The 54,408-nt window shown below is 62.4% G+C and carries 58 protein-coding genes, 1 tRNA gene, 1 other RNA gene and 2 pseudogenes (2 of these 62 cut by a window edge); 25 read left to right on the top strand and 37 right to left on the bottom strand.

The features are described 5' to 3' along the window. Positions 1–779, bottom strand: the 5' portion of a protein-coding gene (gene ruvB, locus GBCGDNIH1_RS18015; RefSeq protein ID WP_011631808.1) for a Holliday junction branch migration DNA helicase RuvB. The gene continues 301 nt to the left of window position 1, outside the view; the window shows 779 of its 1,080 coding nt (coding positions 1–779); its start codon is at positions 777–779; the stop codon falls past the left edge of the window. Positions 780–973: 194 nt separating this feature from the next. Between ruvB and bluB the strand changes: the two genes are divergently transcribed. After that, positions 974–1,624 (top strand): 5,6-dimethylbenzimidazole synthase, encoded by a 651-nt coding sequence (gene bluB / locus GBCGDNIH1_RS18010; protein ID WP_011631807.1) that lies wholly within the window; start codon positions 974–976, stop codon positions 1,622–1,624. A 6-nt stretch (positions 1,625–1,630) separates the two neighbouring features. Here the strand turns inward: bluB and ruvA are convergent, their stop codons facing one another. From ruvA to GBCGDNIH1_RS17990, 4 genes are all read right to left on the bottom strand, one after another. Beyond that, positions 1,631–2,245, bottom strand: coding sequence for a Holliday junction branch migration protein RuvA (gene ruvA / locus GBCGDNIH1_RS18005; RefSeq protein ID WP_011631806.1), 615 nt, complete (start codon positions 2,243–2,245; stop codon positions 1,631–1,633). Between the two features lie 22 nt (positions 2,246–2,267). Next, complete coding sequence (ruvC, locus tag GBCGDNIH1_RS18000) at positions 2,268–2,804, bottom strand: crossover junction endodeoxyribonuclease RuvC (RefSeq protein ID WP_011631805.1); 537 nt, start codon at positions 2,802–2,804, stop codon at positions 2,268–2,270. Beyond that, positions 2,804–3,553: a YebC/PmpR family DNA-binding transcriptional regulator gene (locus GBCGDNIH1_RS17995; RefSeq protein ID WP_011631804.1), complete on the bottom strand. Its 750-nt coding sequence runs from the start codon at positions 3,551–3,553 to the stop codon at positions 2,804–2,806. Before GBCGDNIH1_RS17995 ends, ruvC begins: the two co-directional genes overlap by 1 nt. A 108-nt stretch (positions 3,554–3,661) precedes the next feature. Next, the gene (locus GBCGDNIH1_RS17990) at positions 3,662–4,498 is read right to left on the bottom strand and encodes a TIGR00282 family metallophosphoesterase (protein WP_011631803.1); all 837 of its coding nucleotides are present in this window, start codon (positions 4,496–4,498) and stop codon (positions 3,662–3,664) included. 81 nt (positions 4,499–4,579) lie between these two features. Here GBCGDNIH1_RS17990 and GBCGDNIH1_RS17985 point away from each other — a divergent pair, with 81 nt between their 5' ends. Beyond that, positions 4,580–5,491 carry a bestrophin family protein gene (locus GBCGDNIH1_RS17985; RefSeq protein ID WP_011631802.1) on the top strand — a complete coding sequence of 304 codons (912 nt, stop codon included), beginning with the start codon at positions 4,580–4,582 and terminating at the stop codon, positions 5,489–5,491. Here GBCGDNIH1_RS17985 and GBCGDNIH1_RS17980 read toward each other — a convergent pair. The 4 genes from GBCGDNIH1_RS17980 to GBCGDNIH1_RS17965 form a co-directional block, all read right to left on the bottom strand. After that, positions 5,488–6,072 carry a 5-formyltetrahydrofolate cyclo-ligase gene (locus GBCGDNIH1_RS17980; RefSeq protein WP_043453860.1) on the bottom strand — a complete coding sequence of 195 codons (585 nt, stop codon included), beginning with the start codon at positions 6,070–6,072 and terminating at the stop codon, positions 5,488–5,490. The two genes, GBCGDNIH1_RS17985 and GBCGDNIH1_RS17980, sit on opposite strands and share 4 nt — an antisense overlap. 31 nt (positions 6,073–6,103) lie before the next feature. Beyond that, positions 6,104–6,260: non-coding RNA, 6S RNA (ssrS, locus tag GBCGDNIH1_RS17975), on the bottom strand. An 8-nt stretch (positions 6,261–6,268) separates the two neighbouring features. Beyond that, a complete protein-coding gene (locus GBCGDNIH1_RS17970) occupies positions 6,269–6,634 on the bottom strand; it encodes a cell division protein ZapA (RefSeq protein ID WP_011631800.1) in 366 nt (121 codons plus the stop codon). A gap of 91 nt (positions 6,635–6,725) precedes the next feature. Continuing rightward, positions 6,726–7,142 carry a hypothetical protein gene (locus GBCGDNIH1_RS17965; protein WP_011631799.1) on the bottom strand — a complete coding sequence of 139 codons (417 nt, stop codon included), beginning with the start codon at positions 7,140–7,142 and terminating at the stop codon, positions 6,726–6,728. Positions 7,143–7,207: 65 nt separating this feature from the next. On the opposite strand from GBCGDNIH1_RS17965, the gene GBCGDNIH1_RS17960 reads away from it, so the two are divergent. From GBCGDNIH1_RS17960 to thiE, 3 genes are read left to right on the top strand one after another with little or no spacing between them, the layout of a single operon-like run. Next, entirely contained in the window at positions 7,208–7,675 is a 468-nt protein-coding gene (locus GBCGDNIH1_RS17960; protein WP_011631798.1) for a hypothetical protein, read from the top strand. A 56-nt stretch (positions 7,676–7,731) separates the two neighbouring features. Beyond that, complete coding sequence (locus GBCGDNIH1_RS17955) at positions 7,732–8,652, top strand: class I fructose-bisphosphate aldolase (RefSeq protein WP_025320722.1); 921 nt, start codon at positions 7,732–7,734, stop codon at positions 8,650–8,652. Positions 8,653–8,658: 6 nt separating this feature from the next. Next, positions 8,659–9,300 (top strand): thiamine phosphate synthase, encoded by a 642-nt coding sequence (thiE, locus tag GBCGDNIH1_RS17950; RefSeq protein WP_043452785.1) that lies wholly within the window; start codon positions 8,659–8,661, stop codon positions 9,298–9,300. A 9-nt stretch (positions 9,301–9,309) separates the two neighbouring features. On the opposite strand, the gene epmA is transcribed toward thiE, so the two are convergent. Next, the gene (gene epmA / locus GBCGDNIH1_RS17945) at positions 9,310–10,308 is read right to left on the bottom strand and encodes an EF-P lysine aminoacylase EpmA (RefSeq protein WP_025319033.1); all 999 of its coding nucleotides are present in this window, start codon (positions 10,306–10,308) and stop codon (positions 9,310–9,312) included. A 52-nt stretch (positions 10,309–10,360) separates the two neighbouring features. Between epmA and GBCGDNIH1_RS17940 the strand changes: the two genes are divergently transcribed. The 8 genes from GBCGDNIH1_RS17940 to GBCGDNIH1_RS17905 all read left to right on the top strand — a co-directional run bounded on the left by GBCGDNIH1_RS17940 (position 10,361) and on the right by GBCGDNIH1_RS17905 (position 17,533). After that, complete coding sequence (locus tag GBCGDNIH1_RS17940) at positions 10,361–11,449, top strand: lysine-2,3-aminomutase-like protein (RefSeq protein WP_011631794.1); 1,089 nt, start codon at positions 10,361–10,363, stop codon at positions 11,447–11,449. Then, entirely contained in the window at positions 11,446–11,904 is a 459-nt protein-coding gene (locus GBCGDNIH1_RS17935; RefSeq protein WP_011631793.1) for a hypothetical protein, read from the top strand. Before GBCGDNIH1_RS17940 ends, GBCGDNIH1_RS17935 begins: the two co-directional genes overlap by 4 nt. Positions 11,905–12,065: 161 nt before the next feature. Further along, positions 12,066–12,629 (top strand): elongation factor P, encoded by a 564-nt coding sequence (gene efp / locus GBCGDNIH1_RS17930; protein WP_011631792.1) that lies wholly within the window; start codon positions 12,066–12,068, stop codon positions 12,627–12,629. A 117-nt stretch (positions 12,630–12,746) separates the two neighbouring features. Then, positions 12,747–13,580 (top strand): inositol monophosphatase family protein, encoded by an 834-nt coding sequence (locus GBCGDNIH1_RS17925; protein ID WP_072563901.1) that lies wholly within the window; start codon positions 12,747–12,749, stop codon positions 13,578–13,580. Positions 13,581–13,624: 44 nt separating this feature from the next. Further along, a complete protein-coding gene (locus GBCGDNIH1_RS17920) occupies positions 13,625–14,452 on the top strand; it encodes an OmpA family protein (RefSeq protein WP_011631790.1) in 828 nt (275 codons plus the stop codon). Continuing rightward, a complete protein-coding gene (locus GBCGDNIH1_RS17915) occupies positions 14,452–15,651 on the top strand; it encodes a hypothetical protein (protein WP_011631789.1) in 1,200 nt (399 codons plus the stop codon). The genes GBCGDNIH1_RS17920 and GBCGDNIH1_RS17915 overlap by 1 nt, the downstream gene beginning before the upstream one ends. A gap of 1 nt (position 15,652) precedes the next feature. After that, a complete protein-coding gene (locus GBCGDNIH1_RS17910; RefSeq protein ID WP_011631788.1) occupies positions 15,653–16,705 on the top strand; it encodes a peptidoglycan -binding protein in 1,053 nt (350 codons plus the stop codon). A 144-nt stretch (positions 16,706–16,849) separates the two neighbouring features. Beyond that, positions 16,850–17,533 (top strand): YoaK family protein, encoded by a 684-nt coding sequence (locus GBCGDNIH1_RS17905; protein WP_011631787.1) that lies wholly within the window; start codon positions 16,850–16,852, stop codon positions 17,531–17,533. A gap of 15 nt (positions 17,534–17,548) precedes the next feature. Here GBCGDNIH1_RS17905 and GBCGDNIH1_RS17900 read toward each other — a convergent pair whose 3' ends face one another. From GBCGDNIH1_RS17900 to GBCGDNIH1_RS17850, 11 genes are all read right to left on the bottom strand, one after another. Further along, positions 17,549–18,337, bottom strand: a complete 789-nt coding sequence (locus GBCGDNIH1_RS17900; protein WP_043453851.1) for an MBL fold metallo-hydrolase — start codon at positions 18,335–18,337, stop codon at positions 17,549–17,551. Next, entirely contained in the window at positions 18,337–19,104 is a 768-nt protein-coding gene (locus GBCGDNIH1_RS17895; RefSeq protein ID WP_011631785.1) for a TatD family hydrolase, read from the bottom strand. The genes GBCGDNIH1_RS17900 and GBCGDNIH1_RS17895 overlap by 1 nt, the downstream gene beginning before the upstream one ends. A 6-nt stretch (positions 19,105–19,110) precedes the next feature. Continuing rightward, complete coding sequence (gene metG, locus GBCGDNIH1_RS17890; RefSeq protein WP_011631784.1) at positions 19,111–20,655, bottom strand: methionine--tRNA ligase; 1,545 nt, start codon at positions 20,653–20,655, stop codon at positions 19,111–19,113. After that, positions 20,652–21,680 (bottom strand): DNA polymerase III subunit delta', encoded by a 1,029-nt coding sequence (locus GBCGDNIH1_RS17885; RefSeq protein ID WP_011631783.1) that lies wholly within the window; start codon positions 21,678–21,680, stop codon positions 20,652–20,654. Before GBCGDNIH1_RS17885 ends, metG begins: the two co-directional genes overlap by 4 nt. Continuing rightward, positions 21,677–22,366, bottom strand: a complete 690-nt coding sequence (tmk, locus tag GBCGDNIH1_RS17880) for a dTMP kinase (RefSeq protein WP_025286531.1) — start codon at positions 22,364–22,366, stop codon at positions 21,677–21,679. Before tmk ends, GBCGDNIH1_RS17885 begins: the two co-directional genes overlap by 4 nt. A 117-nt stretch (positions 22,367–22,483) precedes the next feature. Next, positions 22,484–23,002, bottom strand: a complete 519-nt coding sequence (locus tag GBCGDNIH1_RS17875; protein WP_080504490.1) for a DUF2852 domain-containing protein — start codon at positions 23,000–23,002, stop codon at positions 22,484–22,486. Positions 23,003–23,071: 69 nt separating this feature from the next. Further along, the gene (locus tag GBCGDNIH1_RS17870) at positions 23,072–23,695 is read right to left on the bottom strand and encodes a TetR/AcrR family transcriptional regulator (RefSeq protein ID WP_011631780.1); all 624 of its coding nucleotides are present in this window, start codon (positions 23,693–23,695) and stop codon (positions 23,072–23,074) included. A gap of 42 nt (positions 23,696–23,737) precedes the next feature. Further along, positions 23,738–24,997 (bottom strand): D-alanyl-D-alanine carboxypeptidase family protein, encoded by a 1,260-nt coding sequence (locus GBCGDNIH1_RS17865; RefSeq protein ID WP_011631779.1) that lies wholly within the window; start codon positions 24,995–24,997, stop codon positions 23,738–23,740. A gap of 4 nt (positions 24,998–25,001) precedes the next feature. Continuing rightward, entirely contained in the window at positions 25,002–25,949 is a 948-nt protein-coding gene (locus tag GBCGDNIH1_RS17860; RefSeq protein WP_011631778.1) for an RlpA-like double-psi beta-barrel domain-containing protein, read from the bottom strand. Then, on the bottom strand, positions 25,946–26,941 hold the full coding sequence (locus GBCGDNIH1_RS17855; RefSeq protein WP_011631777.1) for a lytic murein transglycosylase: 996 nt from the start codon (positions 26,939–26,941) through the stop codon (positions 25,946–25,948). The genes GBCGDNIH1_RS17860 and GBCGDNIH1_RS17855 overlap by 4 nt, the downstream gene beginning before the upstream one ends. Positions 26,942–27,027: 86 nt before the next feature. Next, the gene (locus tag GBCGDNIH1_RS17850; RefSeq protein WP_011631776.1) at positions 27,028–28,038 is read right to left on the bottom strand and encodes a lipid A deacylase LpxR family protein; all 1,011 of its coding nucleotides are present in this window, start codon (positions 28,036–28,038) and stop codon (positions 27,028–27,030) included. Positions 28,039–28,271: 233 nt separating this feature from the next. On the opposite strand from GBCGDNIH1_RS17850, the gene GBCGDNIH1_RS17845 reads away from it, so the two are divergent. After that, positions 28,272–28,361 (top strand) — tRNA-Ser (locus GBCGDNIH1_RS17845). Between the two features lie 576 nt (positions 28,362–28,937). On the opposite strand, the pseudogene GBCGDNIH1_RS25010 reads toward GBCGDNIH1_RS17845, so the two are convergent. The 9 genes and pseudogenes from GBCGDNIH1_RS25010 to trbK-alt all read right to left on the bottom strand — a co-directional run. Further along, positions 28,938–29,981: pseudogene (locus GBCGDNIH1_RS25010) on the bottom strand (recombinase family protein); the annotation flags it as partial. Beyond that, positions 29,978–30,373: a helix-turn-helix domain-containing protein gene (locus GBCGDNIH1_RS17835; RefSeq protein WP_080504540.1), complete on the bottom strand. Its 396-nt coding sequence runs from the start codon at positions 30,371–30,373 to the stop codon at positions 29,978–29,980. The gene GBCGDNIH1_RS17835 and the pseudogene GBCGDNIH1_RS25010, both read right to left, overlap by 4 nt. 131 nt (positions 30,374–30,504) lie before the next feature. Then, positions 30,505–30,756: a hypothetical protein gene (locus tag GBCGDNIH1_RS17830; RefSeq protein ID WP_025319047.1), complete on the bottom strand. Its 252-nt coding sequence runs from the start codon at positions 30,754–30,756 to the stop codon at positions 30,505–30,507. A 107-nt stretch (positions 30,757–30,863) separates the two neighbouring features. Continuing rightward, positions 30,864–31,106, bottom strand: a complete 243-nt coding sequence (locus GBCGDNIH1_RS17825) for a DUF2274 domain-containing protein (RefSeq protein WP_011631772.1) — start codon at positions 31,104–31,106, stop codon at positions 30,864–30,866. Further along, positions 31,103–32,362 carry a TrbI/VirB10 family protein gene (locus tag GBCGDNIH1_RS17820; RefSeq protein ID WP_011631771.1) on the bottom strand — a complete coding sequence of 420 codons (1,260 nt, stop codon included), beginning with the start codon at positions 32,360–32,362 and terminating at the stop codon, positions 31,103–31,105. The genes GBCGDNIH1_RS17825 and GBCGDNIH1_RS17820 overlap by 4 nt, the downstream gene beginning before the upstream one ends. Then, on the bottom strand, positions 32,359–33,336 hold the full coding sequence (gene trbG, locus GBCGDNIH1_RS17815) for a P-type conjugative transfer protein TrbG (protein ID WP_232449709.1): 978 nt from the start codon (positions 33,334–33,336) through the stop codon (positions 32,359–32,361). Before trbG ends, GBCGDNIH1_RS17820 begins: the two co-directional genes overlap by 4 nt. Before the next feature lie 50 nt (positions 33,337–33,386). Continuing rightward, complete coding sequence (trbF, locus tag GBCGDNIH1_RS17810; protein WP_011631769.1) at positions 33,387–34,076, bottom strand: conjugal transfer protein TrbF; 690 nt, start codon at positions 34,074–34,076, stop codon at positions 33,387–33,389. Next, positions 34,073–35,341 (bottom strand): P-type conjugative transfer protein TrbL, encoded by a 1,269-nt coding sequence (gene trbL, locus GBCGDNIH1_RS17805; protein WP_011631768.1) that lies wholly within the window; start codon positions 35,339–35,341, stop codon positions 34,073–34,075. Before trbL ends, trbF begins: the two co-directional genes overlap by 4 nt. Positions 35,342–35,344: 3 nt before the next feature. Beyond that, the gene (gene trbK-alt / locus GBCGDNIH1_RS17800; protein WP_080504489.1) at positions 35,345–35,617 is read right to left on the bottom strand and encodes a putative entry exclusion protein TrbK-alt; all 273 of its coding nucleotides are present in this window, start codon (positions 35,615–35,617) and stop codon (positions 35,345–35,347) included. Between trbK-alt and GBCGDNIH1_RS17795 the strand changes: the two are divergent. The 3 genes and pseudogenes from GBCGDNIH1_RS17795 to GBCGDNIH1_RS17785 all read left to right on the top strand — a co-directional run bounded on the left by GBCGDNIH1_RS17795 (position 35,606) and on the right by GBCGDNIH1_RS17785 (position 38,793). Further along, positions 35,606–36,732 (top strand): annotated as a pseudogene (locus GBCGDNIH1_RS17795) (IS3 family transposase). The gene trbK-alt and the pseudogene GBCGDNIH1_RS17795 overlap by 12 nt on opposite strands. Positions 36,733–37,030: 298 nt before the next feature. Further along, positions 37,031–37,735 carry a TetR/AcrR family transcriptional regulator gene (locus GBCGDNIH1_RS17790; protein WP_050748417.1) on the top strand — a complete coding sequence of 235 codons (705 nt, stop codon included), beginning with the start codon at positions 37,031–37,033 and terminating at the stop codon, positions 37,733–37,735. A gap of 116 nt (positions 37,736–37,851) precedes the next feature. Further along, on the top strand, positions 37,852–38,793 hold the full coding sequence (locus tag GBCGDNIH1_RS17785) for a quinone oxidoreductase family protein (protein WP_011631764.1): 942 nt from the start codon (positions 37,852–37,854) through the stop codon (positions 38,791–38,793). A gap of 121 nt (positions 38,794–38,914) precedes the next feature. Here the strand turns inward: GBCGDNIH1_RS17785 and GBCGDNIH1_RS17780 are convergent, their stop codons facing one another. Next, complete coding sequence (locus GBCGDNIH1_RS17780) at positions 38,915–39,811, bottom strand: LysR family transcriptional regulator (protein WP_011631763.1); 897 nt, start codon at positions 39,809–39,811, stop codon at positions 38,915–38,917. 76 nt (positions 39,812–39,887) lie between these two features. Between GBCGDNIH1_RS17780 and GBCGDNIH1_RS17775 the strand changes: the two genes are divergently transcribed. The 3 genes from GBCGDNIH1_RS17775 (at position 39,888) to GBCGDNIH1_RS17765 (ending at position 42,877) form a co-directional block, all read left to right on the top strand. Beyond that, positions 39,888–40,679 carry a DODA-type extradiol aromatic ring-opening family dioxygenase gene (locus GBCGDNIH1_RS17775; RefSeq protein ID WP_011631762.1) on the top strand — a complete coding sequence of 264 codons (792 nt, stop codon included), beginning with the start codon at positions 39,888–39,890 and terminating at the stop codon, positions 40,677–40,679. Between the two features lie 23 nt (positions 40,680–40,702). After that, entirely contained in the window at positions 40,703–41,317 is a 615-nt protein-coding gene (locus GBCGDNIH1_RS17770; protein ID WP_011631761.1) for an FMN-dependent NADH-azoreductase, read from the top strand. A gap of 423 nt (positions 41,318–41,740) precedes the next feature. After that, entirely contained in the window at positions 41,741–42,877 is a 1,137-nt protein-coding gene (locus tag GBCGDNIH1_RS17765) for an FAD-dependent oxidoreductase (protein ID WP_011631759.1), read from the top strand. Here GBCGDNIH1_RS17765 and GBCGDNIH1_RS17760 read toward each other — a convergent pair. Further along, the gene (locus GBCGDNIH1_RS17760) at positions 42,874–43,488 is read right to left on the bottom strand and encodes a GNAT family N-acetyltransferase (protein ID WP_011631758.1); all 615 of its coding nucleotides are present in this window, start codon (positions 43,486–43,488) and stop codon (positions 42,874–42,876) included. The two genes, GBCGDNIH1_RS17765 and GBCGDNIH1_RS17760, sit on opposite strands and share 4 nt — an antisense overlap. Before the next feature lie 82 nt (positions 43,489–43,570). Here GBCGDNIH1_RS17760 and GBCGDNIH1_RS17755 point away from each other — a divergent pair, with 82 nt between their 5' ends. Both GBCGDNIH1_RS17755 and GBCGDNIH1_RS17750 read left to right on the top strand, forming a co-directional pair. Further along, entirely contained in the window at positions 43,571–44,851 is a 1,281-nt protein-coding gene (locus tag GBCGDNIH1_RS17755) for a TCR/Tet family MFS transporter (protein WP_011631757.1), read from the top strand. A gap of 48 nt (positions 44,852–44,899) precedes the next feature. Continuing rightward, entirely contained in the window at positions 44,900–45,661 is a 762-nt protein-coding gene (locus tag GBCGDNIH1_RS17750; protein WP_025319055.1) for an SDR family NAD(P)-dependent oxidoreductase, read from the top strand. A gap of 80 nt (positions 45,662–45,741) precedes the next feature. Here the strand turns inward: GBCGDNIH1_RS17750 and GBCGDNIH1_RS17745 are convergent, their stop codons facing one another. Further along, positions 45,742–46,422, bottom strand: a complete 681-nt coding sequence (locus GBCGDNIH1_RS17745) for a LysR substrate-binding domain-containing protein (protein WP_011631755.1) — start codon at positions 46,420–46,422, stop codon at positions 45,742–45,744. 315 nt (positions 46,423–46,737) lie between these two features. Here GBCGDNIH1_RS17745 and GBCGDNIH1_RS17740 point away from each other — a divergent pair, with 315 nt between their 5' ends. Together GBCGDNIH1_RS17740 and GBCGDNIH1_RS17735 are read left to right on the top strand one after the other, a co-directional pair. Beyond that, positions 46,738–47,754, top strand: a complete 1,017-nt coding sequence (locus tag GBCGDNIH1_RS17740; protein WP_025319056.1) for a zinc-binding alcohol dehydrogenase family protein — start codon at positions 46,738–46,740, stop codon at positions 47,752–47,754. 179 nt (positions 47,755–47,933) lie between these two features. Continuing rightward, complete coding sequence (locus tag GBCGDNIH1_RS17735) at positions 47,934–48,956, top strand: IS110 family transposase (RefSeq protein ID WP_011631753.1); 1,023 nt, start codon at positions 47,934–47,936, stop codon at positions 48,954–48,956. Between the two features lie 561 nt (positions 48,957–49,517). Here GBCGDNIH1_RS17735 and GBCGDNIH1_RS17730 read toward each other — a convergent pair. From GBCGDNIH1_RS17730 to GBCGDNIH1_RS17715, 4 genes are all read right to left on the bottom strand, one after another. Beyond that, positions 49,518–50,287 (bottom strand): IS5 family transposase gene (locus GBCGDNIH1_RS17730; RefSeq protein ID WP_095206535.1). Its coding sequence is split into 2 segments (ribosomal slippage): positions 49,518–49,972 and positions 49,972–50,287, totalling 771 coding nucleotides; the frame shifts between segments, so codons are not numbered across the junction. A 332-nt stretch (positions 50,288–50,619) separates the two neighbouring features. Beyond that, positions 50,620–52,116, bottom strand: coding sequence for a malate dehydrogenase (quinone) (mqo, locus tag GBCGDNIH1_RS17725; protein ID WP_011631751.1), 1,497 nt, complete (start codon positions 52,114–52,116; stop codon positions 50,620–50,622). Continuing rightward, on the bottom strand, positions 52,113–52,499 hold the full coding sequence (locus GBCGDNIH1_RS17720; protein WP_043452782.1) for a hypothetical protein: 387 nt from the start codon (positions 52,497–52,499) through the stop codon (positions 52,113–52,115). Before GBCGDNIH1_RS17720 ends, mqo begins: the two co-directional genes overlap by 4 nt. A gap of 99 nt (positions 52,500–52,598) precedes the next feature. Then, on the bottom strand, positions 52,599–53,891 hold the full coding sequence (locus tag GBCGDNIH1_RS17715) for a threonine/serine ThrE exporter family protein (protein ID WP_162288470.1): 1,293 nt from the start codon (positions 53,889–53,891) through the stop codon (positions 52,599–52,601). Positions 53,892–54,098: 207 nt separating this feature from the next. Here GBCGDNIH1_RS17715 and fumC point away from each other — a divergent pair, with 207 nt between their 5' ends. Further along, positions 54,099–54,408, top strand: partial view of a class II fumarate hydratase gene (fumC, locus tag GBCGDNIH1_RS17710; RefSeq protein ID WP_025319060.1) — the 5' portion only. 1,166 nt of this gene lie beyond the right edge of the window; only the first 310 of its 1,476 coding nucleotides appear in the window; the start codon lies at positions 54,099–54,101; its stop codon lies off the right edge, out of view.

Raw genomic sequence — 54,408 nt, 5'->3', positions numbered from 1 at the left:
ACCTCCAGCCGCTGAAGGGCCGCATCGGCGGTGGAGCGGTCGACAGGGGAGACACCCTGAACCATCGCGAAATCCCGCACCCGGCGCAGCAATCGTCCCGCAATACGTGGTGTCCCGCGGGAGCGCCGGGCAATTTCCGCAGCCCCTTCCCGGCTCAGATCAAAACCAAGCTTTTCTGCACCTCGCGACACGATCAGTTCCAGCTCGGAGGCCGTATAGAAAATCAGGCGCAGCGGGATGCCGAACCGATCCCGCAACGGTGTCGCCAGCAGCCCGGCCCGCGTCGTCGCCGCCACCAGCGTAAAAGGCGCCAGATCAATCCGCACCGAGCGCGCCGCCGGTCCCTCACCGATGATCAGATCGAGCTGAAAATCCTCCATGGCCGGATAGAGCACTTCCTCGATCGCGGGTTGAAGGCGATGAATTTCATCAATGAACAGAACGTCTCTCGGCTGAAGATTGGTCAGAATCGCCGCGAGATCCCCTGCCCGCTGGATCACAGGTCCGGAGGTAGCGCGAAACCCGACCCCCAACTCCCGCGAGACAATCTGCGCCAGCGTGGTCTTGCCCAGTCCCGGCGGGCCATGCAGCAGGACATGGTCCATCGCTTCTCCACGCGCTTTTGCGGCCTGAATGAAAATGGAGAGATTTTCCCGGCTGGCCCGCTGGCCGATAAATTCAGCCAGGGACTGCGGCCGCAGGGAGGCTTCCGCCGCATCATCCTCCAACCGGACACTGCTGACGGTCCGGTTCTCCTGATGAGGATCGTGTTCAGGCATAAGGCAGATCGTTTCCCGGATGATCAGCGAAGCGGTTAAAACAACAAATGATCAGTGTTATGCGGTTTTATGGATGAGGCATGGCCGCTACACTGTGCTGGACGAATCCTTCCTCCGCAATCTGGACAGGGATACGGCGCAAAAACAAGAACGAACAGGGGGTAAATCCTCTTTTCAGGGAGGTTGGCATATAGATGACGGATCCGGTCTCTTTCGATTCCGCCTTCAGGCAGGAATTGCATCGTCTTTTGCGCTGGCGTCGCGATGTGCGCCATTTCCGGCGCGAGCCCTTGCCAGTGGATACCCTGCCTCGCTTGCTGGCCGAAGCATGTCTTGCCCCTTCCGTCGGGTTGAGCGAGCCATGGCGCTTTGTACTGGTCGATGATGCAGTCCGCCGGGCCGCAATCCGTGCCAATTTCGAAACCAGCAATGCCGATGCCCTGTCAGCCCTGCAAAGCGATGGTAAAGAATCGCGTGCCCGGCTTTACGCACGGCTCAAACTGGCTGGACTGGACGATGCGCCGGTTCATCTCGCGGTGTTCTGCGAGCCTGATCCCGAACAAGGGCATGGCTTGGGGCGAAAGACCATGCCGGAAACCCTCGCCTACTCCACCGTGATGGCCATTCACACCTTCTGGCTGGCGGCAAGGGCGGAAGGGGTGGGCGTCGGCTGGGTGTCAATTCTCGACCCCGAGCCGATCAACGCCCTGCTGGATGTCCCTGCCCATTGGCAGCTGATTGGTTATCTGTGCGTCGGCTATCCGGTGAAGGAGAGTGAAACACCGGAACTGGAAGAGGTCGGCTGGGATCATGCAAGGCGCGATGCAGGGCTGCTGCATCGCTGATTCCCTTCAACCGGGTGCAAGCTCCCGCAGGCACTGGCGCAGGATGGCATCAAGCCCTGCCTCTTCGCCCAACGCCTCCCGCACCCGGCGGATCGCCGCCAGCGCTTCCGGCCTGCGGTAGCCGAGATTGAGCAGCGCCGATAATGTATCCTGCTCCACACCGCCTGCGGGAGCACTGAGCACCCCCACGCCGCCGATCGTCATCGGGCCGGAGGGCATGGCACCCACCTTGTCTTTCAATTCCGAGACAATCCGTGCCGCCAGTCTTGGCCCCACACCGCTGGCGCGGGTCAGGGCACGCTGATCACCGGCCATCAGCGCCGAAATCAGATCACCCGCCGACAAGGCTGACAGGATATTCAACCCCACTTTGGCCCCGACCCCCTGCACGGTGGTCAGCAGGCGGAACCAGTCCCGCTCTGCCGTGTCGATAAAGCCGAACAGGGTGATCGCATCTTCCCGCACCTGCGTTTCGATCAGCACTCGCGCCACCTCCGGCGCACGGGGCAGCGCCGCCAGGGTGCGGGAGGATGCATAGACCACATATCCCACGCCATTAACGTCGATCAGGCAGCGGTCCTCCTCCAGCCCATCCACCAGTCCGGTGAGGCGACCGATCATAAGTCCTGCTTCCTTCCCGTCATCATGCCATCACAGCACCGCGCGCCCATGCGGAACGGCTGGCCCGGTGATGAGCATGGCAGATTGCCACCGCCAGAGCATCCGCCGCATCGGCCCGTTTCAGCGTGGCGCCGGGCAGCAGACGCTGCACCATCATCTGCACCTGATCCTTGGTGGCCCCCCCTGTCCCGACCACGGCAAGCTTCACAGCCTTGGCGCCATATTCCGCAACGGGCACATTTCTCAGGGCCGGAGCCAGCAGTGCCACACCACGCGCATAGCCCAGCTTCAGCGTCGCCGTGCCGTTGCGGTTGACATAAGTTTCCTCGACCGCCGCCTCATCCGGATGGTACGTGACCAGAAGGCTGGTCAAAGTGTCATGCAGAACACGCAGCCGGGCGGGAACACTCTCGGTGCTGTCCGTCGCAATCACGCCATCGGCGATATGGCGCAAGCGGTTTCCGGTCGCCTCGATCACCCCCCAGCCGGTAAAGCGCAGGCCCGGATCAATGCCGAGCATCCGGACCGTTGCCTGAGCGGGAGGAGAAGCTGACAGCATCAGGCCGACAGAGCCTGCATCACATCATCCGGAATGTCGAAATTGGCATAGACTGCCTGAACATCATCATTGTCTTCCAGCACATCCAGCAACTTCAGCACGCTGGAGGCCTTGTCCTGATCCAGCGTCACCGTGGTACCGGGACGCCAGTCCAGCTTTGCGGCTTCCGGCGCGCCGAAACGGCTTTCCAGCACATCGCGAACGGCAAAGAAATCCTCCACAGAGGTGGTGATCTCATGCGTTTCCGCCGTACTCTCCACATTATCGGCCCCGGCCTCGATCGCGGCCTCCAGCATGTCATCAGCGCTGCCTGCCGAGGCAGGGAAACGGATGACGCCAACACGGCTGAACATAAAGGAGACAGAGTTGGTTTCCCCCAGCGCGCCACCATATTTGCTGAATGCCGAACGAACATCGGCAGCCGTGCGGTTGCGGTTATCGGTCAGGGCCTCGACAATCACTGCCACGCCGGCAGGGCCGTAGCCTTCATAGCGCACTTCCGCGTAATCATCGCCCTGCCCGGCCCCGGTCGCCTTCTTGATGGCGCGGTCAACCGTATCCTTGGGCATGTTAACCTCCCGCGCCCAGCTGATCGCGGCACGAAGGCGCGGATTGGAGGCCGGATCAGGCAGGCCCGAACGGGCTGAAACCGTGATTTCCCGGATGACTTTGGCAAACTCCCGCGCCCGGCGCGCATCCTGCGCGCCCTTGCGGTGCATGATATTTTTGAACTGACTATGGCCGGCCATCGCCGCAATCCCGCATTTCTGTCACTGTGTCATAAAAGCCGTGGGCCGGGTCTACAGCAGATTATCCTGCCCGGTAAACCGCCAGCCGTTCCTGCTGCTGTATCGGGCCTATGCGGAAAGGCTCGGTATCATCTGTGAAAGACGCCCCCCGATCCGGATGGGTTCTACCCTGACCGCATGACCGGTCGAATCATCACTCTCCACGAAAACACCGCACACTGTCGCCTCTCCTTCGGACGGCGCCAGACGCTCACCGGGTGTCTTGCGCCAGAATCGGCTAGCCGCAGCTTCCTTTCCCATACCGATCACACTGTCATAATCACCGCACATGCCGGCATCGGTCTGGTAGGCCGTGCCGCCCGGGAGAATCTGGTGGTCAGCCGTGGGAACGTGGGTATGCGTGCCGACGATTAACGTCGCCTGCCCGTCGAAACTATGGCCGAACGCCATTTTCTCGCTGGTCGCTTCTCCATGCACGTCGATCACGACCGCCTGAATACTGCCGCCCCCCGCAACACCACCCAGCTTGTAGCGTGACAACTCCTGTGCCGTCAGCCGAAACGGGCAATCCAGCGGGTCCATGAACAGGCGGCCCATCACATTCATGATGAGCGCCCGCCGTCCCCCTGACAGCTCCACCACCACGGCGCCCTGCCCAGGCGTGCCGGGAGGAAAGTTCAGCGGGCGCACCACCCGTTTTTCCTGACTGAGGAAGGGAATCAGCTCCTTCCGGTCCCATGCATGATTGCCGAGCGTGATCGCATCCGCGCCGGCATTGAGAAAATCACGAGCCATATCCGGCGCCAGACCAAAACCGTGGGAAGCATTTTCGCCATTCACCACGATCAGATCGGTCTGCAACCGGCTGCGGAGATCAGGCAGGACACGCAGCACCGCTTCCCGCCCTGAACGGCCAACCACGTCACCTAAAAATACAATGCGCATGGGCTTCGCGTGCCACGCCGCCCCCTGATTGTCCAGCGCTGCTTGTCTATCGGAACGAAGAGCCGGTAAAGCGTACATCCCATGATCGTCAAACAGCCTAATCGCGCCCTGATGCTGTTCACCCTGCGGGGATCGGTGCTGCCGGTCATCCTGCCCAAAGTTTCGTTGATCATGGCGATCTCCACGGTCCTGGCCATTATTCTGCATGCCCATCCGGGTGCCTATCCCGAATTCAGCAATGTGCCGTTCACCCTGTTTGGACTGGCTCTGTCGATCTTCCTCGGGTTCCGCAACAACGCCTGTTATGATCGTTGGTGGGAAGGACGGAAACTGTGGGGTGCGGTCGTGATCGAGATGCGGACCCTGGCACGGGATGTCATCGCTTTTCTTCCCACCGCGCATCGCGGCCGGACGCATGTCCTGAATCGGTGCATCGCTTATGCATACCTGCTGAAAGCAAGGCTACGGGATGAAGAGGGCCTTGATGAAACCAGGCGTTATCTCTCGGCTCAGGAGCATACCACCCTGCTTCCCATGCGTAACCGACCGGAAGCAATTTTGCGCAGCATCATGGAAGACGTCGCAGAATGGGGGCGTCAGGGTCTGATATCAGACATCACCATGATGACACTGGAGACACGCCTCCATGCCATTGGTGCTGCACAGGGCGGCTGCGAACGGATCGTCTCGGCAAGCACGCCTTTCGCCTACACGCTGCTGCTGCATCGGACCGCGTGGATTTTCTGCCTGCTGCTGCCATTTGGCTTCGTGTCCACCCTCGGTTTTGCAACTCCATTGTTGACCGGCGTGCTTGCCTACACGTTTTTCGGACTGGATGCGCTCAGCGACGAACTGGAACAGCCTTTCGGCCTGCATCAGAACGATCTGCCGCTGAATGCGATCGTGCGTGGCATCGAGATTGATTTGCTCGAAGCCCTGGGGGTTCAAGAGCTTCCAGAGCCTCTTACCCCGATCAATGGAGTGCTGACCTAATCCGGCTGTCGATCAGGGCAGAGGATCGTCTCCCGCTCCGTCACGATGGCGCGGAGTGGAAAATCCGTTGCCTCCACCGGCACGTCTTGCAGTTCGAACGCCGCGAAAGCGCAGCCGATGGCCTGCACCGAAGGCAGTGCGGCAAGGGTGCGATCGTAATAACCACCCCCATAACCAAGTCGGTTCCCGGTGCGGTCGAAGGCCAGAAGTGGCACCAGCACCGTTTCAGGAACAATCTCAGGCCCATCAGGGTGCAAGGTGCGGAAACGCCCTTCGATCATTGCCACGCCCGGAGTCCACTCGCGGAAAATCAGCTTTTCCCCTTTCTTCGTCGTCACCGGCAGGGCTATCCGATGTCCACGCGCATACAACGCCGCCATCAGAGGCCGCAGATCAAGTTCACCGGGAAGAGGCCAGAAAGCTGACACGATATGGCCTGGTAGGGGAGGAAGGTCGCGGAGCAGATTTTCACCCAGCGCTATCCCGGCCAAGGGATCGAGCGATTCGCGCAAGGCGTAGGCACGCTGGCGCAGGGCCTGCTTACGCCCCGCAAGGGACATGTCCTGATCAGCCAACACCATCACAACCGCGCCATAGTGCGAAAAAAGAAAAAGGGGAGCCACCCTGGCCGTTGGCGTATCATCCTCCTCAGACCTGCTAGAGCAGGTGGGCACCGGTTATCATGACCACGGCCATGACAGCGCCAGTTCCCGAGGGAATGCTTATCGGCCCGGGGGATTAATGTGCCTGACGCACCGGGCAGCTCCACAGCCCTTTTTAACGGTGGTTGAGCGAAGCCGCAATCTCTTCCGCACGCTCGGCCAGACGTCGCAGCCTTTCAATAAAGGCTGGATCATCCTGCACGGCAGGCACGCCCTCCTCATGCCGTGTCTCCCCGTAGGTGGCACGGCTGGGATCCTGGCGCAGCTGCCTGACTTCCCGGCGCAGATCGTGAATTTCGTCCGCCATGATCAAAGACGCCAGCACCAGCAAGCGTGCTTCCCCGCTCTGCCCGCCTTGCGACTTGATATTGTCGATCCGGTCCTCGACCTGCTGTGCCATGGCCTGGAGATGATGCTCCTGCCCGTCCTCACAGCCGACTGTGTAAGCGTATCCATTGATGCGCACCGTCACTTGCGCCATTTGCCTGTCCCTCCCAGAGACTGGCAGCCATCAGCCTCTGCCATGGAGTCTGGTGCCCAATGAGTCGAGCCCCGACCTGAAATGTCCCGGCTTACTGCCATGAATTATAATGAGGTGGGGTAAAATTCCCCCCCTCTTCCGTAGGCGTCCCATAGCTGACTGAATGGTATGAACCATCATATGCCTGAGGAGCAGGTGCGGATGCCGGTGAGGGAGGAGCCGCCATGTTGCCGGCTTCTGCTACGGCAGAGAAATCATTCGGCGCTTCATGAGGGACTGCCTCAACCGGGGGCGACGTTGTTTCCAGTTCAGGCAGTGCGGCCGGCCTGTCCTCGGCCAGCACCTCACGTAACTGTGTCACCAGATAATCGATCCGCGCAGCGAGATCCTCCAGCCTGGGATCGGGTCCCTGCTGAGGGAATGGCTGCCCCCTGGCCGTATTGGCGAGGCGATCCAGAGCAGCCTCGATCCGCGCAGTGGCTTCCACCGCATCAATCTTCCCGGCCATTGATCCTCCGCCGCCTACTTATTCCTGTCTTGCGTTGAAACCAGCCAACCGCTTGAAGGTCAAGCATGATTCGGTTCGGCGCAGTCATTGTCCATGGAATGGAAGATATCAGAAGGACACTTCGGCATGCCTCTGTCGCGCAAACCGGTGCAGGCTTGCTCTCCACACCGGGGGCACTGGCATCCGGCGGATGCGGTTGGTGGCTGGCTATGATGCAGGCCGCCGGCAAGGAGTTTCCCGATATTCCTTTTCAGTCGCTCGCGGATTGCGGGAATGCACCAGGATTGGCGGCAGCCCTTTTGCGGGCGACATGGCCCGTTGACGAAACCGTGACATGGCAATCGGGCGAGTCCCCGCCTCTGATGCTCATTCTCTCTCCTTCCCCCGCCAGTACGGCCATCGGTTTCATGGCGGAGTCGGCACGGATTCCCGTGATCTCCACACCGCCACCGGCCTTTCATCTGCCATTGAAGGGCGGACGAAACGGCACCACTCTTGAAACGCTGCTCACATGGCTCAAGACCCCGGCGTGACAGACGCGCTCCGCTGGGCTACGAGCGCGACAAAGCCCAAGCAGGAGAACGGCCCGATGCGTATCACGCCTGTCGTCAAATCGATCCTCGATAAATACGAGAGCGACAATCCGGGAACTAAAACCAACCTCGCCCGCATCCTGATGGAAGGGCGTCTGGGAGGAACCGGCAAGCTGGTCATTCTGCCGGTGGATCAAGGGTTTGAGCATGGCCCGGCCCGCAGTTTCGCCCCTAACCCCCCTGCCTACGACCCGCATTATCATTTCGATCTCGCTATCGAAGCCGGGCTGAGCGCCTATGCCGCGCCGCTGGGCATGATTGAGGCCGGCGCAGGCACCTATGCCGGCTCCATCCCGCTGATCCTGAAGGTCAATTCTTCCAACAGCCTCGCCGTTACCAAGGATCAGGCCGTCACCGGCACCGTGGCGGATGCGCTGCGTCTGGGCTGTTCCGCCATCGGTTTCACTATTTATCCGGGCAGCGAATATGCGTTCGACCAGATGGAAGAACTGCGTGAACTGGCCGAAGAAGCCAAATCCGCCGGTCTCGCCGTGGTGGTATGGAGCTATCCGCGCGGTCCGGAACTGGACAAAAAGGCCGAGACCGCACTCGATATCTGCGCCTATGCCGCGCATATGGCCGCCCTGCTCGGCGCCCACATCATCAAGGTGAAGCCGCCGACCGATGCGGTCAGCCTGCCAGCCGCGCAGAAAACCTATGAAACCCAGAACATCGACCGCTCCACTCTGGCCAAGCGCGTCGAGCACGTGATGCAGGCTTCCTTTGCGGGCCGCCGCATCGTCGTGTTCTCCGGCGGCGAAACCACGGGCACCGACCAGCTGCTGGATACCATCCGCGGTTTGCGGGATGGTGGTGCCAACGGTTCCATCATCGGCCGCAACACCTTCCAGCGCCCGCGTGCGGAAGCTCTGGAACTGCTTGGGAAGATCATTGATATCTTCCAGAACAAGGCCTGATAAGTGATGGACGAGCGCTGCAGGCTCTATCTGATCACGCCTCCGGCGCTCAATTCCGACAGCTTTGCCGATACGCTCGCCCGTGCGCTGGACGCGGGCGATGTCGGTGCGCTTCAAATCCGGCTTAAAAACCTTGATGATGATGCATTGCGCCATGCCATCGACCGGTTGCGCCCTGTTGCCCATGATCGCGGCGTTGCCGTCATCCTGAACGACCGCCCCGATCTGGTGGCGGCAACTGGTTGTGACGGTGCGCATATCGGGCAGGAAGATGGCGACGTCATCGCGGCACGGGCACTGCTGGGTGATCTGACTCTCGGCGTTTCCTGCCATGGCAGTCGCGATCTGGCGATGAGCGCGGGGGAAGCTGGCGCCGATTACGTCGCTTTCGGCGCATTCTACCCCTCCACTTCAAAAGAGGTCGTGCCGGAGGCAACCCCTGATCTGCTGACCTGGTGGTCGGAGATGATGGAGCTGCCGAGCGTTGCCATTGGCGGTATCGACCCAACCAATGCCGCCCCGCTGGTCAAGGCGGGAGCCGATTTTCTGGCTGTCATCGGCGCGGTCTGGAACCATCCTGATGGCCCCGATGCCGGGGTCAAGGCGCTGAATACCGCCATTCAGGCCGCTCTGACCGACGATCTGTAACGTCCCGATCTATTCCTCGGGTAACCACTGCACCTGCTGGATACGGTCCGCGCCGGAGGCCAGCATCGCCAGACGGTCAAATCCCATCGCAATCCCCGCCGCCTGCGGCATTCCAAAGGCGAGCGCGGCCAGAAAATCCTCGTCCAGCGGCCAGGTCTGTCCACCCAGCGCCTGCCGCCTGCTGCGGTCGATCAGGAAGCGCCGTCTCTGCTCCTCCGCATCAGTCAGCTCTACAAAGGCGTTGGCCAGTTCGATACCGCAGACAAACAGCTCGAACCGCTCTGCAACGCGGGGATCATTGGGGCAGGGTCGGGCCAGCGCTGCCTGCGCCACAGGCCAATGGGTTAGGAAAGTCGGGCGTTCCCGCCCCAGATGCGGCTCGATCCTGTCAAGCAGCAGGCGAAAGAACAGATCCTCCCAACCTTCTCCCTCACGCAACCTCACACCGGCCGCTTCAGAGAGGGCCGGAGCATTATCAGCCGTGGCGAGCACATCGGCACCCGTATAGCGGGTAAAGGCCTCGGCCACGGTCAGGATTTCCGGCTCCTCGATGCGGGTGATTACACCGCCGCTCGATACGACAGGCGGCAGGACCGAACACAGCAATTCCATCGTCTCGGCGATCAGATCGGTCATGGAACTGCCGGGACGGTACCATTCCAGCATGGTAAATTCCGCCGCATGACGGGCGCTGCCTTCACCGTTGCGCCAGACCCTGGCCATTTGAAAAATCGGCCCCGCCCCGGCCACCAACAACCGCTTCATGGCGAATTCGGGACTGGTATGCAGCCAGAGGGGCGTCACTACCCCATCCACTCCGATCCGCTCCGTCCGGAATGCCTGAAGATGGACTTCCTCACCAGGTGCAAGGACAGCACAGGGCGTCTCGACTTCAAGATAGGAGCGCGCCTCAAAAAACGCCCGCACGGCACGTGCCAGTGCAGCACGGCGGTGCAGAAAGGGAAGACGGTCCGCAAAGCGGTCCGGATGCCAGGTCGGTCTTGCCATATTAACTCTTTGCCAGCCCAGGCTCATTGCCGGAAGAGGTCTGAGAGCCTAGATGCTCTTCATGCCCGATGGTTCATGTCATGATACGAAACACGCCACTGAACGCCGTCCTTCGTCCACACCACGCAGCCTGCGTAGTCTGGCTGATCTGCGACGGGCCGGGCTGATTGATGACGAGGCACCGTTACAGGCGGTCGCCGCGCAATATGCTATTGCTATTCCCCCCGCGATGCAGGCGCTGATCACGGACCGACACGATCCGATCGGCCTGCAGGTGATTCCCGATCCGGCGGAAATGATCACCGCCCCCTATGAAAATGTTGATCCCATTGGGGATGATGCCCTGTCACCCGTGCCCGGCATCGTCCATCGTTATCCTGACCGTGCCCTGTTGAAGCCACTGCTCATCTGCCCGGTCTATTGCCGTTTCTGCTTCCGGCGGGAGCATGTCGGGCCGGATGGAGGCGTGCTTTCCGAGGAACAGCTAAGGATTGCTCTCGACTGGCTGGCTGGTCATCCCCAGATAAGGGAGGTCATTCTGACCGGCGGTGATCCGCTGATGCTTTCTCCAAGAAGATTATCTTTTATTATCAATGAATTAAATAATATTCCTCATATTGATATCATCCGTATCCACAGCCGCGTGCCGGTGGCTGATCCGGCTCTTGTCACGCAAGCCATGCTGGATGCTCTGGAAACGGATAAAGCCATGTTTCTGGTACTTCATACAAATAATGTTAAAGAACTGACTGATCTTGCAGCTTTATCAATTCAGTCTTTCCAACGTCGAGGCATCCCCGTGCTGAGCCAGACAGTCCTGCTGCGAGGGGTCAATGATTCTGCGGAAGCGTTGGAAGCGCTTTATCGCCGCATACTGCGTCTTCGGGTGAAGCCCTATTATCTGCACCAACTGGATGCCGCCCCCGGGACAGCAAGGTTCCGCGTACCGGTCGAGGAAGGACGCGCCATCCTTCATGCCTTGCGTGGCCGTATCAGCGGCCTTGCATGGCCCACTTACGTCATCGACATTCCCGGCGGATATGGGAAAGTACCCGTCGATCCGGATTATCTGGAGTCAGATGGCTCCGTCCGCGACATCAATGGCCACCGCCACATTTTGTCTGGAGAGGCTTTGCCATGACTGCATCCAAGCATCCTGCCCTGCGCGGCCTCTCTGTTTTATTGCTGCCTTGCGCTCTTGGCATCCTGCTGGCTGGCTGTGCCACTCAGGAGGAGATCATCAGCAATCAGGAAACCCTTATGTCTGCAGCGGGCTTTGTCATCAAACCCGTCAATACGCCGGAACGCCAGACCAGCCTTGCCACCCTGCCCCCCAACCGCATCGTCATGCAGCCATCCGGCGACAAGATGACGTTCCTGTATGCTGATCCGGTGGTGTGCAAATGCCTGTTCGTCGGTGATCAGCCTTCTTTCAGCCGCTATCAGCAGATGACGTTCCAGCAACGCCTGGCCAATCAGGCGCAGTCTACCGCCCTCGCCTACCAAAGCGCCTCCTTCGGCTGGGGGCCATGGGGCGGAGGACCATGGGGCTGGGGGTGGGGCGGCGGCATGTGGGGACCGGGCTGGGGGTGGTAACATTGCCCGGCGTGAAGTCCTCAATGCCGATGATCCCATATGCATAACGGCCCTAACCGTCATAACAGGTTGCCGGTTCTGGCGGTTCGGTCTAGACAGCCGCCCGTCCGGGATATTTCCGTCCCGGACACTCGTCTACATCCACCCGAGAGTTTAATGCCATGAAGCAGCAGGCAAACCTGATTCGTGCCGGTCAGGTGATCGAGCATGACGGACGCCGCTGGACCGTCCTGAAGCAGCAGATCATCACCCCCGGCAAAGGTGGTGCCTTCATTCAGGTGGAAATGCGCGATCTGAAAACCGGCAACAAGACCAATGAACGCTGGCGCACCGCCGACACGGTCGAACGTCTGATGACCGAGGAAAAGGATTACACCTATTCCTATACCGATGGTGACAATCTGGTTCTGATGGACCCTGAAACCTTTGAACAGGCACTGATCCCCGCCGAGATTCTGGGGGACGCAGTGGCCTTCCTGCAGGACAACATGCAGGTAACGGTCGATCTGGTCGAAGGCGATCCGGTGGCCATCCACCTGCCCGCTCAGGTGACGCTGGAAATTGTGGAAGCCGATCCGGTGGTGAAGGGGCAGACTGCGTCTTCTTCCTATAAGCCCGCCAAGCTGTCCAACGGCGTACGCGTCATGGTCCCGCCCTTTATCGAGGCCGGCGAACGCATCGTGGTCCGCACTGAAGACTCCACCTATGTGGAACGTGCGAAGTAATATCCGCACTGCATGATGATGCCCGTCCTGCCGCGCCGATGCTTTTCAGGCACGGCGGGGTGGCGTATCGAGTCATCCCGAGTTTGTTTTTTTCTCCGCCCGGAGCGCCAACGCATCATGGCCCTACGCCTGTCCCCTCATATGACCGTCATGCAGAACGCGGCCCAGCGTGCCGCCAAGCGGCTGCTGCGCGATTTCAACGAGGTGGAGCAGCTACAGGTCAGCGTGAAGGGGCCGTCGGACTTCGTCTCCCAGGCCGATCTGCGCTCGGAACAGTCGATCCGTGACGATCTGACCAAGGCACGCCCCGGTTACGCCCTGCTGATGGAAGAAAGCGGCGCGTCGGGTGGTGATAACTGGACATGGCGCTGGGTGGTCGATCCGCTGGACGGCACCACGAATTTCCTGCACGGCATTCCGCACTGGGCCATCAGCATCGGGCTGGAACGGCGTCTTCCCGATGGCAACACCGAGCTGGCCGCCGCCGTGGTCTATTCTCCCGCAGTTGATGAAATGTTCTGGGCGGAAAAAGGCGCAGGCGCCTTTCTGAACGAGCGTCGCCTCCGTGTCTCCGCACGACGGGAGCTGCACGATGCCGTGTTTGCCACCGGCATTCCTTTTGCCGCCGTGAGCGCCCCACGCCGTCTGGCTTTTGCCCGCACGCTCGGCACATTGATGCCGCAGGTGGCCGGTATCCGCCGCTTCGGCTCTGCCGCACTTGATCTCGCCTGGGTTGCGGCAGGGCGCTATGATGGATTCTGGGAACTTGGACTGAAACCTTGGGATGTTGCCGCCGGGCTGCTGCTGGTACGGGAGGCAGGTGGCTATGCCGTCGATCCAGCAGGTGGCGATCCGCTTCAGACCGGAGATGTCGTCGCCAGCAACGGCCATCTGCATTCCAAACTGCTTGATATCGTGCAGGATGGGGTAGCCGCATCCCGTACAAGTTGATTCATCGCTGTTCCATGGATTGAGTCTGGTCTGGAGAGCAGGATATGAATACCGCCATGAAGCGCATGATGCCGTATTCCCTTTTCTCCAGCCTCTCCCGAACCATGCTGACGGTCACGCTCGCAATGAGCGTGCCTGCGCCATTGCATGAAGCGCATGCCGAAGCACAAGTCGATACGCGTGCTCTGGATCAGTTGGACGGCAAGCCGGTGACGGGACAGCAGACCGACGAAGCAGTGACCAAGCATCCGTCACCCACCAAAAACAGCAAGAAACACAAAGCTGTATCCGGTAAGAAGACTTCTTCGAAAGAAGAGAATGCTAAAAAACCGGCGACACCGCCGCCTCCGGTAAAAATGCCGGCAACACCCCCTGTTGCCCCTGTTATTACCCCGCCCCTGCCTTCAGCACCCGACCATACCTCTCCGCCCGTGCCGCCACCTGTCGTGGCTGCGGATGCACCGGGGGGGCTGTCCACAACCGGTGAAGGATTGAGGGTTATGTTCGGCCCAGGTCGTTCCGACATCAGCCCCGCCACCAATGACGCGTTGCGGGAGGCTGCCCGGGAAGTCAGCAAGCTGTCGAATGAAAGCGTTACCATCCTCGCTTATGCCCCCGGCACCGCTGACGATCCATCCACCGCACGCCGCCTGTCCCTGTCCCGCGCCCTGACCATCAGAAGCGCCCTGATTGCGGCGGGCATGCCCTCAACCAAAATTTTTGTCCGCGCTCTCGGCAGCAATATCGGCAAAGGTCCTGCGGACAGAGCCGATATTATTCGAACCCAGCCGAGCAAGGCTCCTCCCCAATCTGACGCCAAACCTGACAGTAAACCGCCAGAACAACCTCTTCCGGCGCAAGGACACCCGTAATGAGCCTCGCGACCAGCTCGACACGTGCTTCCAATATGGTCAGGCCGGTTGCATATCTTCTCCGGATGCTTGCGTTTCTTGCTGCTGTCGGGGGAATTGCAGTTGCGCTGGAACCGGCGCTGAAGCCGATCTTTCTGCATAACCCGTATCTGAACGGGCTGATCCTGCTGATCCTTCTGCTCGGCATTATCTGGAACCTCCGGCAGGTAACCCGGCTGGAGCCTGAAGTGCGCTGGCTGGTATCCTTCCGGCGCGATCAGGCACCGGACAGCGCCAGCCAGCCCCGTCTGCTCGCCCCCATGGCCAGTATGCTGGTGACCAGGGCCGCCAGCACCACACGCCCGGGAGAAAAACGCTTTACCCTTTCCGCCTCGGCGATGCGATCGGTGCTCGATACGATTGCCAGCCGTCTGGATGAAAGCCGGGAACTGTCCCGCTATATGACCGGATTGCTGATTTTCCTCGGGTTGCTAGGCACGTTCTGGGGGCTGTTGCGCACCATTGGCGGGGTCAGTGACGTCATCTCCGGGATGTCGGTCAACGGATCCGGTGATGTGAACATGATGTTCGAGCAGCTGAAATCCGGACTGGCCCGCCCGATCGCCGGAATGGGCACCGCATTCTCCGCCAGCATGTTCGGTCTGTCCGGCGCATTGGTGCTGGGCTTTCTGGATCTGACCGCCGGACAGGCACAAAATCGCTTCTTCAATGAGCTGGAAGAGTGGCTGGCCGGGTTGACCCGTCTTTCCTCCGGCGCGCTCGGGGCAGATGGTGAAGGCAGCGTGCCGGTCTATGTACAGGCCCTGCTGGAACAGACCGCCGAAAACATGGAACGGCTTCAACAGACTCTCGCGCGGGGAGAGGAAAACCGTCAGGCCTCTCATCAGGCCCTGCTTGCATTGACCGAGCGGATCGGATCACTCTCCGACACAGTGCGTACCGGCCAGCAGATGATGGTCAAAATTGCGGAGGCCCAGAATCAGCTTACCCCGATCCTGCGCACTCTGAATGAACGATACGATGAAGAGCGCAGCCTGTCGGAACTGCTGCAAACCCATATGCGCGCTGTCGAAGCACTGTTGCAGCGTCAGATGATCGAGGCCGAACAGGGCCGCATTCAATCCACTGCCGAACTCCGCAACGATCTGCGCATCCTGACCCGCACGGTCGGCGCGCTGGCAGACGACGCGCAGGGCTGAGATGGCGCTTTCCCGGCGGCGCAACACCAGCGGCGAAAACCTTCATGTCTGGCCTGGCTATGTAGATGCCCTGTCTACCCTGCTGATGGTCATCATCTTTGTGCTGCTGGTCTTTGTTCTGGCACAGGCTTTTCTGTCCTACACGCTGGCCGGTAAGGAACACAGGCTTGATGAGCTGAACCGGCAGCTGGCCATCATTTCTCGTCAATTCGCGCTGGAGCAGCAACACAGCACGCAGCTTGCACACTCTCTTGAACGGTTACGCAATGAAGCGGCCGGGAAAGAAGCCGATATGGCCCGTCTGAGGACACAGACCGTCGTACTGGCCGAGCAGAAATCCCGTCTGGAAAGCCAGCTTGCCGGTCGTGATCAGGATGTAAAACGCGCCGAGGCAAAGCTTGCTGAACTGGACCAGACCATCCACAGCAAGGATACCGCTCTGGACAGGCTGCGTGACGATCTGGAAGCCATTCGCCGCCAACTTGCCGCCGTGCAGTCGGCCCTGGATGCATCGGAGAAAGAGTCCCAGTCCAAAGACCGCACCATCGCCGATCTCGGTATGCGCCTGAACGTCGCACTGGCCGAGAAAGTCGAGGAACTGAAAAAATATCGCAGCGAGTTTTTCGGCAAGTTGCGGGAAGTCCTGGCCGGGCGACCCGGGATTCAGGTGGTGGGCGATCGCTTCGTGTTTCAGAGTGATGTGCTGTTTCCATCCGGCAATGCCGATCTGACCGAACAAGGGCGCCAGCAGGTGAAGGATATCGCCGCCGCGCTGATCCAGCTGTCGAAAAAATTTCCGCCCAACGTCAACTGGCTGCTGCGGGTCGATGGGCATGCCGATCGGCAGAAAATGGTCAATGGCAAATTCGCTTCCAACTGGGAGCTATCGGCTCAACGCGCCATTAATGTGGCCCGGCTGCTGATCGAACAGGGTGTCCCCGGCAACCATGTCTCGGCTGACGCTTTCGCGGATTATCAGCCCGTCTCCCAGGGAGATAGCGAAGCTGATCTGGCAAAAAACCGGCGGATCGAGTTGCGTCTGACGGATCGCTGACCCGGTCAGGCAAAAAAAACGTGGTGCGACATATTTTGTTACGTGAGCGCCATTCTTTCGTCAGGCGTTACCCGTATATCCCGGCCGTTCAATGGCAGGAAGACTGTCTGAAACCACGGATCAACGCCTTTCGGAGCCATTTTTATGCCGTTCGCTCTTACGCCACGCGTCGTGCGCATCATGCGTGCCACAGTCGGTTTTATACTTGTCTTCAGCCTCTCCATGCTCGCGGGCATGACGGATGCCATCGGCTTTCTGTCGGTCGATGAATTCATGTCTTTCATGAGCGGCAATACCACACGGATGGGGGTGGCGCTCAGTCTGGAAAATATTGAGCGGTTCGAGCGTCTTGCGCTGGTCATCGCCATGTTTGTGGTCGGTAACGCTCTCGGTATGATGCTGAGCTACTCCACGCGCCGCCTGCGGATTCCAGTACTGATGCTGTTCATCAGCACCCTGCTGTGCATCGCCGCCGGCTGGCCGGGCGATGAAATGGGCACACCTTCTCTGGTTTGCGCGGTCATTGCGATGGGCGCGCTCAACAACGTGGTTGATAATGTCGAAGGGGTCGCTCTGGCGCTGACCTATGTCAGCGGCGCATTGTCGAAATTCGGGCGCGGGCTGGGGCGCTTCATGATGGGCGACCGCAATCTGGACTGGTTGGCGCAGATCGTCCCATGGGGGGGGCTGGTGGTCGGTGCCACCATCGGCGCCGCCCTTCAGGAACATTACGGGCGGCATGGTCTTTGGGCGTGCTTCGCGGTATCCCTCATCCTGACCACGACAACGGTGCTGATCCCCCGCGCCTGGCAGCGCCGCTTCGGTTAGTCCCTGCCGGCAGAGTCAGGAGGCGGGATGAATCTCCATCCCGTCAAAACCTGGTTCAAGACCCGGGGGAAGATTGGCCTGCATCCATGCCCAGTCGAGATCATAGCCCATATGGGTCAGCACGGTACGCCTGACCCCGATCCGGGCCGCCCATTGAGCGACCAGAGCAATATGGGCATGCGTTGCGTGTTTCTGTCGCTGAAAGCATCCGACAACCCAGGTGTCGATGCCTTTCAACCGATCCAGCACCTCCGCATCCATGGCCACGACATCCGTCGAGTATGCAAACCGGCCTATGCGAAGCCCCAGCGAGCGGACATAGCCGTGATCCTGATCGAGCAGCGTCACCGGGAACCCGGCGATGGTGAGGTCCTGTCCGGCCGCCACCTGATGCGGCACCAGTACGGGGCGGTAAAATCCCGAGGGTTTCCATGGCCGAAACGCATAATCGAAGCGAAGCGTCAGTTCCTCAATCGTTTTTGGGCTGCCGTAAGCGTCAATGGGCTTCCCGGTCAGGCGGTTCAGGATGCGGACATCATCCAGTCCGGTAATGTGGTCGGCATGGGCATGGGTAAACAGCACCGCATCAATGCCCGCGATACCGGTTGCCAGCAATTGTGCCCGTAGATCAGGGCCAGTATCGATCAGCAGGCGTCGTCCATCCTGTTCGATCAGGATTGACGAGCGTGTGCGCTGGTTTCTGGGTTCGGATGGGTCGCAGGCTCCCCAATCCCCCCTGCCATCCTCACCACCGAGCTGGGGAACTCCGGCAGAGCCTCCACAGCCGAGAATAACGACGCGCATCATGTTGTTTTTTTGAACAGACGGCGGAAATTGGCCGTGGTCAGCGCTGCGATCTCCTCAACAGACACACTACGCACCGAAGCCAGCGTTTCCGCCGTTCGGGCCATATAGGCAGGCTCATTGCGCTTGCCGCGATGCGGCACAGGAGCAAGATAGGGAGAGTCTGTCTCCAGCAGCAGCCGATCAGAAGGCAGATCGGCAACAATGGCGCGCAGGTCAGTCGATTTTGGAAAAGTCAGGATACCCGACAGACTGAAATAACCACCGATCGCAGCCGCCCGTTCCGCCAGCCCACGCCCGGAACTGAAACAATGCAACAGAAAAGGAAAGGCCCCGTTCCGGTGTTCTTCCTCCAGCAAGCCGGCAATATCGTCATCCGCATCGCGCGCATGGATACAAAGCGGCAGGCCGGTTTCCCTCGCCGCATGGATATGCCGACGGAAGCTTTCCTTCTGCACATCCACCGGCGCCCGGTCATAGAAGTAATCAAGGCCGGATTCACCGATCCCCACCACTTTCGGATGTCGGGTCAGGGCCACCAGCTCGGCGACCTCCGGCATGGCCTCCTCATGAGCATGCTGGGGATGAACACCAATGGTGCACCAGACCCCCGGATGCGCTTCCGCACAGGCGATCAACCATGGCGTCTGTGACAGGCGCACGGAAATTGTCACCATCTCCTCGACCCCGGCGGCTTGCGCACGGCTCAGCAGATCCGGCAGCTCGGCCTCGAAGTAATCCAGATGACAATGGCTATCGATCAGCATAATGGCTCAAACAGCCTCATCAACAAAACGGGGGAAGATACCCTGAGGGGCTGGCAGGCGAGTACCCTCCTCCAGATGCGTCTCCAATGCAGCAAACGGAACCTGCTCCCCGGCTGCTTCCCGCACGCCGAGCTGCACCAGCATGCGGGCGGCGCTGCCAGGCACGAAAGGCTGCATCACCGTGGCGATAATCCGCAACACATCGGCCAGAACACGCAACACATCCCGCATCCTGTCCGGATCGGTTTTCTTCAGCGCCCAGGGCGCCTGGCGGTCGATATAGCCATTGGCGGCACGGATGACTTTCCATGCCTCCTCCAGCGCTTCATGAAACGCCTGACGGTCGATCTGCGCACCCATTTTCGCCGGCAGGGAGGCCGCATCACGTAGCAAGGTGGCATCCTCCCCGGTCTCCGCCCCCCGTGCCGGCAAAGCGCCATCGCAGTTGCGGGCGATCAGGGACAGGGTTCGCTGCGCCAGATTACCGAGATCATTGGCCAGCTCGGTATTCATCCGCCCGATCATGGCGCGACGGCTGAAATCGCCATCATTTCCGAACGGCACTTCCCGCAGCAGGAAAAACCGGACCGGATCGAGGCCGAACTCATCCACCAGCGCACCCGGCTCAATCGTATTGCCGAGCGACTTGCTCATTTTCTCGCCCTCGACCGTCCACCAGCCATGCGCGAACACGCGTCGCGGCAGCGGCAGGCCCGCAGCCATCAGGAAGGCTGGCCAGAAAATCGCGTGGAAACGCAGGATGTCCTTGCCGACCATATGCAGATCGGCCGGCCAGAACGGCCAGGCGGGGGAGGTTTCGTCAGGATAGCCAACAGCCGTCAGATAATTGGTCAGCGCATCCAGCCAGACATACACGACATGCTTTGCATCACCCGGCACCGGCACCCCCCAGGAGAAGCTGGTACGGCTGATGGAAAGATCGGTCAGCCCCTGTTTGACGAAGCTGATCACCTCGTTCCGGCGGGCCTGCGGTGCAATGAAATCGGGCTGATCCTCATAAAGCTTGAGCAATGCATCGCCCCAGCGGGACAGACGGAAGAAATAGCTCGGCTCCGTCACCCGCTCCACCGGCGCACCGGTCGGTGCATAGCGCTTGCCATCAGGCTTCAGTGTGAGTTCGTCCTCACCATAGAAAGCCTCATCACGGACCGCGTACCAGCCTTCATAGCTGCCGAGATAAATTTCTCCACGTTCCTCAAGCCTCGACCACAGGGCGGCCACTGCTTTCTTGTGCTCAGGCTCGGTGGTGCGGATAAACCGGTCATGAGACGTGTTCATTTTCTCAGCCATGGCGCGGAAACCATCGGCCATACCGTCGATGAAAGTCTGAGGATCGACCCCGGCATCGGCAGCAGCTTTCTCGACCTTCTGGCCGTGTTCATCTGTGCCGGTCAGAAAGAACACCTCCCTGCCCTCCAGCCGCTTCCAGCGGGCCAGAACGTCAGTCGCAACACAGGTATAGGCGTGCCCGATATGGGGGGCACCGTTCACGTAATAGATCGGGGTTGTGCAATAGTAACGGGTGTTCATGACGGGTCCAGAAGGCTGAGGCCGGCGAATATCGCCTGCCTTTTATCCAGGTGGAAACGCTCGGTCTCATCCTGAAGACGTCCCAGCGCGTGCCACACGTCGCTCCACGCATCAAGTGGGCGAAGGCAAAGGAATTCATCCGACCCACTGCCGGAGCGCGCCGCCTGCCGCACCATTCTGGCCAATGTGGCCCGCAGCAGCAGCATGAAGGTTGAAAAAGCCGTGTCCCCTTTAGTCAGCATATCGGCCAGATCGTACCGATGGCTGGCTGATGGAGGGGCACGCAGAATATCCTCTGCCAGACGGGACAGGGCCAGCCCGTCCTCCTTCGCCAGTTGCAGCGCACGGCCCGGCGCACCCTCCGCAAGCCCGGCCAACAGATCGCGCTCAGCCGCCGCCAGATCAGGCAGCAGGGTGGCCAGCACATCCTGCATGGGCGCAGCTTCCAGCGCCTGAAGCCGCAGCATACGGCAGCGGGAGCGGATCGTCGGCAAAAGCCTGCCGGGAGAAGAACAACTCAACAGCAGGATCGCTCTTGGCGGAGGCTCTTCCAGCACTTTCAACAGCGCATTGGCGGCATGACGGTTCAGCGTATCGGCTCCATCGACGATCACGACCCGCCAGCCGCCTTCCGCCGGTGTCAGATGGAGGAAAGAGGCAATCTCCCGCACGTCATCGACGACAATTTCGGTGCGCTGGCGCTTGCGGCGCTCATCCCAGCCAGCCTCAATGCTCAACAGATCGGCATGGGTGTCGGCAGCCACACGCCTGAAAACAGGATGTTCCGGCGACAGCCATAACGGGCTATCCGCCTTCTTCTCATGTTGTGAACTTCCCCCCTCTGGTGCTCCAGCCAGCAGCCAACGGGCAAATCGGTACGCCAGCGTCGCCTTGCCAATCCCGGCGGGGCCGGTCAGCAGCCAGGCGTGATGCAGGCGCCCTGAACGGACACTGGAAGCAAGGGTGGCTTCTGCCGCCTCATGGCCATACAGCCGCGATGTCTGACGAGGTGTTTCCTCTGTCATGCAACCCCCGCCGCTGGGGCCAGACGCGGATCACCCAGCTTCTCCGCCAATGCGGCCAGCGCCATACGGGTAACCTCGGCAGGGGGGCGTATCCCGTCCAGTACAACGCAACGCTGCGGGCTGGACGCGGCAATATCCAGAAAAGCCGCCCGGACCTGCTCAAAAAACGGCTTACCGAGACGCTCGTACCGGTCAGCCACGGTCAGGGTGCCGGAGCGTGTAGCCAGCCGCTGCACTGATGCCTCGACCGGCGCATCGAGCACTAATGTTACCTCCGGGTCCAGTCCCAGCCATGCCGATAACGCTGCAATCCGCTGCCTGTCCGCCCCCTGACAATATCCCTGATAGGCCATGGTCGAATCATAATACCGGTCGCACAGAACCCAGATACCCTGTTCCAGTGCAGGCCGGATGGTTCTGGCGACGTGCTGCGCCCTGGCCGCGAAATGCAGCAGGGTCTCGGCCAGACCATCCCAGTCCGGGCCATACAGCAGCAGGGAGCGAAGCTGCTCCGCACCTTCTGTCCCGCCCGGTTCTCTGGTGACAAGAGTTCTGATGCCCAAACTCTCCAGCGCCTCCGCAAGGGCGCGGGTCTGGGTGGATTTACCCGCCCCCTCACCGCCCTCCAGAGTGATGAAACGGCCGGAAGAGGATGAAAATCGATTCAGGGCGTCTGTACTTGGCATGAGCCTGATATGCACTGGCAGCCGTCTGCATGAAAGCAGAATCAAAACGGGCAGTCCGGCCAAGGACCACCCGCTCGTTATTCATTCATCAGCTGGCATTCGTCAGATGGAAACAGATTACGGTGCAGGCTGATGCTCAATGTTTTCTGCCGACTGCGTTTCATCACCCTGAGCATGGCTCGTTTGACGGCGGTTACGCTGCTCGGCCATGAACTGGTCAAATTCCTGTTTGTCCCGAGCCTGACGCAGGCGGTGCAGATAGTCCTGAAATTCGCGCTGCTCTTCCTCCAGCCTGCGGAGTGTTTCCTCCCGATAGGCATCGAACGCTTCATTGCCGCTCCTGCCAGTCTGACGGTCACTCCCTCGGCCAGAACCCCTTTGCGCCCATGCGCGGGAGAAAAATTCTTTCACGCCTTCTCCGGTCGTCTGGCTGGCACAGCCATATGCGAATGGGCTACCCCAACCGCAGCCGCCCCCTTCAGCCCGGGCCGTTTTCCAGGCATGGAGACGACCGCTCGCGCTCAGGAACCCCAACGCCAACAATCCCAGCGGCCACCACAGCATGAAGCCCAGAATGATCACGGCAAGCCAGCCCGCCTTGCCGAAAACGTCAATCCGTTCAGCCCACATGGACATGCCCCTCATCTGACACTTTCTATGTGAATGTAAGTCACATTCACATAGATGGGCAAGGAAAACCGCGTTTCAAGAGACGTCTCCACTATTCTGCAAACCCAGCGACTGGAGATAGATCAGCAACCCTGCTTCCAAAAGCTCCTCCGGCGTCATCGGCAGCTTCCGGCGCGTGTGGTCTTGTCTGCCCACAAAAAGCGACGCTATGCCATGCGCCATCGACCAGATATGCAGCGCCACCATCAAAGCCGGAGGCCGCTTTTCACGTGGCAATGTGGTGCAGGCGTGCTCTGTCGCCATGCGGATCACGCCGAAAGCTCTTTCAGCGGCCGTCAGCAGGGCTGGTACTTCTTCCAACGCAAAACCCGGCTCAAACATAGCGGTATAGTAAGCCCGGTGTTGACGGGCGAAAGACAGATAAGCCCGCCCGCACTGTTCTATGGCACTGACCGGGTCCGGTCGGCCACCATTCCAGGCGGTGATCAACGCTTCCTCGAACAGGGCATAGCCACGGCGGCCGATTTCGGCGATCAGCTCATTCCGGTCCCGGAAATGGCGATAGGGCGCTGCCGGGCTGACTCCAACGGCACGCGCGATCTCGGCATTGGTAAAGCCGGTATTGCCGCGCTCGGCGATCAACTCAAGCCCGACGCTGACCAGCGCCTCCCGCAGGTTACCGTGATGATACGCTCTCATCGCGGTCCGACATGCTCGGATACAGGCGTGCCTGCGGAAAAATCAGCTGCCGGTGACATAATGGGTCAGCACCGCCATCGCACGGGACGGAAGAGCCAGACGCGGCACATCAGCACCTGCCAGAAGAGGTACAGTCAGATTTGGCACACCATCTCCACTGATGGTCAGGGTTCCAAGCGCGGCCCCCTTTGTCACCGGCGCACGCACCGGAGCATCATAGGAAATGGAGATTTTCGCCTTTTTCTGCCACTGGCGCGGCATCGTCACCACCAGATCCTTGCCCCCCACCAGCGGCACGGTCTTGCTGGTGCCAAGATAAACCGGGGCGCTGTCGATGGTGTCCCCTGCGGTGAACAGCGTCACATTCTCGAACTGACTGAAAGCCCATTCCAGAAGGCGTTCGCTCTCTGACGCCCGCTGATGGGAGGTTGTCAGACCATTCACCACCAGAATCACGCGGCGTTTGTTGCGCTCGGCACTGGCACAAACGCCATAGCCACCAGCATCGGTGTGACCGGTTTTCAACCCGTCAGCGATGCCTTTCTGAACCAGCGGATTCCGGTTCTGCTGCTCGATATTATTGTATTTAAAGGTCTTTTCCGAATCGAAGTGATAATATTCAGGGAAATCCTGAATAATGCGACGGGCCAGCGTCGCAATATCACGCACCGACATATGGTGGTTGGCGGAAGGCATGCCGGTACAGTTTTCGAAATTGCTGTTGGTCAGCCCCAGCAATTTGGCTTTCTGGTTCATCAGATCGACAAATTGCTGCTCCGATCCGGCGATACCCTCTGCCAGCACGATGCAGGCATCATTACCGGAATCCACGATCATACCGCGGATCAGATCCTCAACCTTCACACTGCCCGGATAAGGCACAAACATTTTCGAACCTTGCAGACGCCATGCCTTTTCACTGACAGGAAGCATCTGATCCATTTGCAGCTTCCCGGCCTTCAACTCGCCATAGACGATATAGGCGGTCATCAGCTTGGTCATGGAAGAAGGCGGCATCTGCACATCCGCCTCCTTATCCAACAGGGTAGCACCCGTATTGAAATCGACCACAACGGCCCATTTCGCCACCGTGTCATAAGGCCCGAACGGCGTGTTCGCAGGTGATCCCTGAGGTTCCGCCGTAGCCTCTGCCGCCTTGGCCGCGTCTTTTTTACGATGAGACGCGCCTGCCTTGCCGCGTGCCCACCCCTCTGATACGCCGCCTGCCATCATGGCAGCACCGGCAACACCACCCAATATCGCGCGGCGGGATAGATCAGGATAGCTGGACACGTCTGGCAAACTCCTAGTCGATCAACTGACGGCTATCGGTGGCAACGACAATGCGGGCATCCGGCACGCCTGCCGCCAGAGCACGATCCAGCGCTGCATCCGCCTCGGCAATGGTGGCGAACGGCCCTATCAAAACCGTATTACGTTCCTGCCCGTTCACCCTGGCACGTTCAACTCTTGCCCCTATCGCTCCCAGCCGGGAAGCCTGAATCGAAGCAGCCCGCATGCCACCAAAAACCCCTGCTTTGATATACAGATTGCCGGGGCTTGGAACCCCCTGCTCCACCTGTTCCGGCAGCGGACCAATATCAGAAGCACTGGTCTCTGCCTGATTCTGAATAGTCGGAGCAGGCGTGGACTGGATACCGGCAGAGCCGGATGCTCCGGATGGGGGAGCGAGGCTTTCCTGCGCAACATCCTGCCGCGGCGCGGCCTGCATCTTTACCCCATCGGCAGGGGAGCGGAAATGATCAAGCAACTGGGTTGAGGCTGCTTCATCAACATCCAGCCGAATTTTCGTCGCCCCCTGAATGCCCAGTAATTCAGCTGCCCGCGGCGTCAACGACACCAGACGTGATGGTGAGGCCGGTCCCCGGTCGTTGACGCGCAGACGCAGGCTCCGCCCGTTTTCCAGATTGGTGATCCACACGATGGCGGGCAATTGCAGCGTCTGATGTGCTGCCGCCAGAGCCTGTGGATCATAGCGCTCACCATCGGCTGTAAGCCGCGAGGAAGTATCCGTATCCACCGTCGCCAGACCGGTCTGGGTCAATCTGATCTGCTCGGCCGGATAATACCAGACATCCCCGACCTGATAGGGTGCACCAACAGTCAGATGCGGCGCTGGCGGCGGGGCATGACCACGCACGCAACCGGCGAGTCCCACGACACTCCCGAACACGCACAGCTTCCGCCAGAGTGCAGCGTTGCCTATTTTTTCCAGATCCGACCGTATCGTCACGCCATCACCATATCCCCGATCATCCCCACGGCAATGGCATAGAAGTCGGAAGGATTATAGCGCCGAATCACGTTAAAATTCGGATAAGCAAGGAAAGCCTCGCCCCCCGGTCCATCCGGCAAAATCAGGGAGGCCGGGAGGGGAGACGCCGGAAGCCTCTGCCCGTTACCAAGCGTCACACCAAGCCGTGCCCATTCGGCAAGGCTCAATCTGTTTTCACGGCCAGCCACAGAAGGATCGATCGTCGCCGGAGCAATCGCCTGCGTCCCCCAGGGTTGCCCCTGATGCCAGCCGGATTTGAGCAGGTAATTGGCAATCGAGGCCAACACATCCGGTACACTGTCCCAGATATTGCGACGGCCATCGCCATCGAAATCAACCGCATACCGGTTGAAGGAGGTCGGCATGAATTGCGGCTGTCCCATGGCCCCGGCATAGCTTCCCTGCATGCGTGGCATCGTGATGTCGCCATGGTTCAGGATTTTCAGCGCCGCCATCAACTCCGCCCGGAAAAAAGAAGCACGGCGGCCCTCCCATGCGAGCGTAGCCGTTGCCTCAATGACGTTGAAGCCACCCTGAAAAGCGCCGTAATTGGTCTCCAGCCCCCAGATGCCGAGGATAACGCCGCGATCCACACCGTATGCGTTCTCCACCTGCATCAACAACTGCGCATTCCGGGCAGCCTGCTCCCGCCCGGCTGCAATGCGTTTTTCCGACAGGCGCGTGCTGCGATAGCGTTCCCAGGTCATGGTGAATTCAGGCTGTTTGCGGTCCAGCTCGATCACCCGCGTGTTGGGGGAAAGAGTGTTCAACGCCTGCGCCAAAATCGTATCGGAGATGCCTGCCCGCCTGCCCTCTGCCTTCACCCCGGCAATAAAACCGCGGAAATCCTGCGCTTCAGCTTGATTTGAAGGAAAAACCACACCGGCTGCGCCGAGACATGCCGCAGCTGGAAGAGCAGACAGAAAAGAGCGCCGGGGAATACACATCATACTGGCCCTATCACAGGACGGAGGCAGCGCATCGCCCTTGCCTCATCACCAGAGCGAGAAGCAAAGGCAAAGATTAAAATCAGCCGTCAGAACCGCGTGGAGAGATTGAAGACGCCGAACTGGAACAGGCCACCATGCTGCCCATGGAATTCCTGCGTCTGGACGACGTGGGTGTAGCTGACCTTCATACCATAGGCGATGATTGCCAGCCCGGCTTCCAGTTCACCAACGAAAGGCTGGCGGGAGACATGGCGGCTGTCGCGCCAGGTATTGCCATCCAGTGTCATGTCATGAGCCACGGCCTGCCCGTCCCCACCGGCAAAGATATACCAAGCGAAGCGTCCGGTCGGGGTGTAGGCATCCCCCCCCGTCAGGCCCGGTCTGATCCGGTTGGGACCGAAATCGCTCTGAAGCCCCTGCCCGATGCGGAACAGCACACCGGTCTGGCCGTACACACGCAGATTGCCGACACCGAAGGTCAGGGATGGCAGGGCATCCGTCTCCAGCCCCCAGAATTTATACATCGGCAGACGATAGGTCCGCTCGGAGGTGAACTGGATAATCGGCTCATCGCGGATCTGATAGCCCCAGCCCTTGTTCTCGGTATCACCGATCAGGTCATGGAAGCCGTTCTGCACCTGCCGCCCCAATGCCGAGGGCCCCGCCACACCCAGCGCGAGGCCAAGAATGCTGCGATTGTTATCCTTGTCCTGAATCAGGTTGAAATTCGCGGTCAGCGTGGCGGCATAGGGCCGGTCATGCGGGTCCGGGTTGGTTACTTGAGTGTTGGAAGGGGTAAAGATCGACTGGTCAATGCCCACGGCAATGCGCTGCATACCATCACCCCACAGGGCGCGACCAACGCGGGATGCCCATTTGGGGGTCAGATCACTCGGCATCACCACGCTGACCCGCTGACCGGCAGTATAGTAACGATCAGTCCCGGCGACGGCATCGTTTTCGATGTCGACATTGACGATCCAGCTATTATCCGGCTTCGGAGTAGCCTGAGCAGCGGAAGCACCGAACAAGGCGGGCATTGCCAGCGCACCTGCCACAGCCACTGTCGCCCACACGCTTCTGGTGCAACCGGTCATTCCATCTTCCTTAAAACTACTCAGGCCCAGACGACCTGGCCGTCTTCCTTTCGGCTCATGAAAGGGTGACGGATCAGGTCATGAAATACACGCTGATAACAGTCCGAAGCGTATTCTGCCCATCCTTCGTTGCATGGAAAAGAGACGGAATGACGGTTTCAACCAACATGATGCAATTCAGCATCGTTCCCACCCTTTGCCACGGCCCAACCCTGTGATAGGAGAGCCTCAACGGAGAGGTGGCCGAGCGGTTTAAGGCAGCGGTCTTGAAAACCGCCGTACGTGCAAGCGTACCGTGGGTTCGAATCCCACCCTCTCCGCCACTTCGGTCCTCGGCTGGGCACGCCGATAGCCGCCGATTTCCCTCCTTCTGCTGCGACCAGCGTCCTGAGCAGGTCGCTTTTCGATCCCATGATGCGGACCTCGTCGTCGCCGACCTCGACACGCTGGGCGAGCGCACGCAGATGATCCCGCCGATAGCCGCCCCCGTCGAGCCGCATCCGCTCGCGCGCGGCCTGTGACAGGCGCCCGACCATCTCCGGCGTGATCGCCCGCTCGCCGGTGCTCTCCAGCATCGCCTGCGCCCGGTCGGCATCGACGCGCGACTGGTCGCGGATGACCTTCAGGCCGGCGATGCGCTCCTTGAGCGCCGGATCGTCGAGGTCGGCGACGCCCGCCTCGATCGCGTCGTAGAGGCGCTTGAGGCGCAGCTCCGATTCGGCGGCGCGGCGGTTCAGCTCGGCGATGTGGACGCGGCGTCGCTCGGACTGTTCCTCGCGGCGGCCGAGGATGGTTTCCAGCAGTTCCTCCAGCCGATCGGGGTCGAGCAGCCGGTCCTCGATGTGGCGGGCAACTAGGCCGTCGAGCCTGTCCATCGGGATCGCGCGGCCCTTGCAGCCGGTCTCGCCCTGCCGCGCCTTGATCGAGCAGGCATAGTAGCGGTAGCGCCCGCCCTTGCCGGTGCGGATGGTCATCGCGCCCCCGCAATTGCCGCAGAAGCAGATGCCGGTGAGCAGCGTCGGGCCGATGACGACGCGGTGGGGCAGCGCGGTCTTCTGGTTGCGCGCCTTCATCAGCGCCTGCACCGCGTCGAACGTGGCGTGCTCGATCAGCGGCGGCACCGCGACCGTCACCACTTCGGCGTCGGGCTTCTTCTCCTTGGTCTTGGAGCGGCGGTTGAACTCGTGCTCGCCGATATAGGTGCGGCGCGTCAGGATACGGTGGACCTGACCGATGCCCCAGCGCCCGCCGTCGCGGGTGAAGATGCCGCGGGCGTTCAGGTGCTTGACGATCGCCTTCACGCCCATCTGGCTGTGATCGGCCTCGGCGCCGAGCGCGAGGCGGTAGATCAGGCGGATCGTGTCCGCGTGGAGCGGGTCGATCTCCAGCTTCTTCTTGGTCTTGGCGCCGCGCTGTTCGGCCGCGACGGTGCGGTAGCCGATCGGCGGCAGCGAGCCGTTCCAGAAACCCTGCCGGGCGTTCTCCTTCAAGGCGCGGAGGACGTGCTTGGCATTCTCCTTCGACTGATATTCGTCGAACAGCGCCATGATCTGGCGCATCATGACGTGCATCGGGTCGTCGCCCATCTCCTGCGTGATCGAGACGAGGCGCACGCCGTTCTTCGCCAACTTCCTGACGTAGAACTCCAGTTCGAAGTGATCGCGGAAGAAGCGGCTGAACGAGTGGACCACGACCACGTCGAACGGCGCGGGCTTCGACGTACCCGCCTCGATCATGCGCTGGAACTCGGGGCGGCGGTCGTTGGTGGCCGAGGCGCCGGCCTCGATGAAGGTGTCGACCAGCCGGTAGCCGCGCGACGTGCAGTACGCCTCGCCCTGTCGCTTCTGGTCGGGGATCGACACGTCGTGCTCGGCCTGCCGGACGGTGGAGACGCGCAGGTAGAGCGCGGCGCGCTGGGCGATGACGGGCGTCTCGGCGTTCACGGGCGGTCTCCTTGCTTCTTCGATGTCGGGATCAGCTCCAGCGCCAGCACGACGCGGTCGGGGATGACCTTGGGCGCGAGCTTGCGCCCGCTGCGCTCCATGCGGACGATGCCGTGGGCGATCATGGCTTTCAGCGTGCGCGAGAGGTTCGGCTTGGCGCGGCCGGTCAGCGCGACGAGCGCGTCGAGCGACTCCGGCTCGCGCTCGGCGATCAGGCGGAGCATCTCGCGGTTGGCGGCGGAGAGAATGCGTGCGAAGGACTCGGTCGAGCCGAACCAGACCGCCGGCTCGCCCGGCGCGGGCTGCTCCTCGCCCTGCATGATGCGCCGGGCGCGGGCCTTCATCTCATCGGTGTCGGCGATGCCGATCGTCAGCGTCGTCACGGTGCGCATGTCTCCCGTCCTGGCAGCGGCCGGGCCATACGCGAGCGTCAGGCGGGCCGGATGCTGTCCAAGATCATTATCATCAACAGACAACACTTTCCAGGGAAATGACGGCAGCAGGTGGCGTCCGTCGCGCGCCGCTATCGGCCGGTCGGTCCGAACAGCTCGTCGAAGAGGTCGGCGAACCAGCGCTCGAACACCTCGATCTCGGCCTCCGTGATCGGCACGCGCTCGGGCCAGTCGTCGGTGACTCGCCATTTCTTCGCCTCGGCGGCGGGCGCTGGCCCCCGCCGTGGATCGGGTTCGGCGGCATAGTAGTCGTACAGATCGTCGGGCAGGACGCCGGCGACATGGCTTGCGCGACGGGTGGAGCTAGGGTGACGGTCGGGCACGGATGTCGATGCAGTATCCTGTGGTTCGTCGCGGCACGGTCCCGCCCTGCGATCCTGCCGTCTCGTTCTTCGCGGTGAAGTGGGCATCGTGCGATACCTCGATCGCGTCAGCCGATCGCAGCGTCGGGCGCGCGGATCGTGCGCCGCGCTTTCGCGAACGCGCGGTCGGTCGCCATGAACCGCTCCAGCATCGGTGCGATCAACCGCACCGGATCGGCTGCCGGTTGTGCGCTCTCGCGGGCGAGCACCTCGGCATAGGCGGTTAGATCGCGGTGCAGGTCCGCCGGCAGTTCCAGCGTGACCTTCACGGGCTTGTCGTCGGCGATCGGGCCGAGCTTCAGCTTGGTCATGGGACGGCTCCATAGGGTTCGAGGATCAAATCGCGCCCGACGATCACGCGGACCGGGAAGCCGGGGCGGATGGTCAGCGTCGGCGCGATGTCGAGCTGGCGGCCGACCACCTGCCGGCCGGTCTGCGAGATGCCGTCCGACGCGCCCTGGCGCAGCGAGCGGACGAGATCGCCCTGCTCGCCGGACGTGCCGGCCTGCGCACCGACCGATAGCAGCGTCGACAGGCCGGCGGCCTTGGCGAGATCCCACCAGTGATGGTCGATGCCGTCCTCCAGCCCGGCATAGCCTTGCGCATCGGCACCGGGCTGGCGCTCCAGCACGATCGAGCGGCCGTTGGGGAAGATGAGCCGGGTCCAGGCGAGCAGGACGCGCCGTTGGCCGAAACCGACGCCGCTGTCGTACTGGCCGAGCAGCCGCGTGCCCTGCGGGATCAGCAGCAGGCGCCCGGTCGGACTGTCGTAGACGTTCTCGGTCACCTGCGCGACGATCTGGCCGGGCAGGTCCGAACGGATGCCGGTGACGAGCGCGGCGGGGATCACCGCGCCGGCCTGCACGACGAACGGCGATGGCGGTGGCGTCACGCGGTCGGGTGAGACAGTGCGCCGGTCGGCGGCCTGGTTGAGGAAGGCGAGCTGCCGGTCCTGCGCGGTGGGCGTGGCCGTCTGGCCGGACGCTCCCATGCCGACGAGGTTCGGCATTCCGTCGCCCGGTGTTCCACCACCTGCCATCGCCGTGGCGGCCTGCGCGCCGGACTGGAAGAAGACGCGACTGGTGCGGGCCGCCTCCAGTTCCTGCCGACGCCGTTCCCGTTCCTGGCGGCGGCGCTCGACCTCGGGATCGGGCGCGCTGGGTCCAGCCGGCGCATCGATCGCCGACACCGGCACCGGCTGGCCGCGGTTCTGCGCGTCGAGGATCGGGCGGCCGAGATCGCCGGGGAGCGGTGGTCCGAGCACCGGACCGGTGTAATCCTTCGGCAGCGCGTTCAGGCCATCTGGCGTCGACCGATTATCGGTCGCGTAGACCTCTTCTGGTGTTTTACCGCCATGCTGGACCTGAAGCGCGTAGATCAGCGCACCGCCGAGACCGACGCCGGCAACGCTGCCGAGCACCGCCAATGCCTTGCGCGACAGCCGCGTGACGCGCGGCGGCTCGGGCCGCAGCCGCATCGGCGCGACCGGCTCGCCGGTAAACGGCCGGGCGTCGTTGTCGGCGTCCGGCTGGGTCGGTGCGTTCTGCTGGGGATCGATGGCGCTCATGATGATGGCCTCCCATCGGTGCGGAGGATGCGGACGGTCTGCTGGCGATTGCCCTTGCCGAGCCGCAGCTCGGCGGCGCCAAACAGCCGGTCGACGATCAGGACATTGCCGTGGACGCGGCTGTTGACGATCTCCGGCTCGCCCTCGGGGCCGACGACGAACAGCGGCGGCATCTCGCCCTGCACGATGCCGCGCGGGAACTCGACGTAGACGTGCCGGCCGTCGTCGTAGACCGAGACCGGCCGCCACGGCGGCGCGTCGCCGGTGAGCGCGTAGCGGTAGGTGCGCTCGGCCGCTGCCGGAATGATCGGCGTCGCCGGCACCACCGGCTGCTGCGAAGGCAGCGGGGCCGGATAGCTCCACGCGACGGAGGGCATGTAGGGCCGCTCGCCTGCGTGCAGCTCGATCATGTAGAAACGCCGGTCGGTGGTGATGACGAGGTTGGTGGCGAGGTCGGCGCGCGTCGGCTTCACCAGCACATGGACGCGGCGGGTGTCGCCCGATCCACTCTCGGTGTCGCCGATGATCCAGCGGGCGGTGTCGCCGATGATCCAGCGGGCGGTGTCGCCGATGATCCAGCGGGCGGTGTCGCCGATGATCCAGCGGGCGGTGTCGCCGGCCGCGATCGGGCCGGCGCCGGTCAGGCTCTCGCCGGGTTCGAGCGCGATGTCGGTGATCTGTCCGACCGCGGCATAGACCTGGTAGAGCGCGCCTTCCGACCACGGGTAAACCTGGATGGCGTTGTAATAGCCCTCGCGGCGCGGCTGGACGCGGGCGGCGGCGTTGGCGTTCTCGACGCGAGCGGTCGAGGTGCCGGCAGGTTGACCACCTCGTGCTGGCGTCCACGGCGGCGGGACGTGCAGCGGCTGGGGTCGTGCCGGCGCGGCGATCACCGGCACGGGCGGCAGCGGCGGCACCTCGGCATCGTAGCTGATCTCAGGCGGCTTCTGCGTGGTCGCGCAGCCGGCGAGCATCGTCGCGGCGAGCAGCACGGCGGGGGCGGCGAGTCTGCGGAGAGGCGCGCTCACTGCCCCATCTCCTTCGACCAATTGATGGCGTTGACGTAGATTCCGAGCGGGTTCTTCCTGAGCGCCTCGGCGTCGCGCGGCGGCTGGACGACGACGGTGAGGATCGCGGTCCAGCGGGAGGTCTCGGCGAGGCTGCCGTCCTGATAGCGTCGCTCAGTCCAGGCGACGCGGAAGCTGTCGGGCGAGGCGCGGATGACCGACGACACGTCGACGGCGATCTGCTGCTTGCCGACCTTCGCGAACGGGTCGTTGGCGCGGGCATAGTCGTTGAGCGCCTGCGCCCCCGCTGCGGTGGTGAAGTCGTAGGCGCGCAGCCAGTTCTGCCGGACGACGATCGCGTCGGCGGGGATGCTGCGGACCTCCTCGACGAACCGCGCGAGATGGAATGCGATCTGCGGATCGGTCGGGCGATAACCGGCGGTGGCCGGTTCCACCGCCTGCGCCTGTCCCAGCCGGTCGACCTGCACCACCCACGGCACGATCGAGCCGCTCGCCGACTGCCAGACTAGCACGGCCGACAGGCCGGCGGAGAGCGCCAGCGAGCCGAACGCCATCAGTCGCCAGTTCCGCGCCTGCACACGGGCGGAGCCGATGCGGTCGTCCCAGACCTGGGCGGCGCGCTGGTACGGAGTCTCGGGCTGCGGGGTCTTGCCGTAATGCGCGGCGGGTCGTTTGAAGATATTCATGGGCGGTCGCCTTGATTGAGGGAGATGGAAGAGCCGCCGCCATGCGCATCACCGGATTTCACGGCGTGCGCGGCGACCTGAACGCCGTGGGTGAGTTGCTGCGAGCGCTTCATGCGCTTGGCCCATACGGGCTGGCCGCCCTCCGCTGGAGCTGCGGGAGACGCGCCGCCATCACCATCCGGCGCGGCATCGCCGCTCACGGCGCGGCTGCCAGCCTGGAAGCTGGAGCGAAGGCTGTCGGCCGCGCGGCCGGCGGCGCGCTTCAGGGGCGATACCGCTGCCTTTCCGCCCGCGCTGGCGACGTTGCCGAGACCGGAGGCGACGCTGGCCATACCGGACTGTCCGGCCGCACCGGCCTGATAGGCGGTGGACGCGCCACCGCGCGCGGCGGCAGCGGCTCCGCCGGCCGCTACCATGCCGCCGGCTGCCAGCCCGGTGCCGATCGCGGCACCCGCGCCGAGCTGCGGACCGCCGGAGACGAGGCCGTTGGCGATGCCGGGGCCGAAGATGCCGAGACCGAGCAGCGACAGCGCGGCGAGCACGATCGCCATCGCGTCGTCGATGGTCGGCGTCCGGCCGCCGAACCCGGCGGTGAACTGCGAGAACAGCGTCGAGCCGATCCCGACGATGACGGCGAGCACCAGCACCTTGATACCCGACGAGATGATGTTGCCGAGCACGCGCTCGGCCATGAAGGCGGTCTTGCCGAACAGGCCGAACGGGATGAGCACGAAGCCGGCGAGCGTGGTCAGCTTGAACTCGATCAGCGTGACGAAGAGCTGGACGGCGAGGATGAAGAAGGCGAGCAGGATCAGCGCCCAGGCGAACAGCAGGCAGGCGATCTGGATGAAGTTCTCGAAGAACGACCAATAGCCCATCAGGCCGGAGATCGAGTCGAGCAGCGGGCGCCCCGCGTCGAGGCCGGTCTGCGCGACCTTCCCCGGCCGCATCAGGTCGGCGGCGGAGAAGCCGGTGCCCGACGCCTTCAGCCCGAGACCGGCGAAGCTGTCGAAGACGATCCGGGCGAGGTTGTTCCAGTTGCCGATGATGTACGCGAACACGCCGACGAACAGCGTCTTCCTGATGAGGCGGCCAATGATGTCGTCCTCGCCGCCCATCGACCAGAACAGCGCCGCCAGCGTCACGTCGATGACGATCAGCGTCGTCGCGATGAACGCGACTTCGCCCGACACAAGGCCGAAGCCGCTGTCGATGTAGCGGGTGAAGACCCCGAGGAAGCTGTCGATGGCACCAGTGCCCTGCATCGCTCATCTCTCCCCGTTCGGCTGCGGGGCGGCGGCACGCTCCAATCCGAGAAATCGGCGCCGATTATCGGCCCATGTCTTCAGACAACCGGGATCGCGCGTCGCCACTTCCCCCATGAACCGGCAGCGGGCGAGCGCCTCGCGCATAGGATCGGCCGGCGCGGTGGATACCTCGGTTGTTACCGGCACGACCGGTTTCTGGACTTGTAACGGTTTTGCGCCGGTCACGTGAGCGATTAGAGCTCGCAACAGGAGACCGACGAGATGATCAAGCACACAGAAGAGTTCAAGCAGGAGGCGGTGCGGATTGCGCTGACCAGCGGATTGCCGCGCGACCGGGTTGCATCGGATTTGGGGATTGGGAAGTCGACGCTGGGCAAATGGGTGTCACAGTATCGGCCATCTGACCTGGTGGTAGCGCCGCAGGCAGAACTGGCGCGTGAGAATGAACGCCTTCGCCTTGAGAACCGTGTGCTGCGGGAGGAGAGGGAAGTGCTAAAAAAGGCCACGCAGTTCTTCGCGAGCCAAAGGCCGTGAAGTTCGCGTTTGTGCATAGCTGGCGACACCGTTGGCCCGTTGAACTGCTCTGCCGTGTCATGGATGTCAGTGAACGCGGCTATCGTTCCTGGCGCTCGCGCCCGATCAGTCGGCGGGAGCGGACAGATATGAAAGTGCTGGCCCATATCCGAGAACAGTACAGGCTGAGCCTTGGCAGCTAAGGCCGTCCTCGCATGACGATGGAGTTGAAGGAGGTGGGGCTCGATGTTGGCGAGCGCCGGGTCGGGCGGCTGATGAAGATCAACGGGATCAAGCCAGTCCGCACGCGCAAGCACAAGGTTACGACTGATAGTCACCATCGCCTGGGTGTCGCAGCGAACTGGCTGGACGGCGATTTTGCCGCAGATGCTCCCAACCGTAAATGGGCCGGCGACATCACATATATCTGGACATCCGAAGGCTGGCTCTACCTCGCCGTTATACTGGACCTGCATAGCCGTCGCGTCGTGGGCTGGGCAGTCAGCGACAGGATGAAGAAAGATTTGGCGATCAGGGCGCTGGATATGGCGGTGCGCCTGCGCCAGCCTCCTGAGGGCTGCCTTTTCCATTCGGATCGCGGCAGCCAATATTGCTCTTACGACTATCAGAAAAAGCTGCAGGCCTACGGTCTGCGTCCATCGATGAGCGGCAAGGGAAATTGCTACGACAATGCGTCCGTCGAGACCTTCTTCAAATCCCTGAAGGCCGAACTCATCTGGCGGCAGAGCTGGCCGACGCGGCGTCAGGCAGAAGCCGCCATCTTTCAGTACATCAACGGATTCTACAACACCCGCCGCCGCCATTCATATCTGGGCGGCATCAGCCCGCTCGCCTTCGAAGCCAAGGTGGCTTAATGAGATAGGTGACCGGCACAAAACCGTTACAAGTCCAATCCTCGCTGTGTCCGGCCATGGCCAAGAGCAGCATCACCCGCTCAAGCGTGACTGTCTCCGAAAGAGACTGCAGGTTGTCACCATACCCGCATCGCTTTCTTTTTAGGCGACCAGCAATTTAGGCGTTCCGGGGGATGGCTTCAAGCGGCACCGAGCCTCTCTTTGGCGGACCGTGCCTTCATGTACCGATCCGCCACCGACGTCGCGAGGCGCTCAATCGGCATTGACAAGTAAGTACTCACTTACTTATATTCAAGTCATGTCCAAAACAGCCTCACGTTTGTCGGCCCTCGACCGCAAACACGCCATTCTGACGGCCGCGACGCCGGTCTTCGCGCGTCTCGGGCGGGCGGGCGCCACCACCAGGATCATCGCCGGCGCAGCCGGCGTGTCCGAAGGCCTGCTGTTTCGGCATTTCCCGACCAAGGACGTGCTCTATGCCCAGCTCGAACGCCATTGCGTCCAGGCGCAGGAGGTCGGCCATCACCTGCTGGACGATGCCGAGCCATCGACAGCGACGCTGGTCATGGGGGTGGCGACACTGGTGCAGGCCGTCTTCCCCGGCATTGGCGAGCGGCAAGCGCACGACGACACCAAGCGCCTCGTCACCGCGAGCCTGCTGGATGACGGGCGTTTCGCGACCGATTTCCTTGACCGGCACGTTCGCCCATGGGTCGATCTGTTCGCCGACTGTCTGGTAGCGGCGCGCGCTGCCGGCGACCTGCATGCGGGCGCGGACGCCGGTCGCGGCGAGCTGTGGTTCGTCCACCACCTCGCCAACACCCTCCACCTCGTCAGCCTGTCAGGCGAAGAGGTGATCGATTACGGCATGACCCGTGAGGAGCTGACCGCGAGCGCCGTGCTGTTCCTGCTGCGCGGACTCGGCCTCAGGGAAGAGGTGATCGAGCGCCACTACGACCCCGGGCGGCTCAACGCTGCCATCACCAAAACCATCCGACCCTGACACCGCGCAACGGGCCCGGCCTACCTCATCGCCCACGCGGCGAACTGCGTCCGCGCGTCCCAGCGCGGCCGCGACGATACCCTTTCCCGACCCTGATCCAAACCCGGAGACAGAACATGAAGGCCGCAATTGTCGAACACGCAGGGCAGGTGCCCATCTATGGCGATTTCCCGTCACCAGTGCCGACAGAGGGCGAGGTGACGATCCATGTCGTCGCAGCGGCATTGACCCCGCTGACGCGGGGTCGGGCGGCGGGTACGCACTACACCTCGGGCGGCTCCTTCCCCTTCATCGCCGGCTTCGATGGCGTCGGACGGCTGGATGATGGCACCCGCGTCTTCTTCGTCATGCCGCGGGCGCCGCAAGGCTCGATGGCCGAGCAGGTGACGGTGCCGAACGGCCAATGGCTGGCCCTGCCTGACGACGTGGACGACCTGACCGCTGCGGCGATCGGCAACGCCGGCGTGTCGTCATGGGGTGCCCTAACGGAGCGGGCGAAGTTGCAAACGGGCGAGACGGTGCTGGTGAACGGCGCGACCGGCGCGTCCGGTCGGCTTGCGGTCGCCATCGCCCGCCACCTGGGCGCGCGCCGCGTGATCGCGACGGGACGCAACCAGGCCGTTCTCGACACGCTCGGCGTCGACGCCACGATCCGCCTCGACGGCAACGAGCAGGCTATCCAAGCCGCCGCGGCCGAGCATTTCGGCGCCGGCGTGGACGTGGTTCTGGATTACCTTTGGGGTCCGAGCGCGCGTGCGCTGCTGCTGGCGGCTGCGGCCGGTCGCAGGGGCGTGCCGGTGCGCTTCACGCAGATCGGATCGATCACCGGCGAGGAGATCGCGCTGCCGGCCGGCATCCTGCGTTCATCGCGGATCGAGCTGCTCGGAAGCGGGATCGGCAGTCTCTCGCTCGGCCAGATGATGTCTGCGGCCGGACGCATGTTCACGGCTGCGGCAGGGGCAAGCCTGACGCTCGACTATCGTGCCGTGGCGCTCGCCGATGTAGCGGAAGCATGGGGCAAGGGTGAGCGCGAGCGCATCGTCTTTCAAACAGGCTGAGGCAGCGTGAAGCCCGGCTTGCATCAAACAGCATCCTTCCCCGGCCGGCGCGTTCCCACAAGCGAAGTGCGGTCGAGACGATCCAGGTATTTCCAATCGGATCATGAAACAGGATTCGTCATCAAGCGAGCCGAGCCTGTAACTCGTTCAGCAACCAGCTTCCCGCTCGCCCAAGGGCGCGATCCCGCATGCGAGCGGCGTAGATCGTGAGCGGACCAGTCGCGCGGGCCGGGTCGCCTTCGATCGCCAAGGCCAGCAAGCGGCCATCGGCGAGGTATGGCGCGACAAGATGCTCTGGCATCCGGCACCATCCCAGGCCCGCCAACAGGAAGTCCAGTCGCCGCGCGAGGTCCACGAACCGCCAGGGCCTGGTGCCGATGATGCCATAGCTCGGACCGTCCGGAGCGGCCGGGTCTGACAGGACGAGCTGGACATGCTCCTCCAGATCGGCAGGCGTCGCAGACCGGCCCAATCCGGCTAACGGGTGGGCTGGCGATACCACTGGCACGAGGTCGATCCCGAGCAACGGCAGCGCCACCACATCTTCGGGCACGCCAGGCAGCAGGATGCAGAGCGCGAGCGCGGCATCCCCGCGCCGCAACCGTCGCTCGGCCCCACCGAGCCCTTCGGTCGAAAAGCTTACCGGCAGGAACGGAAACGCAGCGCGCAGCGCGTGCAGGCTGTCGATGAACGCGGCGGTCGGCACCAGCGGATCGATCGCGACCGCCAGTTCGGGCTCGACCCCCTCGCGCGTGCCCGCTGCCACGGCCTCGAACTGGGCGGCGCCGGCCAGGACGGTACGTGCCTGTGCCACCAGCACACGGCCCACATCGGTCAATACCGGCCGGAAGCCCGATCGGTCGAACAAGATCACGCCCTGCACGTCTTCGAGCGTGGCGACCGCCTGGCTGATCGCGGACTGCGCCCGGCCGAGCTTGCGTCCGGCGGCGGAGAAGCTGCCCGCGTCCGCGATCGTGGTGAGGACACGGAGCTGGTCGAGAGTAAGGCTACCGATCATCCATCACCTCAGCCGATAAGGATCATCACATCTTTATCGCTCCCGCTAGCTCCGTCCAGCCGCCATATCGGGGATCATGCAACCGACCTTCTTCATCAATCACGGCGGCGGACCCTGCTTCTTCCTGGAGCCGGGACCGATGCGCGACACCTGGCGCGAGCTGGAAACCTATCTGCGCGGCTTCATGGCGACGCTGGAAGAGCCGCCGCGTGCCATCCTCGCCATCTCGGGTCATTGGGAAGAAGCCGTACCGACCGTCAACGCTGGTGCACGCCCGCCGCTGCTGTTCGACTATGACGGGTTCCCCGACTACACCTATCGCCTGAACTGGCCCGCACCGGGCGAACCCGATCTGGCGGCACGCGTTCGCGAGCTGTTGTCGGAGGCCGGCATCGCCAACGGCGCCGAGGATAAGCGAGGCTGGGACCACGGCATCTTCGTGCCGCTGAAGGTGATGCTGCCCGGTGCCGATGTGCCCGTGGTGCTGCTCTCCATGCAGCGTGGCCTCGATCCCGCCGCTCACCTCGCGATCGGGCGGGCGTTGAAGCCGCTGCGCGACGAGGGCGTGCTGATCCTCGGCAGCGGTCAGACCTACCACAACATGCGCGGCTTCTTCGGCGGGGCGGCGGTGGACGATAAGGCGGAAGCCTTCGACGCCTGGCTGCGCGCCGCGATGATCGACGGCGCGACGCGCGACGAGGCGCTGATCCGCTGGGAAGACGCACCATACGCTCGCGTCGCCCAGCCCCATGAAGACCACCTGTTGCCGCTGATGGTGGCGGCCGGCGCGGCATCGGGCGAGGCCGGCACTGTCCACTTCCACGGCCATGCGCTCGGCAAGCCGATCTCCGGCTTCCGCTTCGGCTGATCCGTTCTCAAGAAGGAACACCCATGACCAGGCTTCTCGTCGTCGAAACCAGCCCACGCGGCAATTATTCGATCTCGCGCAACATGACGCGCGGCTTCGTCGCCGAATGGCAGGCCGCCCATTCGGACGGCGAGGTGACGACCCGCGACCTGATGGAGACCGATCTTCAGTTCATCGGCGCGCCATGGCTCCAAGCGTATTTCACCCCGTCCGAGCAGCACTCGCCCGAGATGAAGGCGGAGCTTGCACTGTCGGACGAACTCGTCGGCGAACTCCTCGCCTGCGACCACCTCGTGGTCGCGACGCTGGTCTACAACTACAACGTCCCGGCCGCACTCAAGGCCTGGATCGACAGCATCGTGCGCAAGGGCATGACGCTCGGCTTCGACGGCAAGGGCCTCGTCACCGGCAAGAAAGCCACGGTGTTGATGGCGTCGGGCGGCGTCTACACCGAAGGCTCGCCGATCCGCGACCGCGACATCGCGACGCAGTACCTCCGTCTGGTTCTCGGCGTGATCGGCATCGCCGACGTGACTGTAGTGGCAGGTGGCGGTGCGAAGGCCGTGGATATGCGCGAGACGACGATGGAGGACTTCATCGAAACTCTTCAGCCCGCGATCGAAGCTGCGGCCGCTTGAACCGATCGATGGGCTGCGTGGCGATATGCAGCCCATCGCCTTCGTCACATAGAAATCTTCCCGTAAACGAACGCCCGGCGGGACGGCGCAGGCGTTCTTGGAATCGATCCTGTATCGGGGAAACCAGTGGCTTCTCGAAACCCGTGTATGGCCGGCGCTTGAGAATGCCCGCGAATGGCTAGCCGTTCAAGCCGAGCCGGCCTCGCTCCTACGGGGTTGCCATCGTAACCTTGGTGCGCGGACGCGACGCGAGCCTTGCTGGCATCCTCGGACTTACATAAGAGGTTGGCGTCGCGAAAAACGGCGTCTTGGATCAAAAGGCATTCAGACCGCCGCAGATACGTCGCTCATGCAAGGCGACCAGCGTCTTCCGGTAACGATCGCCGGCATCATGTGATGCCGAGCCGATAAGGGAGCGCGTGCATGAAGAAGACAATCGGTATCGTCGGTGCAGGCCTTGGGGGGCTGACACTCGCCAGGGTTCTTCATCGCCATGGTGTCGAGGCTGTCATTTACGAGGGTGAAGCGTCGGCGACGGCGCGCTGGCAGGGCGGCTTGCTCGACATGCACGAGGAGAGCGGTCAGCCGGCGCTGAAGGCGGCGGGCCTCTACGACGCCTTCCTGACGCTCGTCCGCCCCGGCGAGGACGCCAAGCGCGTCGTCGATAGCGCGGGCAATGTGCTGTTCGATGCGCCGGGCAGCGAGGCGTCGACGCGCCCGGAGGTCGAGCGCGGCGATCTGCGCAAGCTGTTGATGGCGTCGCTCCCCGTCGATACGATCCGCTGGGATCGCAAGGCCGTGTCCTTCACGTCGACCGATGGAGGCCACCGCATCACGTTCGCCGACAGCTCGTCAGCCACGGTTGACCTGCTGGTCGGCGCGGACGGCGCCTGGTCGCGGGTACGGCCGCTCATCTACGACGCGCAGCCGATCTATTCGGGCACCTGCTTCATCGAGATCGCGCTCGGCGCAGGCGATCCCGCCGATGCGGCCAGCATCGCCGCCATCGGCGACGGCACGATGATGGCGGTGGAGCCCGGCAAGGGCATCATCGCGCACCGCCACGGCGACGGCAGCGTGACGGGCTATGTCGCGCTCAACCGGCCCGAGCAATGGGTGCGCTCGGTCGATTTCGATGATAGGGCGGCGGGGCTGGCCTTCGTCGCCGACCAGTTCGCCGGCTGGGCACCGCACCTGCTCCACCTCATCACCGGCAGCACCGCCGCGCCGACGATCCGTCCGATCTACGCGCTCGCCCCCGATGTCGAGTGGCCGCGGATGCCCGGCGTGACGCTGGTCGGCGATGCCGCGCATCTCATGTCGCCGTTCGCTGGCGAAGGCGCCAACTTGGCCATGCTAGACGGTGCCGAGCTTGCTCAAGCAATCCTCGAACACGGCGACGACGTGGAAGCCGCCTTTACTACCTATGAGACGGCGATGTTCCCGCGCAGCCACGAGATCGCGCAGCAGTCTGCCGGTAATCTCTCGCTGTTCTTTGGCTCCGAGGCGCCCCGGAGCGTCGCCGACCTCTTCGCCAGGCTCGTCGCGGGGCGCGGTTAGGGCGGCCCGGTGGCTAGGGTCGACGCGCGGCCGGATCGGCCTCGTCGCGCCTCCAGCCCGCGCTTCACGTCCGGCCATTCATCGTCGATGATGCTGAAGCGGACGGAATCGCGCTTGCGCCCGTCCGGCATGATCCGCTCGTGACGAACGATGCCCTCCTCGACCGCGCCGAGCCGCAGGATGGCGGCACGCGAGCGCTCGTTGAGGACGTCGGTAGTGAATTGCACCCGCACGCAATCGAGACGCTCGAAGGCGTGCACCAGCATCAGATACTTGGCTTCGGTGTTGACGAAGCTACGCTGCCAGGAGGCTGCGATCCAGCTATGCCCGATCTCCACCTTGCGGTTTGCCCGATCCAGCTTCCAGAAGCGCGTGCTGCCGACCACCTCGCCGTCCACCACGATGACATAGGGGATGACCGTGCCCCCCGCGCGCCCCGTCAGCGCCGCGTCCACATAGGCATCGATCGTGTCGGAACCGGGCACGTTGGTGAAGCGAAGCTCCCAGAGCCAGCCATCGCCGGCTGCCGCCAGCAGCGCGGCGCGGTGACTGTGTTCGAGCGGGACGAGCGACAGGCGGTCGCTACGCAGGGTTTGGTCGGGTTCGGTCATTGTCTCGTTCGCTATCCGCTCATCCGGCACGTCGATCCATCCGCATGGGATGGATCGGGCCACCTGGCCCGCGAGTTTGTCAATGTCGGGTGAGGCTGCCACGACCCGGCGGTCGCTCGCCGTCATCTACGCCACCGTCGCGCTCGACGCGGCGGGGATCGGGCTGGTCTTTCCGATCCTTCCCCGGCTGATCCAGAACGTCACTCACCTCAGCGACGTCACACGCTACGTCGGATGGCTCGCCTCGCTCTACGCGGCGATGCAGTTCGTTTTCGCCCCCGTCCTCGGCGTGCTGAGCGACCGCTACGGGCGTCGGCCGGTGCTGCTGGCCTCGCTGGCGGGCGCGGCGTTCAACTACCTCGCGATGGCGGCGGCGCCGCAGTTCTGGATGCTGATGCTGGGGCGCGCCGTCGCCGGGCTGAGCGGCGCCAACATGTCGGTCGCCACCGCCTACCTCACTGACATCACGCCGGCCGAGCAGCGTGCGCGTCGGTTCGGGCTGGTGAGCGCGATGTTCGGCGCGGGCTTCATCGTTGGCCCGGTGCTGGGCGGCGTGCTGGGCGAGCATTGGGTGCGGCTCCCGTTCATCGCGGCGGCAGGGTTCACCGCCGTGAACCTGCTGCTCGCGCTGGTCGCGCTCCCCGAAACACACGCGCCGTCATCTCATCCGTTCGATCGGGTGGCGCTCAACCCGCTGGCGCCGATGCGCTGGCTGTTCGCGATGCCCAGCCTGCTGCCGCTGGTCCTCGTCTATTTCGCGCTGAGCGGCGCAGGGGAAGCGTACAGCGTCTGCTGGGCCTTGTGGGGGTACGATGCCTTCGGATGGAATGGCTGGTGGGTCGGACTGTCGCTCGGCGCATTCGGAGTCTGGCAAACGCTTGTTCAAGCGTTCCTGCCCGGTCCGGCGACCAGATGGCTCGGCGAGCGCAAGGCGGTGTTAGCGGGGCTCGGCTGCTCTTCGCTGGCGCTGACCGGCATGGCGTTGGCGACACAAGGTTGGATGGTGTTCGCGCTGATGCCCCTGTTCGCGCTCGGCGGGATCGGCACGCCCGCCTTGCAGGCGCTCGCCACCGAACAGGTCGATACAGGCCGTCAGGGGCAGTTGCAGGGCCTGCTCGCCTCCTCGGTCAGCCTCGCCTCGATTATCGCCCCCCTCGGATTCTCCGCCGCTTATTTCGCCGTCCAGCACCGTTGGCCGGGTGCGATCTGGCTCGCGGTGATGGCGGTCAATCTGATTGCCGTACCGTTCGTGCTGGTCAGCACGCCGGGGCGCGCATCGCGCATCGCAGATGCCGCCGGACAGGGCCGAACTGGCGTCAGACGCGTTCCTGAGGGTGTAGCCGATTGCTGGGGTCGGAACTGACAGGATAGCGGGAAACGTGTCGAGAACGACGGTCTCGAAGGAGGATTGATGACGATGCGTATCGACATGACGGGCAGGAAAGTGGTGGTGGCCGGGGCGAGCCGCGGGATCGGCCGCAGCATCGCGCTCGCTTGCGCGGAGGCGGGCGCGGCGGTGTCGATCTGCGCGCGAGGCGCCGAGGCGCTGGAAGATGCCCGAGCCGCAATCGCGGAGCATGGCCATGTAACCGGGGCGTTTCGCTGTGATCTTTCACAGGACGAAGAGATCCGCACCTTCATCGAAGCGGCCGCAGACGCGATGGGCGGCATCGATGTGCTCGTCAACAACGCGACCGGTTACGGGTTCGGAGACGACGAAGCGAACTGGACGGCGAGCTTCGACGTCGACATCATGGCTGCGGTGCGCGCGTCGCGATACGCCCTGCCGTATCTGGAAGCAGCGGGGGGCGCGGCGATCGTCAACATCGGCAGCGGGTCGGGCATGATCCCGGCGTCCTCGGTTACCACCCCCGCCTATGGCGCGGCCAAGGCCGCCCTGATCCACTACAGTGGCATCCAGGCGGTGACGCTGGCGACCAAGAACATCCGGGTGAACTGCGTCTCGCCGGGGTTCATCGAGTTCCCGGGCGGCCAGTGGGACCGCATCCGCCAAACGAAGCCGGAAGCCTATGCCAAGACCTTGGCGACGCTGCCTTGGGGAAGGCTGGGCCGCCCGGAAGAGATCGCCGACCTGGTGGTGTTCCTTGCCTCATCCCGGGCGTCGTGGATCACTGGACAGACCATCGCCGCGATCGGCGGTTGGAACCAGTGATTGGCGTATTCGTCGGCATCTACCGCGCGAAAGCACACTGCGATCACGGTCTGGATCGTCCTTGTCGTTCGCGTCAGAAACTAGGCGATCGGGGCCTGCGCGCGAGCGAAGTCGATGAATGCTCTGAGAGCGCCTGAGGGATGTCTGTTCAGTGGGTAATAGAGAAAGAACCCCGCCTGAATAGGACAATAGGGCTCCAACACTCGCACAAGCCGACCGGAGGTGACCAATGGGGCGACAAGAAGGTCCGGCAAGCAAGCCAATCCCATCCCCGCCAGGGCAGCATCACACAGGACGCCCGTATCGCTGGCGACCAGGCCGCCATCGACCGAAAGCTCGAGCGCGCGCCCATTCTCCTCGAACCGCCAGCGATAGACCTCGTGCGTTTTCGCCCAGCGATAGTTGAGGCAGGCGTGATGCAGCAGGTCGCGGGGGTGCTGCGGTGCCGGGCGCTTGCCGAAATAGGCGGGCGAGCCCACGACCGCATTCCGTATGTCGGGCGTCAGCGGCACCGCGGCCATGTCCTGCACGAGCCGTCCGCCGATCCTGATGCCTGCGTCGAAGCCGTCGGCGACGATGTCGCTGATGCCGTCGTCGATGGTGAGGTCGAGCGTGACCTTCGGAAACGCCTCGGCGAAGGCGACGAACAGTGGCGACAGCGCCAGTTCCGCCGCGATCCGCGGCAGGTTCAGGCGAACGGTGCCGCCCGGCGTGGCGCTCGTCGCCGCAACCTCGTTCACAGCCTCGTCGATCGCCGCCATGAGCGGCGACAGTCGTGCCAGCAGCAGTTCGCCCGCCGACGTGAGGCTTACGCTTCGGGTCGTCCGGTTGAGCAGTCTCGCCCCGATCAGCGCCTCGAGCTGACCGATCGTCCGGCTGATCGCCGATGGCGATACCCCCGCGCGCCGCGCCGCGGAAGCTGCGCTCGCTTGCCACGGCCATAAAGGTCAGGAGCTCGCGATGGGAGCCGATACCTATTGTTGATCTCATGGTAACAACGTGTGCCAGACGATGCCATTGCGGGCAACGCCAGGCGCCGTATCTTGAGCGGGAGATACCGCGACGGAGAGAATTCCATGACAACCGAAAACAACGCTGCATGGCAGCGCAAGCCGGGCGAGCCACTCGCCATCGGCTCGGCGGAGGTGCCGGCGATCGGCGCAGGCGAAATCCTGGTGCGCAACGAGGCCGTAGGCATCAATCCGCTCGACTATCTGCTCCAGGACATGGCCATGCTGCCGTGGCTCGACTACCCCGCGATCGTCGGTAGCGACGTCGCCGGTACGGTGGTGGCGGTCGGCGAAGGCGTCGACCGCTTCGCGGTCGGCGACCGGGTGTTGGGCCAGGCGGTCGGCACCACGGTCAACCAGCCGGCGCAGGGCGCCTTCCAGCAGCACACGGTGGTGCTGGCACATATGGCCGCGCCGATCCCCGACGACCTCCACGCGACCAAAGCTGCGGTTCTGCCGCTCGGCATCGGCACCGCGGCAGTCGGCCTCTACCAGGCGGATCAGCTCGGCCTCCGCCACCCCACGCTCGAGCCACAGGCCAGCGGTGAGGTCGTGCTGATCTGGGGAGCGTCGTCGAGCGTCGGCTGCAATGCGGTGCAACTCGCGACCGCTTCCGGTTATGAGGTGATCGCGACCGCGTCGCCGCGCAATGCAGACCTCGTTCGCCGGCTCGGGGCGACACGGGTGATCGATCACAGGGCGGCCGATGCCGTGGAGCAGGTCGTGGCCGCGCTTGCGGGCAAGACGCTGGCGGGCGCGTTCCACGCCACCGGCAACCTTGCCAGCACGTTCGCGGTCGTCAGCCGCGCCGACGGACGCCGCTTCGTCACCGCCACGCTTCCACCGCAGATCGAGGTGCCCGAGGGCGTGGAGGTCAACGCGATCTTCTGCACCAGCCTGCGCGATAACGAGGTCGGCCCGATGATCTACCGAGATTTCCTGCCATCGGCGCTGGCCTCCGGCAGATATGTTGCGGCACCTGAGCCCCGCATCGTCGGGCGCGAATTAGAGGCGTTCCAGCCGGCGATCGAGGCCCAGCGCGACGGCATTTCCGGCTATAAGCTGGTCGTGGACCTCGCCTGATCCAGCAATAGTCGCTGTCTACAAAGGGCAGCGACCAGCGCGCTCCCAAAAACATGGGGTAATCGCGGGAGCGGTACTCCGGGCTGTCACGAGATGGATGCTGGTGGCTGTTCCCCGATAAGATGGAAGAACGGGCTCACGACCGGAAGCCGGGCCCAAGCATCTGATGGAGAACAGCCATGAACGAGTATATCGGGCTCGACGTTTCGCTGAAAGAGACCGCGGTATCCATTCGCCGGGGAGGCAAGCGGGTTTGGCGCGGCAAGTGTCCGTCGGATCCGAAGACGATTGCGGCGCTGATCCGCGAACGTGCGCCTGCCACCAGGCGGGTGGTGTTCGAGACCGGACCACTGTCCGTCTGGTTCTTCCATGCGCTCAGCGCGGAAGGGCTGCCAGCGATCTGCATCGATGCGCGCCATGCCAAGGCCGCGCTCGACATGGCGGCGAACAAGACCGACGCCAACGACGCCGATGGCCTGGCCCATCTTGCCGAGGTCGGGTTCTACAAGGTGGTTCGCGTCAAGAGCTTCGACAGCATGCTGACGCGCACGCTGGTGGCGGCGCGGACCCGTCTGGTGCGGATCGGGACGGAGTTGTCGAACCAGATCCGGGGCCTGATGAAGACGTTCGGCCTCGTCGTGCCGCTGGTCACCGGCGGCAAGTTCGAGCGCCAGGTCGAAGCGCTGCTGGCCGACCATGCCGATCTCGGCCGGATCATCCGCCCGTTGATGGAAGCCTGGCGTGCCGTTCGCCTGCGCACCGCGGAGTTGAGCCGCACGCTGCTGGCGGACGCCCGGCACAGCGATGCCTGCCAACTCCTCATGTCCATCCCCGGCGTCGGTGTCGTGACCGCCACCTCATTCATTGCCGCGATCGAGGAACCGGACAACTTCAGGCGGTCTCGATCCGTCGGTGCCTGGGTCGGACTGACGACCCGGCGCTACCAGTCCGGCGAGGTCGACTATGACGGGCATATCTCCCGGCGGGGCGACAGCCACCTACGGGGGTTGCTCTACGAGGCCGCTACATCGCTGCTCACCCGCAGCCGGGCACAATCCGATCTGCGCACATGGGGTCTGAAGCTGCGAGAGCGGCTCGGCTTCAAGCGCGCCGCGGTGGCCGTCGCCCGCAAGCTCGCCGTCATCATGCACACCATGCTGACCACCGGCGAACCGTTCCGGAGCACGCCTGCCACCATTTGATCCCCAGCTCGCCAGCGTCGCAAGGCGCCAACGAGACGTCCTGCCGGGACGTAGGCTGACCCATTCCGAGACGTTCGTTGCACCAGACACCCTTTGGCGATCAAGTGCGTCGAAAACATAGGAAGGGTCACCCGCGAAGCCCCATCATGCGGCGGCCTATACCGACCGCGAAGACGACCATGCTTCCGGCCGCGATATCTCGAAAACCCGCGAAGCCCCATCATGCGGCGGCCTATACCGACCGCGAAGACGACCATGCTTCCGGCCGCGATATCTCGAAAAGCACTTGCAACCGGCGCGGTTAGACGACGAACAAACAGCGAGAACGTAGGGGAAAAATCCTCCTCGTATGCGCCAGGCAGCCCTCGTTTTCTCAAAAGCTGTTCCCGATTGGCATTTCCCAAGACGGCTCGCCGAACATGGAGAAGCGGGAATGTTTCCGACGTCGCTTCAAGCTGTCATTCCTGTCAAGGAATATCACCGGACGGTCGGGCCGTGCCAAACCGATCCGTTGAAGCACGATCGGACGCGGGTTCCACCTGATGAGGGATTTAGGGCCTGTTAGCGCTTGATCCAATCGAGCGCTGCGGCAAGGCAGAGGACGCCGAGGAAACTGACGGCGGTTTTCTCGTAGCGGGTGGCAACGGCGCGCCATTCCTTCAGCCGAGCCCAAAGGCGCTCGACCCTGTTGCGGTTGTTGTAGATCCAGTCCGGGCAGGCGACGGTCGCCTCGTGGCGAAGCGGCGGGATCGCAGGACGAGCGCCCATGTCCCAGATGTGCTGGCGGAAGGCATGGCTGGTGTAGCCGCGGTCGGCCACGACCCATTTGGGCATGCCCGGCAGGCGGTCGAGGAGCGGGGCGGCGTTCGGCAGTTCATGGGCCTGGCCAGGTGCGAGGCGGAAGGCGATGGCGCGCCCTGCACCGTCGGCCATCACGCAGGCCTTGGTGCCATAGCCGCCACGAGATCGGCCAAGCGCTTCACGGCCGTCTCGGCCCGATGCAGATCCCCCTTTCGGCTGGCACCGGCTGCCTTCTGATGCGCTCGGACGTTGGTGTCGTCCAGGAACACCATGCCCAGCCTGACGCCGCGTTCTTGAACCAGAGCTAGAAGCTTCTCCCAAACGCCGAGTCGCGCCCAGCGGATGAAGGTCTGAGCCGCCATCCACCACGGGCCGAACTCCGCCGGCAGAGACCGCCACTTCGCCCCGTTCTGATGACGCAACAGGATCGCGTCGATCGTCCGCCGCATGTGCGGGCTCGGCACCTTGGCATGCGGGCGGCACACCTCGATCAGCGGTTCCAAGTCAGCCCATTGCTCGTCGCTCAGCATCTGCACGCTTCTCCTGTTCGGAAAAGTCAGCGACATAGAGCCTACTTCAGGCGCTAACAGGCCCTAGAGGGCTATAGCGTAGACATAGTGCTCATCCGGGTCTGGCGCGGCCCGCCATCGCTTCCTGGGCTTCCGGGGTGCACGACGTTCCGGTCGGATGTCTACAAACCGTTTTATGTGGGCTGTGCAGGTACAAAGGACTCGATCAGGGGACTTGGGCGTATCAGCGCGCAAAGAATTTGCTGGCCGCAGCATCTCGATCAGCGCGATTGGCCGCAATCCAACAGACATACCCCGGACAAACAGGAATTGGTTTATCCGGGGCAGCCATATCAGATGTTATCGATATTCAGAACAGAAGCCGTTGCAGCCCGGCTGGCACGACAGGCTTCAGCATCCTCACGCAGGTCGATCCCGTAGGTCGGAATAATCCGCTTGAGGGCCGGTAGCCACGCATCATCGGTCAGGCGGTCCGCAAAGCAGGCTTCCAGCACCTCCAGCGCAATAGCCGCCGCCGTGGAGGCGCCTGGGGATGCTCCCAGCAGAGCCACCAGTGAATGATCCGCCGCAGGCACGATTTCGGTGCCGAACTCCAGAAAGCCACCGCCATCCGGATAAGGCTTGATCACCTGCACACGCTGTCCGGCGACGGCCTCTTTCCAGTCCGCCCGTTTCGCATTCGGGAAGAAGGCCTTGAGCATTTCAAACTGATGATGATGCGTCTGCAGAACCTGCGCAATCAAATACTCAGTGAGCTCTATGTTATGTCGACCAACATCGAGCAAAGGTCCGATATTATGAAGGGTAATCGAGCCAAACAGATCGGTCAGCGATCCATGCTTCAGGAACTTTGTAGAGAAACCCGCATAAGGCCCGAACAGCAAAGACGTCTTGCCGTCGATCACGCGCGTATCCAGATGCGGCACCGACATAGGCGGGGAACCACTGGAAGCCTTGCCATACACTTTGGCATGATGACGCTGTGTGACCGCATCCACATCGCAACGCAGCCAGATACCGCTGACCGGGAAGCCTCCATATCCCTTTCCTTCGGGAATATTCGACTTTTGCAGCAGATCGATCGAAGCCCCGCCAGCACCGATAAAGACGAAGCCGGCGGAAACAGAATGACGTTCCCCGCTATTGACATCCTTGAAGGTGACACGCCAGCGCCCATCCGGCTCCCGATCCAGTCCCTCTACCTCGGTATTATAATGAAGGTCGAAGTCAGGCTGCGCCTTGAGATGAGCAACAAGCAGATGAGTCAGGGAGCCGTAATCCACATCGGTGCCGGTAATAATACGCGTTGCCGCAACAGGCTCGGCGGGATCACGCCCCTCCATGGTCAAGGGAGCCCATTTTTCGATCTGTGCCCCATCCTCCGTATACTCCATGCCATGATAGCAATGGTGGGCGGACATCGCCTGAAAACGCGCCTTGAGAAAAGCGACGTTTTCAGCGCCCCACACCATGCTCATATGCGGGCACGGATGGATAAAGGACTGGGGATCAGGAATGGCTCCCTTCGTCACCAGATAGGACCAAAGCTGGCGCGACAGATCGAACTCTGTATTGACCCTGAGAGCCTGGGTAATTTCCACCGTACCGTCAGGGCGCTGAGGCGTATAATTCAGCTCGCAATTGGCCGCATGCCCCGTACCTGCATTGTTCCATGATTGCGAGCTTTCCTGCCCGCAATCACTGAGGCGCTCGAACATCATCATGCTGTAGGACGGGTTGAGTTCCTTCAGCAGGGTGCCGAAGGTTGCACCCATGATACCGGCGCCGATCAGGACAATATCAGGACGTAAATTGGCAGAGCTGGTCATTCAGCCGATTCCTTGTGAGGCACGGGAGTGAAACGGAGATCTTCCGACTCTTCATAAACCACATAAGCCCGGCGCCAGGGATCATCTCCGATCAGCCGCCATTTATGGCCAGAGCCGCTGTTATCCTGCGCCAGCAGAATATCGCCCGGGCGTATGGTGAAGGTCGCACCGGATTTGGTTTCAAATTCAAGCGTCCCGGAAAGAGTGATCACGAAACGCGGCACCGGATCCTGATGCCACTCATAGGATCCACCGGATTTTGTCTCCTGAAAGGAGATATATTGAGTCTTGATCGGAAGCCCCACAAAGTCACCGCGCGCGCCCTCCTTGAGGGTGATGACTCCTTCCTCGAAGAGTGAATTGCCATCCGGGCCGGTCCACATTCTGACGCATCGGATCATATCGCTGCCTCACTTAGCTGCTTACAAAATGGATAAAAATCAAAGTCGCACGACACAACATTTGAACAAAAACGCAGTCGGTCATCCCGCAATGTGCCGTGCCCTGTATGCGTCATAGGTGTGTTTCGGCACCACGATTGCAACGGTCATCGCAGCAACCACCAGAAACGCCGTCAGCCCATCCGTGAGCGTTCCCTCCAGCAGGGTGGTCATGTCTGCGGAAGAAGCATGCTGCAAAGCCAAAAGCCCTGCAAACATACGGAACACAAAAACACCCGGCATAAGTGACACCACCGATGCAAAACCAATTCCGGCAAACGGAATATGATGGCGTCTGGCAACCGGCATCAACACAATGGAGGCCACAAATCCCGCCACGCTGGCGCCAATGACTGGCCCGGCCCCGAACAGGGCCATTGCGATCCAGCGGGCAGTGTCTGCCGCAATTGCTGTAATGATGGGCCAGCCCAGCAGACGAAGAGGCATTGAGAAAAATATACTGTAGCAGGCCGCTGCGACTCCTCCTGCCAAAGCGGTTATCCACAGGGCCACTTCCCGGCTGGCAGGCATAGGGGGCAAGGTGACGCCACACAGGAACAATCCGGTCAGCAGCCCGGCACTGATGGCCAGCAAAATCATCCCGGCGAAACTCAGCCTCGCTATGCCAAGGGGCATCCGGTTACCCAGCAGGTCGAGTGTTCCGTTGAGAAGAAACGGTCCGGGAACCAGCACCATACATGGACATACCGCGATCAGACGTAGTTCTGAACTCAGATTCAGTCGTGTTGCAACAGCACCGATCACGCCAGCCAGCAGGGCTGCGCAAAAACTCTGCACCAGCCCATTTCCCCCTGCCCGGGCAATAAAACGGCGCAGATAAGCCCCTGTTCCTGCGCTCAAGCCCGTCAGAATAATAGAAAGGAGATGAGATATACCGAATGTAACGGAAAGCGCGGCGGCCCCAATGGCACAAGCGAGCGCAAAAAAATGATCTGGAGAAACCGGCAGGTTTCTGGCTTTGGCCAGCTGTCGCCTGGCGGTTTCAGGATCAACGCGCCCCTCGATCAGGGCCTCAGCCACCTGACTGGTTGCAGCAACCCTGTCGATCACAACGGCATCAGGCGTGGCAGGCAGAATATGCGGATGAAAATTGTCTACAGCCGATGAGTTGCGCAGCAACAGAAATCCCCATTGGGGGATGACTGACATCACCTGACCGAAACTGGCACCAAGGCGGGCTACCAGCTGGATGGTCTCTTCGCTTTCCTGACCATTCGTATGCACGATGGTCGCAATATCAGCAACCAATGCTGTGGCATCCGTGTTTCCATCATCCAGAATGTTATTTCTTCTCCAGACAGGGTGAATAGCCACCAGCATATCCTGTAAGTTTTCGTTAACAATAATTTGGAGCGTGACTTTATCTATAGTGGCACAAGGAAAGCCTGTACGACGATAAGGGAGTGCTGAATTTTATAAATTTTTCTTTTTAGAAAGCCATGATTATGCAGCAATTTACGCTACTATATTTTCATGGCATCCTCGATAGGCCGCTAATTTCCAGTGGGAAAAAATACCGACATGAGCAATCCCCCCTCCTCGTCTGATACTGACCAGAATCCTGTCTATAAAGACGTCCCGATCGGCCTTGATGCCCCCGGTGAGCGCCAGGAATTTGATTCCATGGGTACCGTGATGGTCCCGGCAAATCGGTACTGGGGTGCCCAGACACAGAGGTCGCTGAAGCACTTCTCGATCGGCAACGATAAAATGCCGAAAGAAGTTTATCACGCTTACGGTTACGTCAAGAAAGCAGCCGCCATCGTGAATACCAAGGCCGGACGGCTTGCAGACTGGCGTGCCAAGGTCATCATTCAGGCGGCCGAGGAGA

It is taken from the genome of Granulibacter bethesdensis CGDNIH1, assembly GCF_000014285.2.
Taxonomy (GTDB): Bacteria; Pseudomonadota; Alphaproteobacteria; order Acetobacterales; family Acetobacteraceae; genus Granulibacter; species Granulibacter bethesdensis.
This window is presented reverse-complemented; position numbering and strand designations above follow the sequence as displayed.

Coding starts and splice junctions, on each gene's coding strand:
- bluB (WP_011631807.1), top strand. CDS start 974: ATGACGGATCCGGTCTCTTTCGATTCCGCCTTCAGGCAGGAATTGCAT.
- ruvA (WP_011631806.1), bottom strand. CDS start 2,245: ATGATCGGTCGCCTCACCGGACTGGTGGATGGGCTGGAGGAGGACCGC.
- ruvC (WP_011631805.1), bottom strand. CDS start 2,804: ATGCTGTCAGCTTCTCCTCCCGCTCAGGCAACGGTCCGGATGCTCGGC.
- GBCGDNIH1_RS17995 (WP_011631804.1), bottom strand. CDS start 3,553: ATGGCCGGCCATAGTCAGTTCAAAAATATCATGCACCGCAAGGGCGCG.
- GBCGDNIH1_RS17990 (WP_011631803.1), bottom strand. CDS start 4,498: ATGCGCATTGTATTTTTAGGTGACGTGGTTGGCCGTTCAGGGCGGGAA.
- GBCGDNIH1_RS17985 (WP_011631802.1), top strand. CDS start 4,580: ATGATCGTCAAACAGCCTAATCGCGCCCTGATGCTGTTCACCCTGCGG.
- GBCGDNIH1_RS17980 (WP_043453860.1), bottom strand. CDS start 6,072: ATGGTGTTGGCTGATCAGGACATGTCCCTTGCGGGGCGTAAGCAGGCC.
- GBCGDNIH1_RS17970 (WP_011631800.1), bottom strand. CDS start 6,634: ATGGCGCAAGTGACGGTGCGCATCAATGGATACGCTTACACAGTCGGC.
- GBCGDNIH1_RS17965 (WP_011631799.1), bottom strand. CDS start 7,142: ATGGCCGGGAAGATTGATGCGGTGGAAGCCACTGCGCGGATCGAGGCT.
- GBCGDNIH1_RS17960 (WP_011631798.1), top strand. CDS start 7,208: ATGATTCGGTTCGGCGCAGTCATTGTCCATGGAATGGAAGATATCAGA.
- GBCGDNIH1_RS17955 (WP_025320722.1), top strand. CDS start 7,732: ATGCGTATCACGCCTGTCGTCAAATCGATCCTCGATAAATACGAGAGC.
- thiE (WP_043452785.1), top strand. CDS start 8,659: ATGGACGAGCGCTGCAGGCTCTATCTGATCACGCCTCCGGCGCTCAAT.
- epmA (WP_025319033.1), bottom strand. CDS start 10,308: ATGGCAAGACCGACCTGGCATCCGGACCGCTTTGCGGACCGTCTTCCC.
- GBCGDNIH1_RS17940 (WP_011631794.1), top strand. CDS start 10,361: ATGCTCTTCATGCCCGATGGTTCATGTCATGATACGAAACACGCCACT.
- GBCGDNIH1_RS17935 (WP_011631793.1), top strand. CDS start 11,446: ATGACTGCATCCAAGCATCCTGCCCTGCGCGGCCTCTCTGTTTTATTG.
- efp (WP_011631792.1), top strand. CDS start 12,066: ATGAAGCAGCAGGCAAACCTGATTCGTGCCGGTCAGGTGATCGAGCAT.
- GBCGDNIH1_RS17925 (WP_072563901.1), top strand. CDS start 12,747: ATGGCCCTACGCCTGTCCCCTCATATGACCGTCATGCAGAACGCGGCC.
- GBCGDNIH1_RS17920 (WP_011631790.1), top strand. CDS start 13,625: ATGAATACCGCCATGAAGCGCATGATGCCGTATTCCCTTTTCTCCAGC.
- GBCGDNIH1_RS17915 (WP_011631789.1), top strand. CDS start 14,452: ATGAGCCTCGCGACCAGCTCGACACGTGCTTCCAATATGGTCAGGCCG.
- GBCGDNIH1_RS17910 (WP_011631788.1), top strand. CDS start 15,653: ATGGCGCTTTCCCGGCGGCGCAACACCAGCGGCGAAAACCTTCATGTC.
- GBCGDNIH1_RS17905 (WP_011631787.1), top strand. CDS start 16,850: ATGCCGTTCGCTCTTACGCCACGCGTCGTGCGCATCATGCGTGCCACA.
- GBCGDNIH1_RS17900 (WP_043453851.1), bottom strand. CDS start 18,337: ATGCGCGTCGTTATTCTCGGCTGTGGAGGCTCTGCCGGAGTTCCCCAG.
- GBCGDNIH1_RS17895 (WP_011631785.1), bottom strand. CDS start 19,104: ATGCTGATCGATAGCCATTGTCATCTGGATTACTTCGAGGCCGAGCTG.
- metG (WP_011631784.1), bottom strand. CDS start 20,655: ATGAACACCCGTTACTATTGCACAACCCCGATCTATTACGTGAACGGT.
- GBCGDNIH1_RS17885 (WP_011631783.1), bottom strand. CDS start 21,680: ATGACAGAGGAAACACCTCGTCAGACATCGCGGCTGTATGGCCATGAG.
- tmk (WP_025286531.1), bottom strand. CDS start 22,366: ATGCCAAGTACAGACGCCCTGAATCGATTTTCATCCTCTTCCGGCCGT.
- GBCGDNIH1_RS17875 (WP_080504490.1), bottom strand. CDS start 23,002: ATGTCCATGTGGGCTGAACGGATTGACGTTTTCGGCAAGGCGGGCTGG.
- GBCGDNIH1_RS17870 (WP_011631780.1), bottom strand. CDS start 23,695: ATGAGAGCGTATCATCACGGTAACCTGCGGGAGGCGCTGGTCAGCGTC.
- GBCGDNIH1_RS17855 (WP_011631777.1), bottom strand. CDS start 26,941: ATGATGTGTATTCCCCGGCGCTCTTTTCTGTCTGCTCTTCCAGCTGCG.
- GBCGDNIH1_RS17850 (WP_011631776.1), bottom strand. CDS start 28,038: ATGACCGGTTGCACCAGAAGCGTGTGGGCGACAGTGGCTGTGGCAGGT.
- GBCGDNIH1_RS17835 (WP_080504540.1), bottom strand. CDS start 30,373: ATGCGCACCGTGACGACGCTGACGATCGGCATCGCCGACACCGATGAG.
- GBCGDNIH1_RS17825 (WP_011631772.1), bottom strand. CDS start 31,106: ATGACCAAGCTGAAGCTCGGCCCGATCGCCGACGACAAGCCCGTGAAG.
- GBCGDNIH1_RS17820 (WP_011631771.1), bottom strand. CDS start 32,362: ATGAGCGCCATCGATCCCCAGCAGAACGCACCGACCCAGCCGGACGCC.
- trbG (WP_232449709.1), bottom strand. CDS start 33,336: ATGCTCGCCGGCTGCGCGACCACGCAGAAGCCGCCTGAGATCAGCTAC.
- trbF (WP_011631769.1), bottom strand. CDS start 34,076: ATGAATATCTTCAAACGACCCGCCGCGCATTACGGCAAGACCCCGCAG.
- trbL (WP_011631768.1), bottom strand. CDS start 35,341: ATGCAGGGCACTGGTGCCATCGACAGCTTCCTCGGGGTCTTCACCCGC.
- GBCGDNIH1_RS17790 (WP_050748417.1), top strand. CDS start 37,031: ATGTCCAAAACAGCCTCACGTTTGTCGGCCCTCGACCGCAAACACGCC.
- GBCGDNIH1_RS17785 (WP_011631764.1), top strand. CDS start 37,852: ATGAAGGCCGCAATTGTCGAACACGCAGGGCAGGTGCCCATCTATGGC.
- GBCGDNIH1_RS17780 (WP_011631763.1), bottom strand. CDS start 39,811: ATGATCGGTAGCCTTACTCTCGACCAGCTCCGTGTCCTCACCACGATC.
- GBCGDNIH1_RS17775 (WP_011631762.1), top strand. CDS start 39,888: ATGCAACCGACCTTCTTCATCAATCACGGCGGCGGACCCTGCTTCTTC.
- GBCGDNIH1_RS17770 (WP_011631761.1), top strand. CDS start 40,703: ATGACCAGGCTTCTCGTCGTCGAAACCAGCCCACGCGGCAATTATTCG.
- GBCGDNIH1_RS17765 (WP_011631759.1), top strand. CDS start 41,741: ATGAAGAAGACAATCGGTATCGTCGGTGCAGGCCTTGGGGGGCTGACA.
- GBCGDNIH1_RS17760 (WP_011631758.1), bottom strand. CDS start 43,488: ATGACCGAACCCGACCAAACCCTGCGTAGCGACCGCCTGTCGCTCGTC.
- GBCGDNIH1_RS17755 (WP_011631757.1), top strand. CDS start 43,571: ATGTCGGGTGAGGCTGCCACGACCCGGCGGTCGCTCGCCGTCATCTAC.
- GBCGDNIH1_RS17750 (WP_025319055.1), top strand. CDS start 44,900: ATGACGATGCGTATCGACATGACGGGCAGGAAAGTGGTGGTGGCCGGG.
- GBCGDNIH1_RS17745 (WP_011631755.1), bottom strand. CDS start 46,422: ATGGCGGCGATCGACGAGGCTGTGAACGAGGTTGCGGCGACGAGCGCC.
- GBCGDNIH1_RS17740 (WP_025319056.1), top strand. CDS start 46,738: ATGACAACCGAAAACAACGCTGCATGGCAGCGCAAGCCGGGCGAGCCA.
- GBCGDNIH1_RS17735 (WP_011631753.1), top strand. CDS start 47,934: ATGAACGAGTATATCGGGCTCGACGTTTCGCTGAAAGAGACCGCGGTA.
- mqo (WP_011631751.1), bottom strand. CDS start 52,116: ATGACCAGCTCTGCCAATTTACGTCCTGATATTGTCCTGATCGGCGCC.
- GBCGDNIH1_RS17720 (WP_043452782.1), bottom strand. CDS start 52,499: ATGTGGACCGGCCCGGATGGCAATTCACTCTTCGAGGAAGGAGTCATC.